At 45.1% G+C, this 57,671-nt stretch carries 46 protein-coding genes, 2 pseudogenes and 1 riboswitch (2 of these 49 running past the window's edge); of the genes and pseudogenes, 26 read left to right on the forward strand and 22 right to left on the reverse strand.

Annotated features, from left to right (window positions below; translation table 11 throughout):
• On the forward strand, nt 1-788 hold the 3' portion of the coding sequence (locus L5L98_RS04140; RefSeq protein WP_263138757.1) for an NAD(P)/FAD-dependent oxidoreductase. The gene continues 502 nt to the left of window position 1, outside the view; the window shows 788 of its 1,290 coding nt (coding positions 503-1,290); its start codon lies off the left edge, out of view; it ends in the stop codon at nt 786-788.
• 45 nt (nt 789-833) lie between these two features.
• On the opposite strand, the gene L5L98_RS04145 is transcribed toward L5L98_RS04140, so the two are convergent.
• Nucleotides 834-1,712: a LysR family transcriptional regulator gene (locus tag L5L98_RS04145; protein ID WP_198572287.1), complete on the reverse strand. Its 879-nt coding sequence runs from the start codon at nt 1,710-1,712 to the stop codon at nt 834-836.
• A gap of 176 nt (nt 1,713-1,888) precedes the next feature.
• On the opposite strand from L5L98_RS04145, the gene L5L98_RS04150 reads away from it, so the two are divergent.
• On the forward strand, nt 1,889-3,028 hold the full coding sequence (locus tag L5L98_RS04150; RefSeq protein WP_014610474.1) for an S-(hydroxymethyl)glutathione dehydrogenase/class III alcohol dehydrogenase: 1,140 nt from the start codon (nt 1,889-1,891) through the stop codon (nt 3,026-3,028).
• A gap of 152 nt (nt 3,029-3,180) precedes the next feature.
• Entirely contained in the window at nt 3,181-4,023 is an 843-nt protein-coding gene (fghA, locus tag L5L98_RS04155; RefSeq protein WP_028759793.1) for an S-formylglutathione hydrolase, read from the forward strand.
• 118 nt (nt 4,024-4,141) lie between these two features.
• Here the strand turns inward: fghA and L5L98_RS04160 are convergent, their stop codons facing one another.
• Nucleotides 4,142-5,518: an L-serine ammonia-lyase gene (locus L5L98_RS04160; RefSeq protein ID WP_028759794.1), complete on the reverse strand. Its 1,377-nt coding sequence runs from the start codon at nt 5,516-5,518 to the stop codon at nt 4,142-4,144.
• A gap of 385 nt (nt 5,519-5,903) precedes the next feature.
• On the opposite strand from L5L98_RS04160, the gene nagZ reads away from it, so the two are divergent.
• Together nagZ and ycfP are read left to right on the forward strand one after the other, a co-directional pair.
• Nucleotides 5,904-6,932: a beta-N-acetylhexosaminidase gene (nagZ, locus tag L5L98_RS04165; protein ID WP_263138760.1), complete on the forward strand. Its 1,029-nt coding sequence runs from the start codon at nt 5,904-5,906 to the stop codon at nt 6,930-6,932.
• 79 nt (nt 6,933-7,011) lie between these two features.
• On the forward strand, nt 7,012-7,551 hold the full coding sequence (gene ycfP / locus L5L98_RS04170; RefSeq protein ID WP_263138761.1) for an alpha/beta hydrolase YcfP: 540 nt from the start codon (nt 7,012-7,014) through the stop codon (nt 7,549-7,551).
• Nucleotides 7,552-8,043: 492 nt separating this feature from the next.
• On the opposite strand, the gene L5L98_RS04175 is transcribed toward ycfP, so the two are convergent.
• On the reverse strand, nt 8,044-8,202 hold the full coding sequence (locus tag L5L98_RS04175; protein WP_263138763.1) for an EAL domain-containing protein: 159 nt from the start codon (nt 8,200-8,202) through the stop codon (nt 8,044-8,046).
• Between the two features lie 639 nt (nt 8,203-8,841).
• Here L5L98_RS04175 and L5L98_RS04180 point away from each other — a divergent pair.
• Complete coding sequence (locus L5L98_RS04180; RefSeq protein ID WP_263138764.1) at nt 8,842-9,432, forward strand: hypothetical protein; 591 nt, start codon at nt 8,842-8,844, stop codon at nt 9,430-9,432.
• A 228-nt stretch (nt 9,433-9,660) separates the two neighbouring features.
• Here the strand turns inward: L5L98_RS04180 and L5L98_RS04185 are convergent, their stop codons facing one another.
• Nucleotides 9,661-10,176, reverse strand: a complete 516-nt coding sequence (locus tag L5L98_RS04185; protein WP_263138767.1) for a hypothetical protein — start codon at nt 10,174-10,176, stop codon at nt 9,661-9,663.
• Between the two features lie 777 nt (nt 10,177-10,953).
• Here L5L98_RS04185 and hxsD point away from each other — a divergent pair.
• The 4 genes from hxsD to hxsA are packed head-to-tail and all read left to right on the forward strand — an operon-like array spanning nt 10,954 to nt 14,509.
• Complete coding sequence (gene hxsD, locus L5L98_RS04190; RefSeq protein ID WP_212601510.1) at nt 10,954-11,259, forward strand: His-Xaa-Ser system protein HxsD; 306 nt, start codon at nt 10,954-10,956, stop codon at nt 11,257-11,259.
• The gene (gene hxsB / locus L5L98_RS04195) at nt 11,259-12,740 is read left to right on the forward strand and encodes a His-Xaa-Ser system radical SAM maturase HxsB (protein ID WP_212601511.1); all 1,482 of its coding nucleotides are present in this window, start codon (nt 11,259-11,261) and stop codon (nt 12,738-12,740) included. Before hxsD ends, hxsB begins: the two co-directional genes overlap by 1 nt.
• Nucleotides 12,733-13,935 (forward strand): His-Xaa-Ser system radical SAM maturase HxsC, encoded by a 1,203-nt coding sequence (hxsC, locus tag L5L98_RS04200; protein WP_212601512.1) that lies wholly within the window; start codon nt 12,733-12,735, stop codon nt 13,933-13,935. The genes hxsB and hxsC overlap by 8 nt, the downstream gene beginning before the upstream one ends.
• Entirely contained in the window at nt 13,919-14,509 is a 591-nt protein-coding gene (gene hxsA, locus L5L98_RS04205; RefSeq protein ID WP_212601513.1) for a His-Xaa-Ser repeat protein HxsA, read from the forward strand. The genes hxsC and hxsA overlap by 17 nt, the downstream gene beginning before the upstream one ends.
• Before the next feature lie 439 nt (nt 14,510-14,948).
• On the opposite strand, the pseudogene L5L98_RS22375 reads toward hxsA, so the two are convergent.
• A pseudogene (locus tag L5L98_RS22375) lies at nt 14,949-15,822 on the reverse strand (LysR family transcriptional regulator).
• Between the two features lie 99 nt (nt 15,823-15,921).
• Between L5L98_RS22375 and L5L98_RS04220 the strand changes: the two are divergent.
• Nucleotides 15,922-16,533, forward strand: coding sequence for a LysE family translocator (locus tag L5L98_RS04220; protein WP_263138774.1), 612 nt, complete (start codon nt 15,922-15,924; stop codon nt 16,531-16,533).
• A gap of 298 nt (nt 16,534-16,831) precedes the next feature.
• On the opposite strand, the gene L5L98_RS04225 is transcribed toward L5L98_RS04220, so the two are convergent.
• The 7 genes and pseudogenes from L5L98_RS04225 to L5L98_RS04255 all read right to left on the reverse strand — a co-directional run bounded on the left by L5L98_RS04225 (nt 16,832) and on the right by L5L98_RS04255 (nt 25,863).
• Nucleotides 16,832-17,338, reverse strand: coding sequence for a hypothetical protein (locus tag L5L98_RS04225; protein WP_263138776.1), 507 nt, complete (start codon nt 17,336-17,338; stop codon nt 16,832-16,834).
• 3 nt (nt 17,339-17,341) lie between these two features.
• Nucleotides 17,342-19,531: an integrase gene (locus tag L5L98_RS04230; protein ID WP_212601517.1), complete on the reverse strand. Its 2,190-nt coding sequence runs from the start codon at nt 19,529-19,531 to the stop codon at nt 17,342-17,344.
• 11 nt (nt 19,532-19,542) lie between these two features.
• Complete coding sequence (locus tag L5L98_RS04235) at nt 19,543-22,011, reverse strand: hypothetical protein (RefSeq protein WP_212601518.1); 2,469 nt, start codon at nt 22,009-22,011, stop codon at nt 19,543-19,545.
• 4 nt (nt 22,012-22,015) lie between these two features.
• The gene (locus L5L98_RS04240) at nt 22,016-23,425 is read right to left on the reverse strand and encodes a tyrosine-type recombinase/integrase (protein WP_263138777.1); all 1,410 of its coding nucleotides are present in this window, start codon (nt 23,423-23,425) and stop codon (nt 22,016-22,018) included.
• Between the two features lie 190 nt (nt 23,426-23,615).
• A pseudogene (locus L5L98_RS04245) lies at nt 23,616-23,849 on the reverse strand (DNA polymerase V subunit UmuC); the annotation flags it as partial.
• Nucleotides 23,846-24,265, reverse strand: coding sequence for a translesion error-prone DNA polymerase V autoproteolytic subunit (gene umuD / locus L5L98_RS04250; RefSeq protein ID WP_006081811.1), 420 nt, complete (start codon nt 24,263-24,265; stop codon nt 23,846-23,848). The pseudogene L5L98_RS04245 and the gene umuD, both read right to left, overlap by 4 nt.
• Nucleotides 24,266-24,471: 206 nt before the next feature.
• The gene (locus tag L5L98_RS04255; RefSeq protein ID WP_263138779.1) at nt 24,472-25,863 is read right to left on the reverse strand and encodes an SLC13 family permease; all 1,392 of its coding nucleotides are present in this window, start codon (nt 25,861-25,863) and stop codon (nt 24,472-24,474) included.
• Between the two features lie 80 nt (nt 25,864-25,943).
• Between L5L98_RS04255 and L5L98_RS04260 the strand changes: the two genes are divergently transcribed.
• Nucleotides 25,944-26,762, forward strand: coding sequence for an AraC family transcriptional regulator (locus L5L98_RS04260; RefSeq protein WP_263138781.1), 819 nt, complete (start codon nt 25,944-25,946; stop codon nt 26,760-26,762).
• A gap of 120 nt (nt 26,763-26,882) precedes the next feature.
• Here L5L98_RS04260 and L5L98_RS04265 read toward each other — a convergent pair whose 3' ends face one another.
• Together L5L98_RS04265 and L5L98_RS04270 are read right to left on the reverse strand one after the other, a co-directional pair.
• On the reverse strand, nt 26,883-29,444 hold the full coding sequence (locus tag L5L98_RS04265) for a glycoside hydrolase family 15 protein (protein WP_263138782.1): 2,562 nt from the start codon (nt 29,442-29,444) through the stop codon (nt 26,883-26,885).
• Between the two features lie 148 nt (nt 29,445-29,592).
• On the reverse strand, nt 29,593-31,254 hold the full coding sequence (locus tag L5L98_RS04270) for an MFS transporter (protein WP_263138784.1): 1,662 nt from the start codon (nt 31,252-31,254) through the stop codon (nt 29,593-29,595).
• Between the two features lie 891 nt (nt 31,255-32,145).
• Here L5L98_RS04270 and L5L98_RS04275 point away from each other — a divergent pair.
• Both L5L98_RS04275 and L5L98_RS04280 read left to right on the forward strand, forming a co-directional pair.
• Nucleotides 32,146-32,439, forward strand: coding sequence for a YciI family protein (locus L5L98_RS04275; protein ID WP_198572268.1), 294 nt, complete (start codon nt 32,146-32,148; stop codon nt 32,437-32,439).
• A gap of 212 nt (nt 32,440-32,651) precedes the next feature.
• On the forward strand, nt 32,652-33,659 hold the full coding sequence (locus L5L98_RS04280) for a class I SAM-dependent rRNA methyltransferase (protein ID WP_263138785.1): 1,008 nt from the start codon (nt 32,652-32,654) through the stop codon (nt 33,657-33,659).
• A gap of 82 nt (nt 33,660-33,741) precedes the next feature.
• On the opposite strand, the gene L5L98_RS04285 is transcribed toward L5L98_RS04280, so the two are convergent.
• From L5L98_RS04285 to L5L98_RS04295, 3 genes are all read right to left on the reverse strand, one after another.
• A complete protein-coding gene (locus tag L5L98_RS04285) occupies nt 33,742-34,191 on the reverse strand; it encodes a carboxymuconolactone decarboxylase family protein (protein ID WP_263138787.1) in 450 nt (149 codons plus the stop codon).
• A 43-nt stretch (nt 34,192-34,234) separates the two neighbouring features.
• Nucleotides 34,235-35,143, reverse strand: a complete 909-nt coding sequence (locus L5L98_RS04290; protein ID WP_263138789.1) for a helix-turn-helix domain-containing protein — start codon at nt 35,141-35,143, stop codon at nt 34,235-34,237.
• Between the two features lie 348 nt (nt 35,144-35,491).
• On the reverse strand, nt 35,492-37,654 hold the full coding sequence (locus tag L5L98_RS04295) for a glycoside hydrolase family 97 protein (RefSeq protein WP_263138791.1): 2,163 nt from the start codon (nt 37,652-37,654) through the stop codon (nt 35,492-35,494).
• A 267-nt stretch (nt 37,655-37,921) separates the two neighbouring features.
• Here L5L98_RS04295 and L5L98_RS04300 point away from each other — a divergent pair, with 267 nt between their 5' ends.
• The 3 genes from L5L98_RS04300 (at nt 37,922) to L5L98_RS04310 (ending at nt 40,270) form a co-directional block, all read left to right on the forward strand.
• Nucleotides 37,922-38,701: a tRNA (adenine(22)-N(1))-methyltransferase gene (locus L5L98_RS04300; RefSeq protein WP_263138792.1), complete on the forward strand. Its 780-nt coding sequence runs from the start codon at nt 37,922-37,924 to the stop codon at nt 38,699-38,701.
• A gap of 284 nt (nt 38,702-38,985) precedes the next feature.
• Nucleotides 38,986-39,516, forward strand: coding sequence for an NUDIX hydrolase (locus L5L98_RS04305; RefSeq protein ID WP_263138794.1), 531 nt, complete (start codon nt 38,986-38,988; stop codon nt 39,514-39,516).
• A 190-nt stretch (nt 39,517-39,706) separates the two neighbouring features.
• Nucleotides 39,707-40,270: a tRNA-uridine aminocarboxypropyltransferase gene (locus tag L5L98_RS04310; RefSeq protein WP_411569202.1), complete on the forward strand. Its 564-nt coding sequence runs from the start codon at nt 39,707-39,709 to the stop codon at nt 40,268-40,270.
• A 162-nt stretch (nt 40,271-40,432) separates the two neighbouring features.
• Here L5L98_RS04310 and trhA read toward each other — a convergent pair whose 3' ends face one another.
• The gene (gene trhA / locus L5L98_RS04315; RefSeq protein ID WP_263138799.1) at nt 40,433-41,116 is read right to left on the reverse strand and encodes a PAQR family membrane homeostasis protein TrhA; all 684 of its coding nucleotides are present in this window, start codon (nt 41,114-41,116) and stop codon (nt 40,433-40,435) included.
• 494 nt (nt 41,117-41,610) lie between these two features.
• Here trhA and L5L98_RS04320 point away from each other — a divergent pair, with 494 nt between their 5' ends.
• The 9 genes from L5L98_RS04320 (at nt 41,611) to L5L98_RS04360 (ending at nt 53,045) form a co-directional block, all read left to right on the forward strand.
• Nucleotides 41,611-42,990 (forward strand): hypothetical protein, encoded by a 1,380-nt coding sequence (locus L5L98_RS04320; RefSeq protein ID WP_263138800.1) that lies wholly within the window; start codon nt 41,611-41,613, stop codon nt 42,988-42,990.
• 167 nt (nt 42,991-43,157) lie between these two features.
• A riboswitch (TPP riboswitch) is annotated at nt 43,158-43,256 on the forward strand.
• Nucleotides 43,257-43,457: 201 nt separating this feature from the next.
• Nucleotides 43,458-45,563, forward strand: a complete 2,106-nt coding sequence (thiC, locus tag L5L98_RS04325) for a phosphomethylpyrimidine synthase ThiC (protein ID WP_263138802.1) — start codon at nt 43,458-43,460, stop codon at nt 45,561-45,563.
• A gap of 2 nt (nt 45,564-45,565) precedes the next feature.
• Nucleotides 45,566-47,494: a thiamine phosphate synthase gene (gene thiE / locus L5L98_RS04330; protein ID WP_263138803.1), complete on the forward strand. Its 1,929-nt coding sequence runs from the start codon at nt 45,566-45,568 to the stop codon at nt 47,492-47,494.
• Nucleotides 47,487-48,386 (forward strand): HesA/MoeB/ThiF family protein, encoded by a 900-nt coding sequence (locus L5L98_RS04335; RefSeq protein ID WP_263138804.1) that lies wholly within the window; start codon nt 47,487-47,489, stop codon nt 48,384-48,386. Before thiE ends, L5L98_RS04335 begins: the two co-directional genes overlap by 8 nt.
• 1 nt (nt 48,387) lies before the next feature.
• A complete protein-coding gene (gene thiS, locus L5L98_RS04340) occupies nt 48,388-48,591 on the forward strand; it encodes a sulfur carrier protein ThiS (protein ID WP_263138807.1) in 204 nt (67 codons plus the stop codon).
• Between the two features lies 1 nt (nt 48,592).
• Entirely contained in the window at nt 48,593-49,357 is a 765-nt protein-coding gene (locus L5L98_RS04345) for a thiazole synthase (protein ID WP_263138809.1), read from the forward strand.
• On the forward strand, nt 49,354-50,469 hold the full coding sequence (thiH, locus tag L5L98_RS04350) for a 2-iminoacetate synthase ThiH (RefSeq protein WP_263138811.1): 1,116 nt from the start codon (nt 49,354-49,356) through the stop codon (nt 50,467-50,469). Before L5L98_RS04345 ends, thiH begins: the two co-directional genes overlap by 4 nt.
• 102 nt (nt 50,470-50,571) lie before the next feature.
• Nucleotides 50,572-50,835, forward strand: a complete 264-nt coding sequence (locus tag L5L98_RS04355; RefSeq protein WP_173244710.1) for a chemotaxis protein — start codon at nt 50,572-50,574, stop codon at nt 50,833-50,835.
• Nucleotides 50,836-50,840: 5 nt separating this feature from the next.
• Complete coding sequence (locus tag L5L98_RS04360) at nt 50,841-53,045, forward strand: putative metalloprotease CJM1_0395 family protein (protein ID WP_263138815.1); 2,205 nt, start codon at nt 50,841-50,843, stop codon at nt 53,043-53,045.
• A 147-nt stretch (nt 53,046-53,192) separates the two neighbouring features.
• Here the strand turns inward: L5L98_RS04360 and L5L98_RS04365 are convergent, their stop codons facing one another.
• The 4 genes from L5L98_RS04365 to cmoA form a co-directional block, all read right to left on the reverse strand.
• Entirely contained in the window at nt 53,193-54,101 is a 909-nt protein-coding gene (locus L5L98_RS04365) for a LysR family transcriptional regulator (protein WP_113940376.1), read from the reverse strand.
• Between the two features lie 203 nt (nt 54,102-54,304).
• Nucleotides 54,305-56,167 carry a M3 family metallopeptidase gene (locus tag L5L98_RS04370; protein WP_263138819.1) on the reverse strand — a complete coding sequence of 621 codons (1,863 nt, stop codon included), beginning with the start codon at nt 56,165-56,167 and terminating at the stop codon, nt 54,305-54,307.
• A 295-nt stretch (nt 56,168-56,462) separates the two neighbouring features.
• Nucleotides 56,463-57,455 carry a tRNA 5-methoxyuridine(34)/uridine 5-oxyacetic acid(34) synthase CmoB gene (gene cmoB, locus L5L98_RS04375; RefSeq protein ID WP_263138820.1) on the reverse strand — a complete coding sequence of 331 codons (993 nt, stop codon included), beginning with the start codon at nt 57,453-57,455 and terminating at the stop codon, nt 56,463-56,465.
• On the reverse strand, nt 57,452-57,671 hold the end of the coding sequence (gene cmoA / locus L5L98_RS04380; protein ID WP_263138821.1) for a carboxy-S-adenosyl-L-methionine synthase CmoA. The gene runs 512 nt beyond the window's last position; only the last 220 of its 732 coding nucleotides appear in the window; its start codon lies beyond the right edge, outside the window; its stop codon occupies nt 57,452-57,454. The genes cmoB and cmoA overlap by 4 nt, the downstream gene beginning before the upstream one ends.

The following is a 57,671-nucleotide window of genomic DNA, read 5'->3' on the forward strand; positions in this document are numbered from 1 at the left end:
ATTTAGGCTCGCCCTTGTATCACGGCGGCTTAGTCAATCGGCGCAACATGCATTTACACTCTGTTAATCTATGCCTTGGTGAAACCCGCGCCGCAGCAGGTCTTGGGGCATTAATCTTTGAAAACTCGCCCGTACTCGATATTGAAGAAGGCGATGTGGCGACTGTTGTCACTGCCAAGGGAAAAGTGCGCGCCAATAGTGTGCTGATCGCGGGTAATGCTTACCATAAACTCGCCCGTCCAAAACTGCGCGGTATGTTATTTCCGGCGTCCTTAGGCAATTGCGCCACTGCGATTCTGCCCGATGATGTCGCTTTGCAAATCAATCCGCAGGATTTAGCCGTGTATGATTGCCGCTTTGTACTGGATTACTATCGCCTGACCGCGGATAAACGGCTGATGTTCGGCGGTGGCACTAATTACAGCGGCCGCGATCCTAAAAATGTGGCGGCGGAATTACGGCCTGCAATTGAGCGTACGTTTCCACAATTAAAGGGCATTAATATCGAATTTGCCTGGGCCGGAATGGCAGGAATTGTGATTAATCGTATTCCGCAGCTCGGCAAAGTGTCGCCTAATGTGTTCTATTGCCAAGGATATTCTGGGCACGGAGTGGCGACATCGCACATTATGGCCGAGATCATGGCCAATGCGATGGATGGGCAATTGCGTGAATTTGATTTGTTTGCCGCCATGCGCCATATCCGTATTCCGTTAAATGAATGGTTTGGCAATCAAGCGCTGGCATTAGGCATGTTGTATTACACTTTGCGAGAAAACTGGCGCTAGTTTGCGCCGTTTTGTCTGCTACCAATCAATCTGCTCAAACAGTATTTAATCCTGTTCGATGAGCTTTTCGGCAAGGTAATCGACCAATACACGGATCTTAGCCGACAGGTGGCGGTTTTGCGGATAGAGTGCCCAAATGCCTTCTTTGGCTTCGCGGTGACTGTCAAGGAAGGAGAGTAACCGTCCGGCTTGAATATCTTCTTCAATATAATAATCAGGTAGTTGAACTATCCCTATGCCTTTTAGTGCCGCATCCCTTAATGCGTAGCCGCTGTTACAATTGAGATTGCCGCGGACTTTAATATTGCGCTCGCGGCCATTTTCCACAAAGCGCCAGTAATTATGATTACCGATCAAACAATTGTGCTGGCTAAGTTCTGATAAGGTATGGGGCTGGCCGTACTTTTCCACATAACTCGGTGAAGCGGCGACATAGTGAGTGCGGCTGCTGAGCGGTTTGGCCATCAGGCTCGAATCAGCGAGTTTTCCGAGGCGAATCGCTAGATCATAACCGCCTTCAATCAAGTCCAAGGTGCGATTGGTCAAGTCGACGCTAAACTCAACGCTGGGATATTGCACCATAAAATCATTGAGTAACGGCATGATAAATTTCTCGCCATAGGCGACGGGCGCTGTGAGCTTGACTAAGCCTTGGGGTGAGTCCTTTAGGTTTGAGATGGCGCGCTCGGCTTCTTCTAACCCAGTTTGTAATTGGCGGCAATGACGATAATAAATCGTGCCTTCTTCGGTTAACGACACTTTGCGGGTGGTGCGGTAAAAGAGTTTTGTGCCGAGGCGGTTTTCTAAGGTGCTCACTTGGCGGCTAACGTGGGCGGTGGAGATATTCAGCCGCTGCGCTGCTAGGGTAAAACTTTCGGCCTCAGCCACCGCGACAAATTCAGAAATGCCATCCCAGAGATACATTGTTGTTACTCAGTAAAAATGAATTGCTTGAATACTAGATTGTCTCTCGCTGAGAAACAAATACAATCCTCCTATTCAGTAGCATTAGTGCAATGGGCGCAAGAGTTTGCTTGGCCTGAATTGAATTTATGATACACCAATGACTTACTCCTATTACCTATTCAAGGGACGTAACAATGTCGAACGAAAAACCGCAGTTTATTAAATCAAAGGCAGCTGTTGCTTGGGGACCAGGACAACCGCTTAAGATTGAAGAAGTGGATGTGATGTTACCTAAAGCTGGCGAAGTCTTAGTGCGCATTGTGGCTACGGGCGTGTGTCACACGGATGCCTTTACCCTGAGCGGTGATGATCCAGAAGGCGTATTCCCAGCGATTCTAGGCCACGAAGGCGGCGGTATCGTTGAGCAAGTGGGCGAGGGTGTGACCAGCGTACAAGTGGGCGATCATGTGATCCCACTTTATACCCCAGAGTGCGGCGAGTGTAAGTTCTGCCTATCGGGCAAAACTAACCTATGCCAAAAAATTCGTGCGACCCAAGGTAAAGGCTTAATGCCCGATGGCACCACGCGTTTTTATCTCGATGGCAAGCCCATTTTCCATTACATGGGCTGCTCGACCTTCTCTGAATATACCGTGTTACCTGAAATCTCATTGGCGAAAGTCAATAAGAGCGCGCCATTAGAAGAAATTTGTCTGCTGGGTTGCGGCGTGACCACTGGTATGGGCGCTGTGATGAACACGGCCAAAGTGGAAGAAGGCGCAACCGTGGCGATTTTCGGCCTCGGCGGTATCGGTTTATCGGCGATTATCGGTGCTACTATGGCCAAAGCCAGCCGCATTATCGCGATTGATATCAACGAGTCTAAATTCGAGTTAGCCAAAAAACTCGGCGCGACCGATTGCATCAATCCTAAATTACTCGATAAGCCCATCCAAGAGGTGATCGTTGAAATGACCGATGGCGGCGTGGATTACTCATTCGAGTGTATCGGCAACGTCAACGTGATGCGCAGCGCCTTAGAGTGTTGCCATAAAGGCTGGGGAGAGTCGGTGATCATAGGTGTTGCCGGTGCTGGTCAAGAGATTTCAACCCGTCCATTCCAATTAGTTACTGGGCGAGTATGGCGCGGTTCTGCCTTTGGCGGTGTGAAAGGGCGTTCTGAACTGCCCCACATTGTTGAGCGTTACATGGCGGGCGAATTTAAGCTCGATGATTTTATCACCCATACTATGGGACTTGAGCAAATCAATGAGGCGTTTGAGCTGATGCACCAAGGTAAGAGCATCCGTAGCGTGATCCATTTTGATAAATAAGCGATTTTGCACGCTAAGTTGATGCTTCAGCTTGATGTGACAAACGGGCAGACAGGTGCAAATCTGTCTGCTGTGTTGCCAACTGAGCAGACGATAAGCGCCATGACTAACGTTATATATAGCGCTAAAAGATTGAGCTTAAAAGGACTTGTATGACCATAGAAAATATCAGTTGTAACAAGAGTTTTGGCGGTTGGCATAAGCAGTATCGCCATCAATCTCAGTCGTTAAACTGCGAGATGCGCTTTGCCATTTATCTGCCACCTGAAGCGGTGAATAAACCTGTGCCTGTGTTGTATTGGCTTTCAGGTCTAACCTGTACCGATGAAAACTTTATGCAGAAGGCGGGTGCACAGCGCATGGCTGCGGTACTTGGGATGGCGATTGTCGCCCCTGATACCAGTCCTCGCGGTGACGATGTGCCCGATGCGGCGGATAAAGCTTACGATTTAGGCTTAGGCGCGGGTTTTTACCTCAATGCGACAAAAGCACCTTGGAATCGCCATTACAAAATGTACGATTACATAGTCCATGAGCTGCCTACCTTGATTGAAGCGCATTTTCCTGTCACTACCCAGCGCGCTATCTCCGGCCATTCAATGGGCGGTCATGGTGCTTTGGTGATTGGTCTGAGTAATCCACACAGATATAGCTCAATTTCGGCCTTTAGCCCGATTTCGAATCCAAGTAATGCACCTTGGGGCATTAAAGCCTTTAGTGAGTATTTAGGTGAAAATCGTGAACATTGGCGCCAGTATGATGCCTGCGAGTTGCTTAAGCTCGCGATTAGCGAAGTGCCAGTACTGATTGACCAAGGTGAAGCTGACAGCTTTTTAGACACCCAATTGATGCCACAATCGCTGGTGGATATCGCCCATACCAAGGGTTATCCCTTGGATGTGCGGATGCAAGCGGGGTACGATCACAGCTACTACTTCATCGCGAGCTTTATTGAAGAGCACCTTAAGTTCCATAGCTTGTACTTTAAGCCATAAATAGCCGATTCGGCAGTCACGTCGATGCGCTAAAACAAAAATGCCGCAACTCACTGAGTTGCGGCATTTTTTATGGTGCGATTTAAGCGATTAACGAGAGTGAATTAACACTCAGCACTTAGCACTCAACAATGTTGACTGCTAGGCCACCTTTGGCGGTTTCTTTGTATTTACTGCGCATATCTCTGCCGGTGTCCATCATGGTTTTGATCACTTTATCCAGTGAAACCTTATGGTTACCGTCGCCACGCAGGGCCATACGAGAGGCGTTAATCGCTTTAATCGCGCCCATGGCATTACGTTCGATACAAGGCACTTGCACTAGGCCGCCCACAGGATCGCAGGTTAGACCTAAGTTATGTTCCATGCCGATTTCAGCCGCGTTTTCAACGTGCTCAACCGTACCGCCCATGATTTCAGTCAGTGCGCCAGCGGCCATAGAACAGGCCACGCCCACTTCACCTTGGCAACCGACTTCGGCGCCCGAAATTGAGGCATTTTTCTTGTACAAAATACCAATTGCAGCGGCAGTTAATAAATAACGGGCGCAGACATCGATATCCACTTCTTGTACGAAGGTATCGTAATAGCATAAAACGGCAGGAATAATTCCCGCAGCACCGTTTGTTGGCGCAGTGACGACGCGATCACCGGCCGCATTTTGCTCGTTGACCGACAGGGCGAATAAATCGACCCAATCCATAGCGGTTAATGGATCGACATTGTTACGGCCTTCGGCTTTCAAACGACGGTACAGTGCAGGTGCACGACGACGCAGTTTTAGGCCGCCAGGTAAAATGCCTTCCTTCTGATAACCGCGTTCGATACAGGTTTTCATCGTTTGCCAAATATTCCACAGCTTGGCTTTGACTTCATCTTCAGTGGCTAAACTCAGTTCGTTCGCCATCATTAAAGAAGAAATGCTGAGACCTTGCTCGCCGCATAATTCCAGTAAGTGAGCCGCACTCACAAAATCAAAAGGAGCCGATTCAATTTGTGAGGCTGGTGAGGCATTACGTTGGCTAATTTCATCTTCATCTAAAATAAAGCCGCCACCCACTGAGTAGTAAGTGCGATCAAAAATGCATTCTCCTTTACAGTAAGCGTACAAGGTCATGGCGTTAGCATGCGCAGGTAGCGTTTTGCGTCTGTGATAGGTAATGCCTTGCTCACGGGTAAACTTAACTACTTTGCCACAGTGCAGCGTTAAGGTTTCGTCCTTGGAGACGTGTTCTAAAATACCGTCGATACTGTCAGTGTCCACGGTTTCTGGATCTTCACCCATTAAGCCTAAAATCACTGCTTTGCCCGTGCCGTGGCCTTTGCCTGTTTGGCCGAGGGAGCCAAAGAGTTCGGCTCTTAATTCATCAATCTGGGTCACGAGTCCTGAGTCAGTCAGGTTTTGCATAAAGATTTTGCCCGCTTTCATTGGGCCGACGGTATGTGAACTCGATGGACCTATGCCGATCTTGAACATGTCAAATACGCTAATCATGATAGAAGTCCTGTTGTGTCTTGTTTATTATTTTAGTCTGAGTGCATGGGATTGCTCGCTCTGCAGATTGAAGCACGCTAATCTTGCGCGTGTACTCTGGTCAGTGGCGGCGTTCTTTCATGCGAAATCTGCTTGTGTGATACTCTAACGCCAGTATCCCATAGATTAGTGTGACAATTCACATTAGTTTTTTTTATTCGTAATAGTTCGGATAAGCTGAACTTAATTGGGACTTTTTTACAGGCCATTTTATGGCCAAGAATACAGGCTTCGATAGCGCTACAAGGGTAGGTGGCTCGCTTTTTTTAGCTTTTTTGTGAGCGTGGACTACTTATGGCTTGAGTGGTTATTTTTTGAGTCTTAATGAATATTTTTAGGGAGAAGTATGAGCTATTTAATGTTGGATTTACTGTCGTTGGACGTCAGTGAGGCTGAATCTGAGATGCTACGCCATCCACAGGTGGGTGGTTTAATCCTATTTTCCCGCAATTTTTCGAGCCGTGATCAGTTGATCCGTCTGGTACAACAGATACGCCAAATACGCCCAGAAATATTAATCGCCGTCGATCACGAGGGTGGCCGAGTACAACGCTTCCGTGATGGCTTTACCATTATTCCCGCCATGGGCGACATTTTACCCGCAGCAAAGGGCGATATGGTATTGGCCAAGCGTTGGGCCTGTGAGCTCGGTTTCTTGATGGCGATTGAATTACTGGCTTGCGATATCGACTTAAGTTTCGCGCCCGTATTGGACTTAAACGGCGTGAGCCAAGTCATAGGTAAACGCAGCTTTAGCCCAGAGCCCGCCGAGGTGATTACACTGGCCGAAAACTTTATTGCTGGCATGGCCGTAGCTGGCATGGGCGCCGTGGGTAAACATTTCCCCGGGCACGGCAGTGTAGTGGCGGATTCGCACTACGAGAAACCCATTGATGATCGCGATGCTGAGGCGATTTTTGCAAAGGATATCCTACCGTTTAAAGAATTGATCGCAAAAGAAAAGTTATTAGGCGTGATGCCCGCGCACGTGGTTTACCCTAAAGTCGACCCTAACTCTGCGGGCTTCTCTGAATACTGGCTAAAACAAGTGCTGCGTAAAGAACTTGGCTTTAACGGGGTGATTTTCTCTGACGATCTTGGCATGCAAGGCGCAGGATTTGCGGGCGATTACCGTGCAAGGGCCAGCGCCGCCTTAGCCGCAGGTTGCGACATGATTTTAGTGTGTAATGACAATGCGGGCGTAATGTCGCTACTCGATGGCTTTACTTGGCCTGCGAGCGCGCCACAGTATCCTGCGAGTTTACTTAAACCCAATGCTGCGCAAACGGCAGCTGCGCTCGATAATACGGCCCGTTGGGAAAATGCCAAGCAGCTTGCCGAGCAAATTTGTTTGGCTCAACAGGCGAAAGTTTGATGTAGCGCAAGGTGTGAGATCACTCTTTTGCTAGGGTTAGTTAATTCACTGTAATCAAAAATGATTAAAAGGCCTTGATATGATTTTCTATCTTCATGGATTTGATGCTACTAGCCCAGGTAATCACGAAAAAATGCGTCAGTTGCAATTTATTGACCCTGATGTGCGTTTGATCAGTTACAGCACCTTGCACCCTAAGCACGACATGCAACACTTGCTCAAGGAAGTCGCTAAGCAAATGCAGCATTGCGACGATCCCGCGCCGTTAATGGTTGGCGTGGGACTCGGCGCTTATTGGGCCGAGCGGATTGGATTTTTAAATGGTCTTAAATCTGTGCTGATTAACCCTAATTTGCACCCAGAAAATAATATGCAGGGCAAGATTGACCGCCCAGAAGAATATGCCGACATTGCCAATAAGTGCGTGTCGCAATTTCGTGAAAAGAATACTCAAAAGGCCATGTGTATATTTTCGGTTAATGATGAGATGTTCGATAATCAGCAACTCGCCAGTGAATTAAGCCCCTATTATTCGATTGATTGGGATGACGTTCAACCCCACAAATTCCCCCAACTCGCCGCCCATCTCCCCAAAATAAAAGCCTTTAAGTTGGCTTGATTTATATCGATTGAATAAAAGTATCACTCCTCTTTTTATATTTAAGAGGGGAGTGGGTTTGTCTCATCGGCTATTCCGCCTTATGGTTTGGCTTTTAATACTTCATGCCGCGCACATTGCGACTCTGAATATGAGTGTGACTATGGGTATATATTTCAGTAGGGCATATTGAGGGCTCTAGATTATAAAATCGACTGTATTGGTTTTGGACTTAAATGTGTAGGAAAGTAGTCTAGGGTGGCTGCGACTTTGGGTTTTGGTTTTAGGGGATTAGCGTTGGCTGGTATCTACGCATGTAGGCTTGCCATGGCATTCACTCACCGACTCGCAGCCAGTCCGTCCGTGGATGCTCGACCGCCCCGGACGGTCGTCTCGCCAATCACCATGGCTCACCTTCGTGCATTCACGTAACCTGTAGATTTAAAAGACATACGCAACACACTTTTGGACAAAACCTTGTTAGATAATTGGCTCTTCTTAGCCAGATTCGGATTAGCTATTCTTTAGTAACGTCTTACCGATTTTCAAGTAATCCAATGGCATGGTTTGTAACAAAGATAAGGTTGTTTGCCCAGTACCAAAGTCATCGATAGCCATTAAAATCCCCAACTGGCGTAAGCTTTCAATGCGCTGGCGCCACGTTGAACGCAATCCTAAAGCCCGAGTCAACCTTCATATCAGTAAAATCTTTTAATGCCCGCTCAAAAATATAGTTAGTTAATGGAACAATTAATTTGTCCTCTTCGGCAATGGGAATAAACAAATCAGGTCGCACTAGCCCATTTGCGGGTGTTGCCAACGTATTAATGCCTCGACTCCCTTAGCTTTACCGTTCTCGGCACATCACTGGCTGATAAACTAAGAAAAACTCTTCTTTCTCTATTCCACTACAATGTCATCGGTGAGGGAATGGCGAGTAACTCTTGAATCGAGTACAAATAGGATAGAACCCGTAAGTAAGACGATGCTAACTGGCCATGAAATGGCCAGAAATATCCATAAGAAATGCCAGAAAAATGCGGGGGACATTTCTAATAACACTGAAAAATTGTTCTCTTCAGAATCTAGTGTTATCACCTTATTTTTTATAAACTCGAGTGATTCAGGGATCGTGTTGCCAGTTATGGATAAAGCGACATTGATAACAGCGCTGGGAAACACATTCGGCTGTACAAAGGAGTCTAATAAATATCTCCCTTCTTTAATGAAGGCGGCGCCGCGCTTAGAGATAGGATCCTAGTTTAATGATACTACTGCTGGCACTAACATATTGACGAAGGTTAACAAGTAATGAATTACTATAAATTAGGTATAAATTCGGAAAGTAAAAAATGGATGAATTATATGAATCCTAGTTCATTTTTTATAGATGGCGAAGGAAATGAATTAAGTGATGTGAAACTATCTGCGATTCAATCTGGATTCAAAGGTGTTTTATATTTCAATGCCTTAAAAGAAGGTAAATCACCTCCGGTGGTCTCGGTTGGAACCAGGTTATTGGCGTTTAATGAGGATGTCTTTTTTGAGGACGATATTAATGTTAGTGGTGTCCAGTTAATACCATTTATAAATAGGCATAACAATTTAAAGTATGTGTTGATGCATGTATTTAATTATACTGACTGCGTTGATTGGGAATGTTCTAAAATTGAACGCTGGCCTCTGGGCTACATTCCAGAAGTTTGGGAATCAAAGCGTGGGCGATTTTTTATTGAACCCGTTGTCTATAAGGACAAAATACCTGAAAACTTAGACGCCTTTCGTTTGTATGAGTGGGGTGGTGCATTTAATATAATAATATCAGAAGCTTTCAAAGATAAATTGTTGTCTGTGGAGTTTTATAGTTCCCTTCTTGATTTTAAACCACTATCTCTTAAATAATAAATGCCGAGGAGGTTATTAAACATCCTCGGCATAATTTTTTTGTATATCCATCCCTCAACTTTGTAGGCGCATATTGATGCGGGACACATATTGGGCAAGGTTCTTGGTGTGCAGGTCAATACCCACAGATTATTGATCACTACAATGCAGATGACTTGGTAATATCATAGCAACAGTCTAGAACCACGGTGAACAGCTCCTAGACAGCGAGCCCCCGCAGTGCTTTTAGATTCTTTCACGTACGTAATCTCCTAATTCTATAATGTTTCTAAATTCAAGATATATACCTTTCCCATCTAGAAGCCTATATGACTTAAAATCTCTACGAAAGAGCACAACAGCATCTAATGTCTTTAATTGATAAACGAGCCACCAATTCTGCCCTTCCTTTTTTGGGTAGCTCTGACGACATGATTTTAGGTACTCTTTTATAGACAAACCACGAATTTTTCTTCTATCTAAATCTGCCTCCTTCATTACATCCGGAGGATAAACATATGCACTAAGTTTTGCAGCAGAGATACCTAAGAATTCCGCCTGTCTTACTAATTCACTTGAAGGATTAATTATTTCTTCCAGTTCTGACTGTGTGAGATTGCTATAAATGTTATCTTTACCACATATTCCGCAATGAAATGAAAGATTAATTTCATTGCTGGTCATAAAGTCATCAAAAAAACACGCATCGACTTCATTATATTTTTCACAATACTTACACTTTAATGATGCTGTTGTTGACATTGTTATCCCTACAAAAAGCTAACGTCTTAGTATTTATGCGCTGCGCTGTTTGCAGGGCATAAATCGCTTGTCGGACTTGGCCGCTGCCATATCCGTGTCAATTGGTATAAATGATGCTATAGGAATTTGCTTTTTTGCGGTAGCGGTTTTATACCGTTTGAAGGGTAATTAGTTGATATCTATGACTGGATGTTACCCTATGAACCAGACTAGGAAAGTCTGATTCACTAGCTAATTTTTGGACAGAAATGTGTTGGAAAGTAGTGTTTGGGGAGCAGTAATTTCTGTTGTTAGAAGTTTAGCGTTTACGGGTATCCACTAGCACAGGCTTGCTATGGCATTCGCTCGTCGACTCGCAGCAAGTCCGTCCTTGGGGCGGACGGTCGTCTCGCCAATCACCATGGCACACCTTTCGAGCATTCGCGTAATCTGTAGATTTAAAAGCGTTACGCAGCACGCTTTGGGACATTTTCGCGTTAGGACCTAAATCTAATCCTTGAGTTTCGAATTACTAAAAATATGGCAAAATCCTGAGCGACCGATTTAATAAGCAACAAATTATTTTTCACCGACAGTAATCCTCCAAACTCAGATCAAAATGAATCTCTACAAGTTTGTGCCATCTGGCACAAACTTGTGATTTCAATTTTTCTTCAGCAAAAATAAGAAATGATTTAGTTGTAAAACTTTGATCTACGTAAAGAACGGCTCTCTAACGATAGTGTAATTTATATGGTAAGAACCGCTTTCCCCCTACTGCAAAGGATTGTGAAATCAATGCCCAAATATCCTGAAGTGTATATCACATTTGATTGTAATATTTACAGTAAAGAGGCAGTTCTTAAGGCCTGTTACCAGTTAGCAGATATAGCCGTTTTCGATGTCAGTTCCCAAAAGAATAAAATCACCGTATCCGCAGTGGTGCATTCTACCAGTAATACTTCGGCAGATGAATTGTCTAACGATCTGAAAACTTCGGTTATCGACTATCAATTGCGTGAAAAAATTGAAGCACAAACTAATAAAATCAAAAACATATTAATCAGTGCTGCATTAAGTAACTCTTTGAGGGCGTCGAACTGATGAGAGTAGCTTCTCCAGAAACTTTTGCATCACAGAGTTATCGTTTACTGCCATTTCGGTTTGAACGTATAAATGATGATAGATTTTTACTCATCAATGAGGTTGGCGAACATTGCTATTTAAATTGTGCGGATTTAAATGACTTAGTTGATGGATCCTTAACCACATCAGGAAAAACCTTTCAGAATCTTGAATCTAAATCATTTGTTTACAGTGAAAAGAACAACTTTGCGCTGAGAGCTTTCAGTGCAAAATATAGGGCAAGAAAATCATTTCTGTTTGATGGTCCAGCGCTACATATTTTTGTTTTAACACTCAGGTGCGAAAACTCGTGTGAATATTGCCAAGTAACACGAAGAAGCCCTGATGCAGTTAAGTATGACATGCCACTTAGTATCGCAAAGCAGGCCGTGTTGCGCATGTTTGAGTCACCAGCAGAAAATCTAACGGTCGAATTCCAAGGTGGAGAACCACTACTTGCCTATGACGTACTAAAGTACATTATTGAACTCTGCATAGAACTTAATATAACTGAACAAAAAAATTTGCAGTTTGTTGTAGCTACGAGCCTGCAAAATATAGACATGGAAATGCTCGAATTTTTCCACCTCCATAACGTTCATATTTCTACTTCGGTCGACGGTCCTCAATGGTTACACCAACTCAACCGGCCAAATAGTTGCTCAAATAGTTATGAGAAGACAATGCATGGTCTTGAAATGGCTAGGAGTGTTCTGGGACATGACAGAATAGCAGGAATGACAACTATCACTCGTAGTAGTTTAACTGCGATAAAAACCATTATCGATGAGTATGTACGTCTTGGTTTTCACTCGATTTTTCTACGCCCCTTGAACATGTACGGGTTCGCAGTGAAGAAAGAAAACAAGGTAGGTTACTCATCTGAAAATTTTAATAAATTCTATGAGCAAGCGCTTAAGTACATCATAGAAATCAATCAGCAAGGCTATCGTTTAGATGAAGTAAACGCAGCTTTAGCGTTAAACAATATCCTGACGCCACAGGCAACTGGATATGTCGATATGCGTTCGCCATGCGGAGACGGTACAGGAGTCTTGGTATACAACTACAATGGAAAAGTGTATCCATCGGATGAGTCTAGAATGCTGGTTGAAATGGGCGACGAATCACTCGCACTTGGTTCGGTTAATGAATCATACCAAGACCTGATGTCATCAAGTGTGTTGAACACTATCTTACACGCTGGGATTGCTGAAGCCCTGCCAGGATGCTCTGATTGCGCATATTTACCTTACTGCGGAGCGAATCCAATACAAAATTACTCTCGTTATGGCGACATGATTGGTCATCGAACATTTAGTGCTTTCTGTGCAAAGCAAAAGTTTCTTTATCGATATGTATTCAATTTATTGCAAGACAAATCTAATCGTACTGTCTTCAATAGCTGGTTGCCACATAGTCTCTGTCAGAGAGCCGAAGAGGGGCTGACAAATGAATAAAGTGATCCCATTAAAAACGAGAGCAGAGATCAATGCATTCAATGGTTCGAAGATGTTAAAAGTCATAGGACTGGATGAATTTGTGTCTAGCGGCATATGCGATAACAGACATTGCCTGCTTCTGCCAAATTATGGTCCAAACCAAAGAGAGTTACTCAGTCTAGATTGGGGAGCTGTTGCTATACAATGTGGTGGCATACCAAGTAATCTAACCATTCCGGTTATCAGTAAACTGGAGCATCCTGAAGTCATCTCTACTGGAGATGTGATTGTATTAAACGAGAATAGAGTTGATATTCTGTATCGTCGTAAAAGCACTGCGAATCTGCTTTTTGTCACAGAGAGATGCAACCACCAATGCATCATGTGCTCCCAGCCGCCAAAAGTGCTAGATGATGGCTGGCGTTTTGAGGAGTGCCATCAGCTACTGGAACTCATTGACCGAGATATCCCTGTTTTAGGTATTAGCGGTGGCGAGCCGACATTGCAACGCGACGGATTTCTAAAACTGCTTGAGCATGCCAAAAAAGCTCTGCCATCAACGCAATTGCATATCCTGACCAATGGGAGTGCTTTTGAAGAATATCACTATGTCGAGCAGATCATTCAGTTAGGCCATCAACAAATTGTATGGGGAATTCCAATTTATGGTTCTACTCCTCAACAACATGATTACCACACACAAGTTCTAGGCTCATTCAATAAAACCATGCATGGGCTCTACAATCTTGGGCATGTCGGAGCACAAATAGAGCTAAGGGTTGTACTAACTCGACCAATCATAGAAAACATAGTAGAGCTATCAGAGTTTATTGTTAGGAACCTTCCATTTGTATCCACTGTCGCCTTAATGGGATTAGAACCAACCGGATTCGCCAGAACAAATTATGAAGCCGTATGGTGTGATTTAAATGAATACCAAGAAGAATTACTCGAAGGAACACATGTTCTACTAAGCTCAGGGCTAGATACCGTCCTTTATAACATTCCACGATGCCATGTTCCCAAATCACTGCGTTCTATCGCAGTACAAAGCATCTCCGATTGGAAAAACAGCTCTAGGAAAGAATGCGAATACTGCGAAGAACAGGATCTTTGCTGTGGTTTTTTTAAATCTCATACTCAGCGATTTAGTGAGCAAAATGTTGTGCCCATTCAGTTAGAAAGGAGAGCAGAAAATGTGGTTAGAACTTAATAAAATCTGGCGATCAATTACAGGAATCCTTCCAACAATTTCAGTTGCTTCTATAGGCGGAAGTACATTATTGGTTCCTCAGGCGTACGCTATTCCGTCAGTGACAATGGCAGACATTGATAGCGCTCAATTGAACCGCTTGGTCAGTTTTGACATGCAAATAAACGCAAACAGTGAAAACTTATATGCAGGTCATCGTTCTCATTCCAGCCACCGTTCTCACTCAAGCCACAGATCTCATTACTCATCTAGGACTGGAACGAGTTCATATCCATCCACACCTAGCCCTATTAATACACAGCCAAATACTCCGACATATCCCAGCTCAGCAGCTCAAAACAGTTCTGTATCAGATACCCCGTCTTATCAAGGCAGTAGTGATACACTGAAAGCATTAGTAATGAGAGTTCAAATCGTACTTCTCAGAAATGGTTACAACATAGGAGCGATTGATGGACTAATGGGACCTAGTACTTCATTAGCACTGAAATCATACCAAAAGGATATGGGACTGAAGATGACGGGGACCATGACAACAGAGACACTAACTAGCTTAGGAGTTTCACTTCCATAAATACAATGTCATGAACAATGTATAAAACACCACCGTTACAGTAGCCACTTTGTATCATTACTAAAATTTGGTCAACTTGTGGTGTTCTAATTCAATTGGTCAGCTTGATAGAAGCTATACGAATTTTATTGCCAGTGCTGATTTGAAAAAGATGTGCACTTTAATAACTGTTAAAGTGCAGTTTTCGTGAGTTATAGCGCTTAAACGATGTGTTTTGCGCATTATCGTGACAAACTTGTCTCAAACTAAGCTTATGCAGCACAATGTGCATAAACAGTCACATATCTATTAGTTTTTAATGTTTCACTCTTAAAATCGACTCAGACTAAACTCAGAACAAAGTATCACTTAGCAGCTTTGTATTTGTAGAGTTCTTTAATTGCCATAACATAAAGTCTACACTTCTTGCTAAAGGACCAAATTCACTAACCCACTACAATTATGAACTAAGAGTTTCAGGCTGGCATAAGGACATTGTCTTTTCTAACCAGTTTAAAAACTCCAATTCATTGCTTCCTAGTCTTTCTGTGTGGCTGAGCAGTACATAACGATGTCCAGATTGAGTTAATCCAAATGGAGCCACCAGCCTCCCGTTTTTCAAGTCATCGATTATCAGAGGATATGACCCTATAGCAGCCCCTAAACCGTCAACTGCCGCCTGTAAGCAGAAATAAAAATGCTCAAAGGATTTAGACTTATTGATATTAAAGGCATGTGTTGAACGTGATGACCAATCTGACCATGCAGAAGGTCTCGTTTCACTATGAAGCAAAACGATATCATCTAAGTTGTGCTGAGCTTTGTTCCAATATTCAGGGGAAAAAACAGGGCCAACCCACTCATTGACTAAGTTGTGTGTCGTATATTCTGGGGCTAATATCGAAGTCATCACGCCGGATGGCTAAAGATAATCCTGTTTCACATAAATCCACAGGCCCTCCTGCTGTTGATAGTCGAACATCAATACCCGTAAGCTGGAAAAAACTGGCCAGCCTAGGCATCAGCCAGCGCATAGTTAATGTGGGCTTACAGGAAACTTCAAGATGCTTATTGCTTTCCCTCGTTAGCTTCTTAACTCCATTATCTAGAGCATTAAACGCAATATCAGTGTACAGCTTGAGTAGCTCACCTTCTTGCGTGAGACGCATTCCTCTACCTTGTTTGTAAAACAGTAACTTCGACAAATGGCTCTCTAGCAATTTAATTTGCTTACTCACTGCTCCGTGAGTGATATGAAGTCTTTCTGCTGCCTTACTGTAACTCGATGACTCTGCCGTAATATGAAATACATAGAATGCTTTTAAATGTCTCATCTGTGACTTTTTCTCACATTTAGGATGCCTTTTTTTCGATTATAACTTACCAATAAATCTATACAATTATTTTAAAATCATGAACAGTTAGGATAGAAAATGGAGTTATTAAGTTTTGCAGTATTTGGGCTTTTAATCGTAGTAAGCCCTGGTGCTGACTTTGTTTTAGTATTTAAAAACAGTGCAATTTTTGGCAGAAAAGCGGGCATATTAACGGCTCTTGGGATAGGGATTGGTGTTTGTGTGCATATTACCTATTCAGTGATAGGGATTAGTCACTTAGTTTCTCAGAATGCGGTTTTATTTAGCATAGTGAAGTACATTGGTGCGGCGTATTTAATTTATCTCGGTGTAACAGGGTTAGTCAGTTCTAAGTTGAAATTAGACTATGAAAACTCAACAGACCAACCCACACATGCTCGAAAGTACATATTTCAAGGTTTTTTGTGTAATGTATTGAATCCTAAAACAATGCTTTTCTTTCTAAGCGTCTTTAGCCAACTAATCTCAGCCAATAATGAAGGTATGTCTTTCGTTATTAGCTATGGCGTTTACATTGCACTTCTACATATGGCTTGGTTTTGTATAGTCGCTTACCTAGTCACATCTGTACACGCGAGTCACATAATTCAAAAGTTTGTTCATAGAATTAATCAGGCGTGTGGATTGGGTCTAATTGCTTTTGGTGCAACATTATCAATAAAAGCCTAAATTCCAACTCTCACATAATAAGTAAGTATTGTAGTGGTACGCTAAATTTGGTCACTTAGATAGAGGTGTAATCTGACTTTACTTCCATATTTTTGGAATGACTAAATGTAAGTCAAATTATCCTCTGTGCACTGAGTGATTAATCGGTCATAGCTCACAATGGGGCAGAAGAGAGCCAGAGCAACCTTTCGGATCGGTTGCATCGTGATTTGAATTTGGCGAGCTGAGTCTAGACTAGTACAATTCAACCAAGAAAATAGGCCTCATAGCTAATCAAATTCTTCTCTCTTTTTGAATTCTAGAACGTTGCTTGTTGCCCCCGTTTTTTCCAATCGATCATTAACTCTATATGCTTGCATTCTTCAGGTATATGTTTCCACATTGCAACGGTCACTTCGTGCATTCTCACAGCTTGAGACTTTAAGCGTTTTTTATAATCTCCAAGCTTTTGTTCTTTCTTTTCAATTTCTTCATTGAGCTTTTTGATTTCTTTTTTGGCATTGTCTAAGTCTCCCTTAGCCTTTATGTGGAGAGGGTGACCGCGAACTACATTATCGGACACATTGCTTGCACCATGAATACGCGTTGCTTCAGCACCTTCGATCAGCGCTTTTATTTCTGGATAGCGCCTGGCCGATCCATTTGATAACCCTGCTTCTTTTTCAACATTAGAAACAACAATTTTAAGCTTGTTAGCTTTAAGTTTTTGTTTCAACTCTTTGTTAATCGGCTTTTGATCAACAAGTCGCGCCAATGCGTCTCTTAGCTGCCTTTCTGTGGAGCTGAATCCAGACTTGTCTGCCATGCCTTACACCTCCATTGTCGTGTCGATAACCAAATTCAGCACATCTTCTGCAATTTCATACTTTTCATATTTAAACCCTAGATCATCCATGATCGCTTCCGCAGCTTTTACCTGCATCAAGTATTTGGTTGCAGAACTGGAATTTAATTCATTGTTTTCTTTTAAAAACTCAATGTTGCGCATTGCGTCCATGCGGGAGGATTCGGCATAAACAGCGTTTTCAATAAAATCATATTCGCAGTCTACACATTCACTTAAATCAATATTGATACGCATTGAGCATTGAGTATTAGTACAATACATCCCAGGAGCAATAGCATGTAAGTGTTCTTTTCCGTTGGTCAATCGATCTATCCAGTAGTCAATTGATAGCTTGCGTTTGCTTACTCCATCTTCAAAATAACTTTCACCTTGGCGACTAATTTCAGCAACTGCTGCTTGACCTTTACCACCTGCGATACGCTTACCATTCGCCATTTTTTGATATATGCGAGCAAATATCTCAGCTTGTTGTGTGACACGTTCTTTTTGTATTTCGCTGTATAGTTTTTCAAATGAATAGGCATTTCGGGCATACCATCGCGTCATCGCCATCGACAAATGCGAAAATTGCTGCTTCAAGGCAGGGAAAGAACACAGCTCATATCCAATTAGGTAGTATGCGAGGGAGCGCCGTGTCTGATGTGGAGAGAAGTGAAATTTATCGCCCTGATTAAAAGATGTTTGGGTTGGGTCTGAGGTCTGTAAATCCGCCATATCTTCGGCTGTAAGTGTAAAATCAAATTTATCGCGGTTAAACGTCGTATTAATTACAGTGTGCAATGCGCTCTTTCCTATAGGGTTGGGAAAAGCGATGTCCTTCAAGTTTGCAAACATTCGATGATTATATTTCTTTTCAAATCTTTTGCGATAGGGCGTATTAATTGCATTCAGCATATGGAATGCTTTCCAGCCAGCTTGCGTGGTTACAAACGTGTCATTTTTGGTTTGACTACTGAGCGTAATCTTTGATTGACGTGTAGTTAAAAAGTCAATGGTTTCCTTGCCAGTTTCCGACTCACAGCCATTTTTATCGAAAGTCATTCTTTGTGCACCGTAAACAGGGCTTATTTTGTACAGCTCGTCTACGCGCATTCCAGACAATGCCAGACAAAGCCATGAGGATTCTGTATTTAGGCTCTTCAAATATCGCCTAAAATCACCCCAGCCATAATAAGTGTTGCCAATGTGTGCTCTGAAACTTCTAAGACGTTCTCCGCTTATTTGAATGCGGGGTTGAATAGATGTAAATATTTGCATCCACCGAGAATCCTCACCTTTATCCACTAAGGTTATTCCATTTTTGTTGAGCGCCTGCGTAAATTGTTCCCATGGTTTTACGTAGCTGTCACTAGGTTTATGGCCATAGCCTTTTCTAATCCTCAGGATTTTTCTTTCTAATTCATTCTCATAAAGCGAAATCATCTGCTCAACAGCTTGTTCTATTTCATCTCTTAACCCGTAGGCTTTTACGATGTCTTCACTGTACTCTTTTAATGCCGCAAAATAGATTCGTGGGGGAATCACCACTTTTCCGTTTTGCGCATCAGAACTCACGTTATGTATCTTATGGGTTTGATGTGAAAAGTTGACCTTGAAAGGCAGCAGCCCTTTCAAGTGGACAAGGTTATTCAACCCTATAAAACAATAGCTTCTAGAAATATCATACCATCCCTCAGAAACCAAAATTTCTAAATATTCTTGATTCAATTCCTCAAACGAATTGATGCCACGTTTGATTAGCTGAGCAATATCCTTTCGAAGAGAGTTTTTTTTATTATTAATTGAAGCCAGTTCTGTATGTTTAACAGAAAACCACATCTCTGCTAATGCTACGCACTTCATTTGATTAAGCATGTGACGCCCTTTTTGATGAAGTACAATGACATTTTCTTCTTGCTTTGGCTCAATGTTAAAAATCAAGTTCGCGATCCCACTCCCTTTGTAGTCAGAATATCTAAACGCCCATATATCCTCGCCAAACAAGATGGTCTTTTTTTGATCTTGATAGACCACCATTTTATTTAACTCTTCCCAATCGCCTCGCAGTAGTGCAGGGAGAAGTTCCTGTTGTAAATAGTCGCCTCTATCACCAATCGAACGCATGGTATCTAAGGTTGAATCCATATCTTGTGAGTTTTCAAAAGACAGCATAGATATAGTCCTTATAGAAATTGGGAAATGGAAGATAACGAGTTGAAAAGTGGATAACGCCCTTTTTCTTCGAGCAAATACTCAGCTTGTTCAATGGTTTCTAATGGGAGGCCGTCAAGGTTAGCTTGAAAGCGATTTATCTTTAATTGAATTACCGAAGCGCGTTCTGGGTATTGGTCAATAGCTTCACTTAACGCATCGAGAAAGCTCAATAGTTTATAAATAGCGTAGGGATCATCAACGAGTTTGGCACTTCTGCAAAAGACACAAAGATCGTATTGATAGCAGGTAATATCTTGACCCTCTTCAATAATCCCTTTTTTTTCTGCGAACTTGCGTGCTGCATAGTGCCAATCTTTCTCGGACACCGAATCGATTTCCCCGTCGCAGCTAATGCCATTGGGGTTTGTAGGAGCATTACGTTGTTTCCAAACATCGTATTCTAAGATGGGAATTTCCAATTCTTTCTTAACTGATTCTATAGCTTCACTGCGGCTCTTACCTTGGGCTATGTAGACTAACCCCATCATCCCTTGTGACATTTGCCTGTTGTTTGAAACAGGGTGACCGTTGGGGTAATGTCTTTCCGTTGTTTCAATATTGTGCTGCAAAATTTTTCGGGCTGTCCACCCTTTTTCTTCTGCTTTATACTCTAAGTTAGAATGAGTAATACGAATCCTACTGGCGGTAATATTTAGAAAGTAATCACCGCGACCAATACCACATAAATTTAATAGAATTTTGCGAATCGGAACCTCACCCTCTGACCACTGATAAGTAACATGCTTACCACCCAGCGGTAGTAAGTACGGCAGTCTGGTTGTTGAACTCCCCCCACCAAAACCATAATTTTTTCTAGGTAAAGGGTTTCTGGTCGCAGCATAACGTTCGACCAATTGAAGAAAATGTCTGTATTTAGCTGCAATAATGAACTCACCTAACGAGCCATCAGCGTATTTGAAAGAAACGGTGATCGCTCCATCGAAATCTTTCTCTGAATAATTAAGTGGTATCAGCGCGTTCCGCAGTGAAACATCAGTCATACATGACAGCGCTGCGTAAGCAATCGGCATTGTTCTTATTGTTACAACTTGCTTATTAAGAACGGTGACATTTGATTCCATCGTGTGTACACCATCATCTCGTTTAATCTTGTTAAACGTGGTCATCTTTTGATCTTCAACAATGTCGGTATAGGTTTTTACTAGATGGTCGATCAAATCAGCTCTGCTCTCAGAAAGCAAATTTAGGTTCTTTGATAATTGGAATGAAGCTCCAGATACATCAACTTTTCCTTTATCACCTTCGCTATTGAGGAAATATATCAGAGTGTCATAAGGGTCTTCGCTGTAGGTTTTCGAGAGGAGTTCGAGTGCTCGAAGAAAGGTGATTCCGTCAGCTTCTCCGACAGAGTCGCGCTTATTGATGTCAGCGACAATAAACCCAGCTTCATCGTCTTTGGCTTCGGGATGAGAGTTTTCCTCAGTGCCTGAAAATAACGCTTTTACATCTTTTGAAGCGCGGCCTTTATAAGCGCGGACTTGAGCAACTTTTGATGTCCGACCATCTTTATTTGGCGTAACAAATTTAATTGGGTGGCGAACTTGTCTAATCACTGAGTCGTTAAATGCAGTGTAATAGGCAAACAGAGTGTAAGCTGCTGCCATACATTGATTAAAAGGACTCGCTAAGCCATCTAACGCTGAACAATTTTTTCTCCCAAGTGTAATCGTGATGTCACGGTTATCTTTTCTTTCAACCACAATATTATCGAGGTGTTGAGGTGGTGGAGAATCAGGATTTTCTTCTTTATATGCAATAAGTTGAGTTGCCAAAGAGAAAAAGAGAAGCTGAGTGCGTCTAACTAGTGCATACCATTCTCTTGATGTATAAGGTTGTGTAGCAAAATCTACAATCTCACCATTAAAGCTCTTGAGCGTGGCTTGCATGTCTGACACATCAAAACCAAGTATTGGAAGTAGCGAGTCGAGATTCATCTTTTTTTGAAGAGCTGAAAATTCCAACAAACCAAACTCTTCGCCATTATGATACTGAAACTGATATTTTTTAGGCTCATTAGCAATATCAACTAAGCGCCGTAACTCTCCAGAGTTACCAGCGTAAGAAAGGTATCCAGCCTGACTAAAAGGGGCGAACTTCTTAATGTCGCAAAATGCTATATAAGCCTTTAAGGCGCTTAATTTAACCACTAGAGACCATGCATTGGTTTCATTTTTCTTCTCTTGATCAACCCATCTTTTTAGCTTTTGCATTTTTTCTAATCGAGAGGGTTTAGCTAATGGTTTTTTTGGATCACACTGTTCATGACACCAATAAAGAAAATTGTGTTTTGTGCTGTTCAGCTTCCCTTCTGGCCGTATATCAACGTTCAAATCTAATGAAGTAACATTATTCTTAGTAATCGGCGGAGTGGGTAATTTATTTTGATTTCTTGATGCTGCTAATCGACTTTTGGCCATGTAATCACCTCAACGATTGTTGTGCGAATTCATTTTTACGCTGAGAGAATTCCAACCATGTTTTATTGTCATTCATATAGTTAACGTATTTTTGTGTGGTAGATGTGCTTTCATGCCCCATCAAATCAGCCAACTCCTGTAACAAGGCTTCGAAGGGCTTAGCTGTTTCCATGTGTTTGCCGTACAGCCAGTCGGTTGCGAAAGTGGCACGTAAATCATGAGAGGAAAAATAAATATCAAGCCCACAGTGTGCTAAATCGTTACGGATAGTTTCCACATACTTTTGAATGGTGTTTGGAGCATAGATATTGCCATTTGATTTTACGAATAAGTGGTTATGGCGAAGTAGTCCGTTTTGAATAGCCTTCTTTCTCGCCTTACTCAATTTGTACTCGTACAGCAGTTCCATAACCTTAGCTGGGATTTCAATTGATCTGTTTTTTTTAAATTTGGTTAAACAACCGTTAATGTTCTCACCAATTTGCACTTTAACTACTTTAGCTTTTGGCTTGTCCACGACAGAGGCTGGAAATGTTATCAATTCCTCCAATCTCAATCCCGTTTCAGTCTTTACGTACAGCATGAGGGCTTTAGTATCAGTCGAGTTTCCAACATCAAGGTATTTATAAAGCTCTTGCTTTTCATCTTCACGAAGTGGATTAATCTCTCTGAGATCAGCTTCTTGAGGTTTTTTGATGCTTTTAAATGGTCTAGTGAGACCTGTGGTATATACAGTAATCTCCTTACTGTGATAGCGGTTAAGATGTGAGAGCATTTCATGCTGAGATCTCTTTCCTTTGCTGCTTATGCGAACAGTCTTTGCCTTAAACTCAAATGGTCGAAAGGTTTTGCTGATTGAAATGATCCTCTGGCGATGAAGGAAGATGAAGTAATTAACAACTTTCAAAACATAGTTAGAAGCTGTACTTGGAGAACCACCAACTTTTCCATTTTCATCCCTGGTATAAAGGTTCTCCAGTAAATAGTCTCGATATCTCACGATTGGACTTTCCTCTACCTTGTCGGTGCAGTCATATATTGTTAACGGACATTTTTTATCAACCAGCAGTCCTGTCCTTGGGTGAGTATGTTCGGGGATTTCCGTATTCAGCCACCGATAGAAGCTCAATAGCGCAACTGCATGAGATTGAATTGTTTTATCTGAGGATATATCAGGGTCTGCCAACAAAGAGTGAAGATATAGATTAACCGGCACCACATTGATGCCATCGAGATCTATTAAAATTGGAAGTTCATGAGCAAACGGTTTTGAGTTATCCCTAACGTCATGGATGATTTCGTCAGTGTCAGGGTGTGGCTTACTGATAAATGAGGGATATTTATCACTATTAATCCATATAAGACAGTAGTCAAAACCGAAGTCATCTGGAAACGACTTATTCTGCTCAATCATATTAACACCTAAATCATCCGTTATTCACACTGATAAGCCTTGCCCCAAGGGGTACGCGTTCATCCATCTACTTTTTCAAGATATCCAGACAAACAGTAAAACTGTAACTACCTCTCTTCTCTTCGTCTAATTTATTTATCATGAAAAATTCCAACATGTGGCATCTAAAAAAATTCCCAACTGTAGGTTCATAGTTGGAGGAGAATACCGCAACCTGATGCTGGCGGAGTTGGTTTGCTATTTGATATACAGGCACCGCCATCTTGATGCCAAGTTGTTTTGCCTCTACGGAGCGGGCGACGACGCAGCCATCGTTATTGGATAACACCACAATCGGCTTACCAACCAAATCCGGCCTAAACATCCGCTCACAGGAGGCATAAAAATTATTGCAATCGACGAGGGCGAATAGTGAGGGCGTCATTTGAGCTTTTTCACCACGTTGGTCACTACCCCAAAGATGTTTAACTCAGACTCATCATTGATGGCGATCGGGGAGAATAAGGCATTACGTGGTAGCAATTGCACCACAGGGCGTAGCTGTAATTGCTTTACGGTAAACTCACCGTTCACCGCTGCGACAACGGTATCACCGTGGGCTGGCTGTAGTGAGCGATCCACCACCAAAATATCACCGGAGAAAATCCCCGCTTCGATCATCGAATCCCCTTGGACTTTGACAAAAAACGTGGCGGCAGGATGTTTGATGCATAACTCATTGAGATCTAATGTTTGTTCTACATAGTCTTGGGCCGGTGACGGAAATCCTGCGGCAATCAAGGAGCTAAATAGCGAGAGCCGATATTGGGTATGTTTGGCGAAGCGGCCTAGGATCATCATAATAATAAATCACAATATACTGTACATATAAACAGTATAGTCTAACTATGAAGCTTATCGAAAGAATTTATGTGGGGAGAGTTGTGTTATCGACCCAAGCGCTGTCGAGTGCTGAGCAATTGATGATGGCTGCTCTAAAGCACCCTTGACGGCTTGAATATCGGCAAGAGTGAGCGTTTCGTCCATTTAATTTAGTTAACGCAATTTTAGTTAATCCAACCGAGCCATAGCCACCACAGATAATCCAGTGGAATAAGTGCAACTAGAGTTATTGCCGCTAGAGGTAAGGTGATACGAAGTAGTTTAGTTAATGGCTCTTGGGATAATTGCATCGCCAAAATCAAAGGAGCCACCTGATAAGGAAAAATCACGGTTGAGAAACCGATCACCTGCGTCATTAATACCGCAGGAGTGGAGAAGCCAGTTGCATTGGCAAAGTCTGCTGCCATGGGGGATAACACAGTCGGCACGCCTGGAACCGTTGCCACTAATCCTGTTAGCGTCGCGATTAACGATAACGACATAAAATTCAGGAACGATGCCCCTTGCTGCAATGGTAACCATTCACTGAACAGTTGACCTAGCGCAGTGCCGAGCCCGGAATGATTGACCAATGCTCCCAGACCTAAGGCCGCCGCGACAAAAATGACGGTCGACAAATCCACTGAACTATTAAAACTCTTAGGCTCAAGCACTCCCCATTTGGGGAGCAATAACAAGATAGCCGTTGTTAATCCTACCCAAGCGGGATTGATGCCGTGCAGCGAGTCAGTCACCCAAAAGAGCAAAGTAATCGCCAGTAACAGTGCAACTTTCTTTTGCATACCAAGATGATAGGTTTCTTTTTCAATGACGTGTTTAGGCTGGTTGTTATCAATTTTTGCAGGAAATAGGAAAACGACTAGCGCCACAATCAATATTGATTTGAGTAAGCCAAGGATTGGAAAATGCAATAAGAGATACTCAGTATAACCAAAGTGGATATTGAATAGATTCTCACTGGAACCCGCTAATATCATGTTGGGAATATTCGCGGGCAATACGGCAAAACTGGGCATGTTACACGCCAGTGCCAAGGCGGTCGCAATGCCTATCCGTCCATGGCTACCACGAGCAAAACCGACTTGCTCAGCTAACGCCATACCAATTGGCACCATGACCACAGCACGGCCAACGGATGAGGGCATCACAAAGCCAAGCAGCACGGCACTAAAGACCAAACCCGCAATTAAGCGTGGATAACTTGTGGTCAGTATTGGGGCAATCAAACTGGCCATTCTGCGACTTAAACCTGACTGAGTGATTGCACTGCCGATCACAAACCCTGAAATGATTAACCACACCGCAGTTGAGCCGAATCCGGAGAAAAGTATACTCGGCTCAATGAGTTTAAAAATGGTGGCAAGGGCAAAAAAGATTAACCCCGCCATAAAGGGCGGGAAGAAACCTGTGCTCCAAAACATCAAGGTCACTAACACTACGCCTGCGCTGTAGGAAAACACCGCGGGATGCTGACTTAGCGGAAAAAGCGCAAGTAAAGTAGCGATCAACAGTGCACTGAAAAACGCTAGCTGTTTAACGCCAATAAAACGTTTCATGTTTACTGACCTATTGGGTTGAATACGTAAAAGATGCCTACTAAGATAGCTGACTTAGTTTGGCGTTTTAAGAGGGTAATATGTCAAAATATGTTCCTAAAGCGACATTGTTAACACCCAGTGATGCGGCGTTTATCATAGATGCCAATCGGCCCGTACTGACCCATACTCGCAATATGGCGGCGGAAGCGGGTATCGAGCCTCACTCGCACCCGCGGGGTCAGCTACTTTGGGCCGCCAAAGGTTTGTTACGTGTTCGCAGTGAAAATGCCGTCTGGGTGGTACCCTCAACCCATGCCGTTTGGATCCCTTGCAATTTGCCCCATCAAGTGAACAGTGAAACCCACGCACATACTCGCAATATTTATATTGACCCTAGCTATGGCGTTAGGCCACAGGATACGCAAGTGGTGATGGTGACTATGACAGCGTTGATGCGCGAATTAGTGCTTAAACTTTGTGAAAGTTCACATCTTATGGACAGTGGACAACTGCATCGGCTGGGTTTGGTTGCCATCGATGAGCTCCAAACTCTGGACAGTCTGGATGCCCATTTACCCGCAGGCTCAGATCCAAGACTCAGCCGCTTGATCCAAACGCTGATCCGACGTCCAAAAGTGAGTTACTCACTGACCGAGTTAGCCGAAATGGGCGGCGCGAGTGTGAGAACGATTGAGCGACTATTCAAAGCTGAAACTGGGCTTACTTATCGACAATGGCGACAAAGATTTCGTTTGTTAAATTCGCTTGAGAGCTTAAGCCAAGGGGAGAGCACGACTATGGTGGCCCATAGTTTAGGTTATTTGAGTGTCAGCAGTTTCAGTGCCGCTTTTAAAATGCAATTTGGTTGCACGCCGCAAGATTACCCGCAGCATAAGCCTATGAAAAGCGGGAGCTAAATCAGGCATCATAAAACCGTCTATAAAAAAGCTAGAACAATATCTAGGATGTTGTTCTAGCCTGCAATTTATCAAAGTGTCTTAAGCTAATGCGCTATTTTAATTGGCTATTTCAACTTGTCATTTCAATGCCGCTGGGACGATAGGGTAATAATCCCAGACTTGGCCATCGGTCATTGAGCGCACCAGTTTGATGTATTCTGCATGGGTCCAGGCGAGCGGTGTGGCAGAGTTGGTGCCTTGTCCGAGTTGGTAATGATAGCGGGTGGCATCGCCGACACCGTCCCACGCTTGCTCGGGTAACATCATGCCCGCATTCGCAAAGGTTTCCATGCCTTGCACATAGGTGTTGATTAACTGCTGCTTGGTTTGCTGCGCGTTATTGCCTGTTAGCTCGCCTTTTGCTTGGGCGAGTGCTAATTCAAAATGACCACGCTCGCCGGTGAAGAAGGGCCAGACTCGGCCGCGTTGATCGGCGCTGTTGCTGCCGGATTCCGCATAGTTTTTGCCAGTAACCGTATCCTCGCCGTAACCGTCGTTGCCATAACGTCTAAAGCCTGGGATAGTACTGCCATCTTTGGCGGTAAACTCGTATTTTATGCGTAGATTTGGTTCAAGCTCTGTATTATCAATCAGTTGAAGGCTTTGCTTGATGAGCTTGTCAGTTGCACCGCGCACGCCATAACGCACTAGTTCTAAAAATCCGCCATCGAGGATCTGACGCTGATCTAAACCTTGCTTACCGTTATTTGCCGCCAGTGTATCGCGAGTATTTGGCTTTCCATTCGGGCTTAAACGTAAATAGTAAGGCGCGCTGACGCCTGCGCTGTTTTTCAATAGCCCTTGGGTGGTGACTAAGTGTTTTTCTAAACTATTACTTAAGTCTTTGGCGGCGGTAAGATAACGGGCGCTTGAAGTAATATCTTTAGCTTCTTTGGCAATTTCACTCGCGGCAACAAGACCAGCGATCACGGCAGCCGTTGTTGAGGGGGAGTAACCCGCTTGTTCTTCCCAACGTTCTTGCTGAGTTTTAGGTGGGGTGATTTGGGTGTGATTCCAATCCAGATTGACCTCACCGCCACTGATCAAGAAGTCCGCTGCACCTTTGAGCATCTCTTGATACCAGTGACTGATCTCATCAGGGGTGAGTACACCCGCTTGCCAGAGTTTCCAGCCGAGCATGATAGGCATGGCGGTTTGATCGAGCTGCACGCCGACCCATTCAATTTGGCCATCCACATGGGTCTTTTGCAGGAACCAACCGGGCGTACCCGTAAAGCCAGGCGTCTTTTCGGTCACTTGCACTTTTTTCAGGTATTCGAAGGCCACTTTGGGCGTTTGCGTGTCACCCATGGCGAGGAATGCCATGGCGCATTGGTAAAAGTCGCGCGGCCATACCGCTTTATAGCCAGTGCTCGGCACGGCTGCCGAAACCGTATCGCCCCAAGGATTAGATAACGAGGCGATAAGTGCGCCCGCATAGGTTTTATCTTCCTGCGCTTTCAAGACCATAGCACTGGTATACAGCAGCTTACCGTTATCGGTCGTGTTGTTGGCCATGTTAGCGATGGCGGGCAGCGAGCTTAGGTAACCCTGCCAGCCTGTGTTGTAATTGCTGAGCACAGCATCATAACCTGCGGCCAAGCTGGCATCGGCATTGGCTAAACTCTGTGCTTCATCTTTACCAAAACCGATGGCGAGATTAAAAGTGACGGGTTTGGCTTTGATGAGCGTAGGGTAACTCGCGGTAAAGGCGATATTGCCAACGGTCGATTTATCTTGCGCACTGGTCGTTTGATAGGGCGTATCGAGTTTGCCGTTATCGGCCAAATCGGCTAGGCCATCGGAAACACCGACAAAGCCAGTCGTAGCCTGCACAAAATTCAGATCGGATTTTACCGTCATTACGCTACTGTCTTTGGCGGCGGTATAGGCCACCAGCGCCTGATTATTAGCATGAGTGTTGGCATGATTGTCAGTATGAGTATCGATGCGGCCGATATCATTGGCGCCCGCATTGTCGATATGCGGATTGACATACAAATGCGGTGTAATGCCATCTTCAAAGGCGGTAAAGGTGAAACGCATCATCAAAGTGTCGCGGTCGGGATCGGTAAAGATATGCTTTTCAATCTGATACTTACCTTCAACATCTTTATTGATAATTTTATAGGCAAGGGATTGCGGGCGACCATTAGCATCTGTATCTAAATATTCTATGCTGCTGATAGTGTTCTCTTTTTCGGTATCGACAAAGCCATTACCTGTGACCACAAATTGCAGTTCTTTGAGCTGCGCATTATGGATAAGACCATACATGGTTTCGGTTAAAATACCTTGGGCGAGGGAGAACCAAACGCGGCTAATGGGATTTTGCTTGGCATCTTGATATTGACCTTGGGTATAAGGCTCGTAAGACGTCCCAATACCAGTTTTACCCGAAAATGCCCAAGTCGGCGCTTTACCTGGTGCGCCGGGCGCAACCCGCTGCACATTTGGCGCGGCATTCACACTTGTGGCAGTTGTTGCTGAATTCGATGTGGGTGAACAGGCCGCTAACCCTATTATCCCTAAGAGGCTTGCGGCGACGGCAAGCGCTAGGCGGCTGCGTCTTGTTAACGCTTGTGTGTGACGGTTTTGGCTGGTATGCAGATCCTGCTGCGGCGTAGGACTCGATTCCATCTCATTCTCCCCAAATAATGGTTTTATTTTTATAGTGATTGAATTGATAAAGATATTTTATGCAGCTGTGATTAGCCAAATGACCGAATTCACCGCGCTTAACATGCATTGCTGCATGTCGCCTAATGTGTATCGCTGCTATAAAGAGCTAACTTTTATTTGTTAATTTGTCTGTGGTTTTCGTGATTAAGTGGGTCTTGCGGTTCATCGCTGCACTTTGATTATTTGGGTTATTTTGTTCGACAACGTCTTGGTCGACAAATAATACGGCAATGCCTGCACACATCATCAAGACGCCACCTGTGATCAGTGCATAAATAGGTTGACCATCGAACAGACCATTGAGCACTAAACCCAGCACACTGGCGGCAAGAAGCTGCGGGATGACGATGAAGAAGTTAAAAATCCCCATGTAAACGCCCATTTTTTGCGGGGGTAACATGCTCGACAACATGGCGTAGGGCACAGATAAAATTGACGCCCACGCGATACCGACACCTATCATAGGCAGCCATAACAGGCTTGGGTCTTTAATAAAAAAGAAACTAATCAAACCTATACCACCACAGAACATATTGACTGTGTGGGTCAGCTTGATGCCAATACGCTTAGCCAGCATAGGAATAAAAATGGCGGCAATGGCGGCAAAACCATTGTAGGAGGCGAACAGTACGCCGACCCAATCTGCGCCGTCGTTATAAGCTTGGGACAACACATCACTGCTGCCAAAATGGTAAGACGTCACGGCGGCAGTGGTGTAAATCCACATGGCAAACAGTGCGAACCAAGAGAAAAACTGCACGATCGCCAGTTGATGCATGGCTTTGGGCATATGGAACAAGTCATCGACCACGCTAAATACCATGCCGAGCTTATTGCGTTCAGTGGGTTGTGAATTACCCAAACGCAGCGCGCAATACAGTTGTAATGGGCCAAAGGCGAAAATCCCTAAGCTTAAGATATACAGTTGTTTATCTAAATCCTGCGCCCAAATAGCGAAGGTGAGCAGGGCGCCGAGACCCATCCACACGAAGGAGGCAAATTGATAGTCCTTGCGGGTACGAGTGCGGGCTAAAGTTTCATCTTCAGCATCGACTTGTTTTGCGTTAAAGCTGGCTAATTCTTCAGGGGAATATTCTCTTGACGATACGACAGTCCAACTGACGGCGAGCAATAATACTGTGCCGCCAAAATAGAAGGCATAACGCACTGAATCGGCAATTTCACCCGCTGGTGCAGTATTCGCAACATCAAAAAAGTGAGTCAAAATATAGGGTAAGGCCGAAGCGACCACAGCGCCAATGCCGATGAAAAAGCTTTGCATGGCATAGCCTTGGGTACGTTGGCTTTTTGGTAAATTGTCACCGACGAAGGCGCGAAACGGCTCCATGGCGATGTTAATCGAGGCATCCATGATCCATAACATGCCGGCGGCAATCCACAGGGTAGGCGAGTGCGGCATGATAAAAATGGCAAGGGTAGTAAAAATCGCGCCAATCAAAAAATAGGGGCGGCGACGGCCAAGTCGTCCCCAGGTGTTATCACTCAAATAACCAATAATAGGTTGAACCAATAAACCCGTCAGTGGTGCGGCAATCCACAGTATGGGAATTTCATCGATAGAAGCCCCTAAGGTTTGAAAAATGCGGCTGACGTTGGCATTTTGCAGGGCAAACCCAAATTGAATGCCCAAAAAACCGAAACACATATTAAAAATTTGCCAGAAACTCAGCTCAGGTTGTTGCTTGAATGCATGCGGCAACTGAGGCGCTGCGGTTTGATGGGGATCTTGCTGGTGATTCGAAGACATTGAACTTCCTTTCTGTTGCCGGCAGTCGTTCTGCCTTGAGTGCTTATTGTTTTAATTGTTTTGCCTAGCAATGGATTGGCACTGTACTTTGCTTTTATGTGGTGAGCTATTTCATCACAGCCAAGAGCATACAATAAAAGCTAAGAGTCAGATTCATAGCTTATTCATGGTAGTTTCGCGCATGCCATGAATGAGTGTACTCTGTGAAAAAATGGCGAATATACTCCTCCCTCAGAAGCATATTCGCCGATAAATTCATTTCAAATTTGGACCTAACACCTTAATTCAAAGGGGTTAGCCCAAGTGAGTGGCCTAAAGCCAGTCAGCAGAAAGAACTTAAGTCTGATAGCAATCCTTGTATGTAACCCTATCAGAAACGACCTCACAGATTTCAAACCCCACAAGCAGAGGGTGAAACGAGCGGATTTATAGTAGCCTCGGCGTAGATTTTTGCACAACTGCTTACATACGTATTCATCATGGCTTAGTAACTGGATGGAAACATAGGTGTAACGCATTTAGACGGTTTATCAATAGTCATAGGCTTGCTGGAATGCTCAAATAACTCTCTAATCTTGTTAGAATACTTGATGATCAGTCATTGCATTATTTTTTAGAAAAAAGGGTATTGTTATTGCGGATGTTAACTGAGTGATAAAATCAACCGCAGCATAACTGACGGCGAGTTCAATGCACTTAATCAGAGTCAGCATGCAATCAATATCCAGTACGGATGCCGATAGCTTGACTCGAAAGTCGCGCACTCTGCACTATGATAATAGCCAGCCTAGATATGGTGGGATCAGATAGGTACTTAGCTTATGATGATCACCAGATTAAGCATTTTTCGTTCGATTATTTTAATTTTTTTCAGTTGATTAAAGGATCCTTATGTTTGTTGTCTCGCTTACCTATAAAAAGCCAATTGCAGAAGTAGAGTTACATTTAGCCGCCCATATTGCTTATCTTGATGAGTATTATGCCGCAGGGACTTTTGTCGCCTCGGGTCGTAAGGTGCCACGTACCGGTGGCGTCATCCTCGCCAAGGCTGAAAGTCGCGCGGCGCTAGAGGCTATTTTGCAGCAAGATCCTTTCTGCATTGCCGATGTCGCTGAGTTTGAGGTGATAGAGTTTGTGCCGACTAAAACGGCGCCAGGGTTAGAGCCGTTGCTTGAAGTGATTTAACCTACATCTTTGTTTGAAAATTATTCCGTGTACTTGGTTATAACAGGCTTGGCGGGTTGGGGGGACATAGAGTTCCCCCCATTTGGATGTTAGTCGGTGTTTATGCTGTTTTCGGGGCGAACTTTTCCGATATTCTGCGACCTAGTTTGGTATTATGCCGTTTTCCCTCTTGAAACCTTACGCAGGTTTCCGCTGCGCGAGTCCCGCTTTTTATGTCTATTCAAACGCTGTTATCGACGGCTCTGGCGAAACGCCATGATTTTTTACAACAAGCAGAACAGGATCAAACCGATTGTTTTCGGGTGTTCCATGGCACAGTCGAAGGCGTCAGTGGCTTGAATATCGACCGTTATGGCGATACTTGGCTAGTGCAGAGTTTTCATCAGACCTTAACCGACGAAGAGTTAGCCGATGTGAGCGCTGTTTTGCTGCAACAGGCCGATTTGCCGATTGTGTATAACGACCGCTCATTAGGTAATTCCCGCGTATTGAACGCCTTATCACCCGCACTGACAGAGATTGCGAGTTCTGAGCGAGTAATGCAGGAAAATGGCATCAAGTTCAGCACTAAACTGCGCCACGAAGGACAAGATCCGCTGTTATTCCTCGATATGCGTATTGGCCGCGAATATGTGCGGGCACACAGCCAAGATAAAACCGTGCTGAATTTGTTTTCCTACACCTGCGGCATTGGTACTGCGGCAGCCATCGGCGGCGCGACTCAGGTGATGAATGTTGATTTTTCTTCCTTTGCTTTAGCGACGGGTAAAGCGAATGCGGCATTAAATCAGGTGTCGAATGTATGTGAGTTTGTGCAGAGTGACGCGTTTCCGGCATTGCGCCAATTGGCAGGCTTGAGTGTGGGAGGGCGTCGCAATCAAAAATTACCGAGTTATCCCAAATTGGCGCAAACCCAGTTTGATCTGGTGTTCCTCGATCCGCCGCGTTATGCCAAGAGTGCTTTTGGTATTGTCGATTTGGTCAATGATTATCAAGGTTTGTTCAAGCCCGCATTAATGGCGACCAAAGTCGGTGGCACTATCGTTTGCTGTAACAATGTGGCGAAAGTCGAGCGCCAAGCATGGTTTGACAGTTTAGTGCGCTGCGTTGAAAAACAATGCCGTACAGTCACTACGCACACTTGGCTCGATCCCCATGAGGATTTCCCTTCGTTCGATGACAATCATCCACTTAAAATAGTGGCGCTGACATTAAGTTAACTAGACAAACGGCATAGTGATAAGAACTACATAGTGATATTAACAAGCAGGGCACCCGATTCGGTGCCCTTTTTATTTGCCGCTAGATGGGCTGTAAATGGAAAGCTATCGCGACGCGGTTCCAGCCATTAATGGCAATGATTAAGCTGGTGAGGTCGACAATTTCTTTCTCGGAATAATGCTCTGCAAGCGCCGCATATTGATTGTCATGCACGGGGGCAGTAGCAACTTGGGTTAAGATTTCTGTCCAGAGCAGCGCTGCACGTTCCCGTTCATTAAAGATTCCATCGACCTCCTGCCAAGCGGCAAGTAAATCTAAACGCAGCTGTTCTTCACCGTCGCTTCTGGCTTCCTCTGCGTGCATTCGCTGACAAAACGCGCAGCCATTGAGTTGCGATGCTCTTAGCTTGACTAAATGCACCAGTAATGGCGAAAAGTGGGAGTCGCCGGCTGCTTTGTCTAAGCTGAGCAGTGCGTTAGCGAGTGTGGGTTGTAGCTGGTAAATTTGCTGGCGTGGTATACGTTCTGACATAAAAGCCTCCTATAAGCTGAGGCTTCAATCTAAGCTGTTAGCGCTATGTAGGATTGGAGATTTGCGACATTTTACGCTTTTTGTATTGTCCTGGAGTTTGCTGTGTCACCCGTACAAAGTGTTGATGTAGATGGGCTTGATCGTAAAATCCGCAATCGAATGCGACCTGCACTAGGCTGAGGTTAGGTGATTGGCTGAGTAAGTTTCGGGCGATTTTGACTCTGTTTAATTGCAGTAACTGCGCGGGTGACAATCCGGTTTCTTGTTTAAATCTTCGTTCAAACTGGCGGCGACTTAGGGGCAGTTGCCTATAGAAATCCTCTAAACTGGCTTGGGTTTGAGTAAGCTTTGGTAAACTCGCCTGCACTAAGCTAATCATAGCGCTTTTATGTCGAGATAAGGCCACATCACATTGCCGCTGGTTGAGCTGCAATAACCAGTGCTCAAGTAGAGCGACGCGTTGGGCTGGCAGATTGGTTTCCGCCAGTTGCGATAGCAGTTGATCCAATCCTGTTAGCTGCAATTGCGTCGCATCAATAGTCGTCACTGATGCGGCAGACAGAATATCTTGCAGTTCAATGCCGAGTAAATGAAACGCGCCGCCGGGGTGAAACCGAACTGTTATCAGCTCGATTCCTGGTAAAAAGGCGTGGGAATGTCGGCTCTGACCACAGTGAAATAACACTTGAGGTTCTTCGCCTCTTAGCGTTTGAGTAAGCGTTGGCGTTGGGAAATAGAAATGCAGGCTAGTGCCGCCGTCTGGATAAAATGTCTGTTCAATGCTCTGCGGTAAATTAGTCGCAACGCGCAAATGAAAGTAGCGCTGCACCCAAGGGCGAAGTGGCGCTAAGGGTTTAAAATGGCTAAAGCCTAAGTGCGCGAGTTCAGTTTCGAAACGTTTAAAGCTGCGCATTTCTAATAAATTTGCCCGATATCGCAAGCTGAGCACCATAAGGAAGAAAGGAAGGTCAGATTAATCTAACTGAGGCATTTTTGCACCTGTGTTGGTTGTACGCATTTGCCTTGGACTGGCATGGTCTGTCTATGCTGTTGCTGGTTAGCCAGAAGCATTTACAACCTGTTTATTCGGTTTATACCGATTTGACAGCTAATTGGCACTAGCTGAATAGACGCCTCGACCATGATCAACTTTTACGTTTGTACTGGGATCAACTGGTGTTAGTTGGCGATAAAAAGTCACCAAAGACAAGGTATATCCTTGGTGACTTTCTGTTTTTTACTCTGTATTTTCACACTCGCTTAAACACGTTGTTAACGCACTGACTTTAAAAAACTAAACCTAAAGCACTTTGAATCTGATTGCTGTGCCGCCACTGCTGGCGAGTGCGAGGTTTAGGCTATCTTTAGCACTCACCTCTTTTGTTTCTATCACATAATCATAGGGGTTGATTTTCCAATCGGCTTTTGCGCCATCGCGGTAAATTTGTGCTTGATAACGTTTATTCGGGGAGAGGAAATCCAGTTTGACCGTGACCTTGCGTGCGGTTTCATCCGTGAGTGCGCCTAAGTACCAATCACCTTGAGCCTTCGCTTGGCGGGCAAAGACCACATAGTCACCGACTTCACCGGCCAGCGCGACACTTTGATACCAATCTGTGGGCACATCGCGGATAAATTGGAAGGCATCTAAGTGCTTTTCATAATTGCGCGGCAGATCTGCTGCCATTTGGATTGGGCTATAGAGCACAACGTACAAGGCGAGCTGTTTGGTCAATGTGGTTTGCACACGATTTTCTGCATCCAACCCCTTGGGCGCTAAGTCAAAAATCCCCGGGGTAAAGTCCATTGGACCCGCGAGCATGCGGGTAAAGGGTAACATGGCCGTATGTTCAGGGCTGTTTGGTGGGCTCCCCCAAGCATTGTACTCTTGGCCGCGGGCACCTTCGCGGGAGATCCAGTTCGGATAGGTTCGGCGCAGGCCTGTGTCTTTAATCGGCTCGTGGGTATTGATACTGATATGGTGTTTCGCTGCTTCAGTGACATTGTGCAAATACTCACCGACCATAAACTGGCCGTCGTGCCACTCGTGACGGGTAATGCCTTTGTTATCGATGCGCTTGATTTGGCCACCATCGGCGACATAGCCTGTCTTGACTTGAGTAACACCGTGCTGCTCATACAGGGCGAAGGCATCTGCCATTTGATCGCGATAATGGGTAACAGAGCCTGCTGTTTCATGGTGGCCGATTAAACGTACCCCTTTTTTCGCCCCGTAGGACGTGATGGCGGGCAGATCGAAATCGGCATAGGCCTTGGTAAAGCTAAATTGGTCGCCGTTGTGGAACCAGTCGCCATCCCAACCTTCATTCCAACCTTCTACCAGTACGCCATCAAACTGATATTTAGCGGCGAAATCCATATAACGCTTTGTTTCACTGGTGGTTGCGCCATGGGTTGGGCCCGAGCCCCAGGTATTTTCGTTTAAGTGCATTCCCCACCAAATACCGACGTATTTCCCTGGTTTTACCCAAGTTACATCGCCGAGTTTATTGGGTTCATTGAGGTTTAGGATGAGGTGCGAATTGAGCAGCCCAGTTGCTTTGTCGGCAATTTGAATAGTGCGCCACGGCGTATAAAAACCCACTTGGGTTTTGACGCGAATACCGTCGGACCAAGGCGTGAGATCGGCCTTAAGTTTGCCATCGCGCTGTTGATCTAAGGTCATGGCGGCAAAGTCCACCAAGGCGGCTTCGTGGATACTTAAGTGCGTACCGTCTGCGAGTTTAAAGGTGAAGGGGGTATGGGCTCTATCGACGTCTTTAAGCGCTGTGGTGCGATATAAATATTCGTAGCGATTCCAGCCGCGGGCAGGGATCCACCATGCTGTAGCTTTATCGCTTTTGCCGACATTGAACTCGGTTAACTCGTCAGTGATTAATAGCGGCGAATTGGCGGGCAGGGCTGCTTGTTGGGCTAAGTGATAGCGAAAGCCAATCCCATCGTCAAAGGCTTTAAATTCGATTTCGAGTTGCACCTTGCCATTACTTAATACTGCTGTCAGTTGATTGTGCTGATCGCGGATCCATTCCTGTTCGCCCCAAGGTTGTTGCCACTTTTCATCGGCACTTTTTTTATCGCTGCTTTTTATCTGTAATCCTTGACCGAGTTCGCCAAGGGATTGAAAAACTAAGCCTAAGCGGCTCGGTTCTATGACTGTTTTACCGCGAAAATCGATTTTATATTCGGGGCGGCCAGTATCATCACTCAAGCTGATTTGAATTTGTTGGTTGGGTGAGCTGACGGTAACGGTTTTAGCAAATACGTTGGCACTAAAAAGACTCGTGACTGCAAGGGCGATGGCTGTAGGGCTTAATAGCGCTTGCGATAGCTTTTGGCACGATGAGCTCTGGCGAGTGTGGCTGTTTGTTAAGTGGCAGTCTGTTACGTGATGGGCAGTTAAGTCGCTGCGAGTGAACTGAATAGGGTTGGTCTTAATGAACATTCCTTGATCCTTGTTTTTATAACGAATGTGACTCACAGCATACTAGTGGCGATGGCTTTTTAACCGCAACGGCCTGCATACGTATTCACCATATTAAGGCGTGGCGTAACAGACGTGACGTGAAGCACTGCGAGGGCACGAACAAAAGATGTGGTTTGCTTTTGACTCGGGTAAACTGCGCGCTTTCTTTTTGCTTAAAAATGCAATTTAGTGTGGGATTTACAGTGGGATTTACAGTATTTGGAGCCGCAGTAGTAAGGTCAAACCGTGAAAATTAGCCAACGTTTACAACAGATAAACAGCATGATCACTGGTCATTACGATCATATTTGGGATTGCTGCTGCGATCATGGTTTGCTTGGTATGCTGTTGTTAAAAAGGAATGCTGCTCGCCAAGTGCATTTTGTCGATTGTGTGTCTTCGCTAATGCAGGCGCTTGAAGTGCGTTTACAGCGTTTCTTTCCCGCTGACATATCAGGCCTTAATCCACACTTAGATCCAAACTTAAACCCGGACATAGACCCTAATTTAAGTCGTCATAGTCAGTGGCAAGTGCATTGCCTTGATGTCGCGACTTTACCGCTCGAGCAAACCAGTGACAAAGATAAACAGTTGATTATCATCGCTGGCGTGGGTGGTGAATTGCTGGTGGAATTAGTGCGGGCAATTCTAGCTCAACACCCACTGCGGCACCTCGAGTTTATTTTGTGTCCTGTGCATCATAATTACTATGTCAGGCAATCACTTTCGGCCTTAGGGCTAGGGCTTAAGTCGGAACACTTATTGGAAGAGAATCAACGTTTCTACGAAATCCTCCACGTCAGCACAATCATAGATCCAAATGGTCTGCCTATCACTGCTACTGGGTCGTTAATATGGCAGACGTTAGATGAAGCAAACCTGCCGCGAGCACACCACTACCTGTCGCAGCTGATTGGCCATTACCAACGCATGCCGGCGCACAAGCAAACTCCTGAAATTATTCACGCCTATCAGCAGCAATTGGCCCAGCTCTTGAGTGAGCATAGTGAGTTTGAATGCGCTTGAGCATTTTTCCGCTTGGGCATTACGTTGAGAACTAAGATGAGAACCAAAGATGAGCAGCTAAGATGAGAATCAGGCGAAAGAGCTGATGCATCGCGATCTCGTTGTTAATATTATGGGTAAAACGATTGTAGCATAAACCGTTAACAATCAATCTTGTAATCGTTAAAATCTATTAATCACTCGGACTGGACTGAGTGTGATTATTGCCTCTGTGGCAGTTTTTGATCTGCATTTGGCGCATTTTCGTTTATGCTTCGACTCCTTTTCGGCAAATGGCTAAGACTATGCGTTTATTGAGAACCACCCAAGATCCTGCGGTTAACCTACAGACAGCACGCGTTTTTTATCGCAGAGCTGCCCGCGCGATAGTGTTATCGGGTGAAGACATTTTGCTACTTTATACCCAAAAATACCGCGACTACAGCTTACCCGGAGGCGGAATTGACGATGGCGAGAGTCTCGAAGATGGACTGATCCGCGAGCTTCAGGAAGAAACCGGTGCCTTAGACATTCAAGTGTTAGCGCCCTTTGGTCGCTATGAAGAGTTTCGACCTTGGTACCGTGAAGGAGCGAATGTAGTGCACATGGAGTCATTCTGTTATGTGTGCCGTATTGACATCACACTGGGTGAGCGTGGTTTAGGTGAGACTCGATTAGAAGCCCATGAGATAAAAAATGGCATGCGGCCTGAATGGCTTAATATTCATCAAGCTATCGCCCATAATGAAGATATTCAGCGCAATCATCCCCATAAAGGCCAATCAATAGAGCGTGAAACTTTTCTGCTAAAACAGATAGCGCTGGAATTTTTGTAAGTTTTATCATTTTTAAATCATAACTTTAATCTATGATTTTATTTCACGTCAAACTTAGTTGGCTTGGTTTGTTGGCGATTGAACGCCGTTATTTTAACCTGAGCTTTCAAGTGGATGTACTTCGAGCCTGTGCCTGACTTAGTGGATGTTTAAGACAATTTCTCACTCTTTTGCCGCAGCAAGGAAGACAATGCAGATTATTTTATTGACCCACGAACGCGAGTTAACCCGCAAAACGAATACTGGCCAACTTGCGTTAGCCGCATTCCCTGAAGAGGTGAAAAGCATCATCTGGTCGAGAACTGCACCTGATAACGATTTAGTGGCTATGTTGGCATCTCAGCAGGCTAAACTGTTGTTTCCTGCAAGTGATACTGAGCCCGCTGTGCCCATTGATCATAATGCCTTAGATACGGTTTTAGCTGAGCCAGCGCTCTCGAACGCACAAGCCTTGTTAGTGCCTGCGCAATCTACAGTCATAGCAGCACAACGAATGCCGAACCAAGTGGTGATTTTAGATGCGACTTGGCAGGAGGCGCGTAAGATGCTACGCCAGAGCCCCTATCTTAAAACAGCCGCACGAGTCAGTTTGCCGCCACTTATGCCTGAATCCGCTTTTATATTGCGGCGTAATCAGCAAGAAGGAGGCTTGTGCACTGCTGAATGCATTATTGCGCTTTGGCGCCAGTGTGGCAGAGCAGAACAAGCGACACTATTAGCGTCGCTGTTTACTGAATTGAATAGCCGTACTTGATTGCGATGTTCGAGAGAACGTTTGAGGAAGTGCATGAATAGATAATTAACGACTTTTAGCTTTGACTCACAGATAAATCACCGTCAGCTGAATCACCATCTGTTAAGTCATAGTCATTTAAATCAGAGCCAGTTAAATCACTATCAGTTAAATCATAGTCATTTAAATAACAGTCAGATAAATACACAGAAAGTGACTCATGGCACCGCCGAGCACAAACAAATGCCAAATGGCATGGTTGAATGGAATGCGTTTACCGACGTAGAACACAACTCCTAAGGTGTAAAATAACCCGCCTAAGATTAATAGATTAAAGCCTACCTCTGACATCGCCGCCGTTAAATCACCCATCACAGTGACACATAGCCAGCCCATAGCGAGATACAAGACTAAACTTAACTTTTTGAATTTGTGAATAAACAGTGTCTTAAATAGGATCCCACCAATTGCAAGCGACCAAATGGCCGTTAAAATCACTACCGACTGCGTGCCTTGTAAGCTTATCAGCATCAAAGGTGTGTAAGTCCCTGCAATTAAACAGTAAATAGCGCAGTGATCGGCGATCTTCAGTTTATGTTTCCAGCCTGAATGGCTAACACTGTGATATAACGTCGAGCATAGGAAAAGCACTATGATGCTCGCACCATAAATGGTTACGCCCGTAAGTTGAATTGGCGTTAGGTGATCTTGACCTTTAAGCAGCATGAGAACCAATGCCACAATCCCCGCAATGACACCTAGGCCATGGGATACACTGTTAGCGATCTCTTCTTTGATACTATATGGTCCAGATTTTACCGGGTTTTTAACTGTGTTTGGCTGTTCGGTAACACTTTGACTCGACATGGTAGATACACACTCGTAAACGATAATGACTGAGTCTATCAGTTAGAAAAATAAATCACCATATTTAAGCGTACACTTGTAAGCTTAAATTTGTGGTTGGCTTCTATTTTTCATCTTTTAGATTTTTAACGCCGTCTTGCACTCCCATCAGTGCATCGCATTGATGATGCTACTCGCTTCAAGACGTGAGATTTAACATTCAATTTAGCGCGATTATGATCCCAATTCCCAGCCTTATTTGTCTTAACTGGCAAGTGACTTATCAAGCACTGGCGTAAAGTACTGTGCTTGTAGCAGGTTGCATTCGCATTGAACTTTGCTCTGTTTGCCTCCTCTAATCTGCGTTGAGCACTCGTAAGTAAATGCAATTATTGGGTAATTCGCTTTCAATATTCACCAACCCGATATTGGATTGATATTGAATTAGAGTGCAATCGTTCCACGTTAAGCATCATTGAAATCAATGGATACTATACAAAACCTAAGGATGGATTTTGCCTTTTCAACATCAACCCAAGGCCGCGCCTTTATTTACAGCATCTCCTACAGCGATAGCGATTGGAGATGATGCTGATAGTGCTTTGCTGATTTCGGCCACATCGCCAGAAGGTGAGACTTTTATCGCATTTGATCATCACCTCGGTGAACTGGATGCTGCTCAAACACCTGTTTTTACCACTAATGCGGAGCCATTAGCGTTCAATAGCGGTGTAGGCCGTTTAGTCACTGAGCATGACACTCAAACTATATATCAAGAGCAAGCCCAAGATGTCGTACTGCAAGAAATCCATGCTGAACATCAAGATAAATTGGTTCCTAAGTCTGAATCTAAACCTGAACTGTCTGGGACGATACAAACTAGTGCTCAGGGATTGGGTACGGGATCAGTTTTGCGTGCTCGTCAGCCGTATTTCAAAGGATTCAGTTTGTTATTTTTTGTGCTCTTAGTGCATGTGTGTTTATTTTTACTTATCTGCATTTTGTGGCGCCCACAGTTAAATCCCTTTGGATTGAAGGAAATAGAAAGCCGTGGCCCTAAAGTGGCAGCGATCAAGGCTTACTTTATTTATGCTCCCGCGGTAGAGAAAGCCGAAACCTCGGAGTCCGAAACTGAGATAAAGGCCGAGGATAAGACTGAAGCGACAAGTTTAGTTGAGCCTATACCAGTTCCCACACCTCCAACTCAAGTTAAGCCTCTGCCAATACTTGAAAAGGTCATGCCTGAAACAATAGCACCTGAAAAGGCCGTCTCTGAAAAAGTGGAAGCGGAAAAAGTAGAGCAGGGAAAAGTGAAGCCAGATACGGTTAAACCGGACATCAATCAATCGAACCAATCTCAATCAAAGAGAACTCAATCAAGTGCCCCAAGTGAAGTACAGCCCGCTGAAGTGACGGCAAAAAAACCAACTAATACGCTTGATACCACAGAAATAAAGCCGCAGCTTGGCGCTAAGAGTTTACCCGCAGCAGAAGGTGAGAGCACAATAGCGACAAGCTCAAGCATGAGTTTATTCACGCAGCAATATTTTGAACGTCAGCGCGAGCAAGCGCTCGATGATCTCGTCATTGAACAGGCCGATAAATTCACCCTGAAATCGAATATGAGTGAAATGAGCCCAGAGATGGAGGTGCTATTTGTCCCTAACGCCGATGATTTCGGTGGCACAACGAGTCTAGATTTACCCTTAGATCCAAATCGTATTGTGCGTAAAGGGGATACTTGTTATCGCGTGGTACAAGTCGGCACTCAAGTTAATCCTAACGCCGAAAATTTAGGTTTTCCCATTAACTGCAGTGGCAAAAAAATCAATCAAGCTATTGATGATGCCATTCAATCTCGATTAAACAAAATGATGCTCAAACCCCATAAATAGTGACTTTTTTTTATGATTTATTTTCATGCCAATTATGGATTTTTTAGTTTCACTTTATTTAATCAATTAAAAACAATTAATTATGAACCTTTATTTTGGATTGGTGGTTAAGATTTTTAATTGCTTTTTTCCTTGTTTGTTGCTGCCGCTTCTGTCTATACTGCGCACTCATCTTGTCGGAGTGCCTCTTGGCTGAGACCGTTTATTCGGGATCCGTTGAACCTGATCAGGTTAAAACCTGCGAAGGAAACAAGCGTAATAACACACATTAAATCGCCAAAATAGACGGCTTGAACACCTGTTAACTCAGCAGTGTTTTAAGCTTTAATGTTTAGATTTAATTGTTATTGAGCAGGGTAACTCAATTTTTGAAGCCAGTGTTGGCCACAAAAATTGATTGCCATGCCCAGCTATCAACAACTCAATTCTCCAGACAAGCAACTCCATTTTTTAACGTGAGATTGCTTATGTCCAGTTCAAACCCAAACCCAGCTGTAGCTGCCAATGCTATAGAAATCACAGCGCCAGAATCGACAATCCCTAATAAATCGACTGAGTCTAGTCAATCAATCGTGCCTAAGGCGCCGAGTCGCCGCGAAACCCGTGCGCAGGCCCAAGCCTTTATCGATACGTTAGCGCCACTGCAACATCCTAATTCACAAAAGATTTATCTCAAGGGTTCCAGTGCCGATATTCGCGTTGGCATGCGGCAAATTCTGCAGACTGACACCCTGGTCGGCGGCACAGATGATGCGCCCATCATGGAAAAAAATCCGCCAATCCGCGTGTACGATTGCGCCGGACCTTATTCCGATCCTGAGGCCGACATCAATGTGCGTCTAGGCCTTGGTAAATTAAGACAAAACTGGATCCTAGCCCGCAACGACACAGAGCAATTATCCTGCGCGACCTCAGACTTTACCCAACAAAGACTCGCCGACGACGGTTTAGATCATCTGCGTTTTGAGGCAGGCTCGAGTGCCATTGTCCGCCCACGCAGAGCGCTGCAGGGTAAACGAATTAGTCAATTACACTATGCCCGTCAAGGGATTATCACGCCCGAAATGGAATATGTGGCGATCCGCGAGAATATGGCACTCGCCGAAGTACAGGATGAAATCCTCAATCGTAAAGCCAAGGGCGAAGCCTTTGGTGCCTTAGTTGGTGAACCGATTACCGCCGAATTTGTCCGCGCCGAAGTTGCCCGTGGCCGCGCGATTATTCCGCTGAATATTAACCATCCCGAAGCCGAACCTATGATTATCGGGCGTAATTTTCTGGTGAAAGTGAACGCCAATATCGGTAATTCTGCGGTGACGTCTTCCATCGAGGAAGAAGTAGAAAAGCTCGTCTGGTCTACCCGTTGGGGCGCGGATACTGTCATGGATTTATCCACGGGTCGTTATATTCACGAAACCCGCGAGTGGATCATCCGTAATTCGCCAGTGCCCATCGGCACTGTGCCTATTTATCAAGCGCTGGAGAAAGTGAACGGCGTGGCAGAAGATTTAACCTGGGAAGTGTTCCGCGATACCTTGATTGAACAAGCGGAGCAAGGTGTTGATTATTTTACTATTCATGCTGGTGTACTGCTGCGTTATGTGCCGATGACGGCTAAACGTGTTACTGGGATCGTTTCCCGAGGCGGTTCAATCATGGCCAAATGGTGCCTGAGCCACCATAAGGAAAACTTCCTCTACAGCCATTTTCGTGAGATCTGTGAGCTTTGCGTCGCCTACGATGTATCCCTGTCTTTAGGTGATGGTATGCGTCCAGGCTCAATTGCCGACGCCAATGATGCAGCCCAGTTTGCAGAGCTTGAAACCTTAGGTGAGCTAGTCAAAATCGCATGGGAATACGACGTACAAACCATTATCGAAGGGCCGGGACATATCCCGATGCAGCTCATTAAAGAGAACATGGACAAGCAGTTAGCTCACTGCGATGAAGCGCCGTTTTACACCCTTGGCCCGCAAATCACCGATATCGCCCCTGGGTATGATCATTTCACCTCCGGCATAGGCGCGGCCATGATCGCTTGGTACGGCTGCGCTATGTTGTGTTATGTCACGCCAAAAGAACACTTAGGATTACCGAATAAACAAGATGTTAAGCAAGGTTTGATTGCTTATAAGATTGCTGCCCACGCCGCCGATGTGGCCAAAGGTCATCCGAGTGCGCAAATTCGTGACAATGCGCTGGCAAAGGCGCGGTTCGAATTCCGCTGGGAAGATCAATATAACTTAGGACTCGATCCTGAAACCGCGCGCGCTTACCACGATGAATCTTTACCGCAGGAATCCGCTAAAGTCGCGCATTTTTGCTCTATGTGCGGCCCTAAATTTTGTTCGATGAAAATCACCCAAGATGTGCGCGCCTATGCCGCTGGCTTAGAGGCGGCACAAGCGAAGGCGGATCAAGTTGAAGCTGCTGACCAAGCCATGCAAGTCACAGTCAAGACGCCGCAGGAGTTGGAAGCGGCAATGGCGCTAAAATCGGCACAATTTGCTGCTTTGGGCGCCGAGATCTATCACGTGAAAGACAAGCTTGTCGCCGAAGCAGAGGAAGCCTAATTATGTCGGGTATTCATGGGGGTAATTCGCCCATGAATACCGCTCGCCCCGCATTTGTTTGGACCATAGCCGGTTCAGACAGCGGCGGCGGTGCCGGTATTCAGGCGGACTTGGCGACAATTCAAGATTTGGGCTGTCACGGTTGCTGCGTGATCACCACTGTGACGGCGCAAAGCTCAGTAGCAGTCACTTTAGTCGAGCCCGTATCAGCGGCGATGTTAATGGCTCAGCTGACGACTTTGCTTTCAGACTTGCCACCCAAAGCAATTAAAATCGGCTTACTGGCAGATCAAACTCAAGTGGCATTGCTGGCAGATTGGATCGCGAGTTTTAAAATCCACTATCCATCTGTGCCTGTGATTGTCGATCCTGTGATGGTCGCCAGTTGTGGCGATGCATTAGCAGCAGATAACTGTCAGGATATAAAAAGTTCTGCCAAATCAGCTTTAGATTTTAATCCTTTCAAAGGCTTAATCGAACTTATCACGCCCAATGTGCTTGAACTTGGGCGGTTAACTCACAGTGATGTTTCGACCAAATCGCAGTTCGTTGCTGCAGCACAGGCTTTATCCCAGAGTTTAGATTGCAGTGTGCTCGCTAAAGGGGGCGATGTGAGCTTTGGCAGCACTGATATTCTTGATGATACTCATGCTCAAACTCAGGCTAATGTTCATGTTAGCACTCTCGATAGCAACGGCTGGGATTTTGAGCTTGCCGAGGATTATCTGGTTTGCCATCAAGTACGCGCTAGCTCTGAGCTGCATCAAAATGGGCATTTCTGGTTGGCAAGCCCGCGGGTTAATACACGTCATAACCATGGCAGCGGCTGTACTTTGTCATCGGCCATTGCCGCCGTGTTAGCGCAGGGTTTTGTATTGCAAGATGCGGTGGTTGTTGCAAAAGCCTATGTGAGTCAAGGCTTAAGCGCGGCGATTGGTTTAGGGCAAGGTCCAGGGCCGTTGGCCCGTACGGGGTGGCCCAATGACTTGTCCCGCTATGCCAAGATAAATCTGTGTGATGGCAATTTTATTAGTTATCACCTCAACCAACATTTTGATGTTGGTAATGATTTAGTTGCAACAGTTTTTTCCGCAACAGATCAGGCAACCGCTCAGGTAAGAATAACTTCGACGCCAGCTCAATACATCTCATCCCACGGTTTTAAAGTGCTCGATGCCGATCTTGGTGTTTATCCCGTGGTGAGTGACTTAACCATGCTGGAGAGTTTGTTAGCTGCGGGCGTTAAAACCGTACAGTTACGGATAAAAACCGATTCAAGCGAGTCAACCGCTGCAGTGTTAGCCGAATCTGATTCAGGTAAGTCTGCGCTAGGTAGATGTGAGTCAGGCAAATCTAAGTCAGGCGAACCTGAGTTAATTGGCTCTGAATTAGAGGCAAAAATTCAAACGGCTATTGCCTTAGGCAAGCATTTTAATGCGCAGCTTTTTATCAATGATCACTGGCAGTTAGCGATAAAATACCATGCCTTTGGGGTACATTTAGGCCAAGAAGATCTCGCCGTTACCGACTTAGCGGCCATTCAAGCCGCGGGACTCGCGTTAGGTCTATCCAGCCACAGTTATTTCGAGTTGCTATTGGCGCATCAATACTCGCCATCCTACATAGCGCTTGGGCATATATTCCCAACCACGACGAAGCAAATGCCTTCTGCGCCCCAAGGGCTCGCAAAACTAAAGCACTATGTGGCGTTACTCCAAGACCATTATCCCTTGGTCGCCATTGGCGGCATCGACTTAGATAATCTGGCAAAGGTGAAAGCTACTGGGGTAGGCAATATTGCTGTGGTGCGCGCAATAACGAAAGCTAAGGATCCGTTAGCAGCGTTCGCAGAGCTGAGCCAAGCTTGGGAGCAATGTAGCTTGTCTGAAGAACTGGCTGTAAAGCATAAGTTGGTTGCAAAGCATGAGTAAAAAACCACCGCTTTCTCACGCAGACGTTCTCAGCGACGGAACACAAAGCGCTCATACACTCAGTGATGCTGATTTCATCCGCTATTCTCGGCAAGTCTTATTGCCAGAAGTCGGTGAGGCAGGGCAATTACAACTGGCCGACGCCAGCGTTGTTATTGTAGGGCTTGGCGGTTTAGGGCAATTGGTGGCGCAATATCTGGCCTGTGCAGGTATTAGTCGCTTGACCTTAATCGACATGGATAAGGTTGAAGTTTCGAATCTACCAAGACAATTGCTATTCACCGATGCCGACATTGGACTCAATAAGGCGCGAGTTGCCAAGCAAAAGCTTAAAGGCTTAGCGCCGCAGTGCACTGTTACTGCCCATGAAACAGCATTTAGTGATGAGACATCAGCTCATCACTTCGCTGAGGTTTTACAATTAAAACAACAGGGTAAAAGAGTGCTCGTGCTTGACTGCACAGATAACTTTGCGACTCGCCAATCCATTAATCGCTGCTGTATCGAAGCTGCTTTACCTTTAGTCAGCGCGTCAATCGCAGCATTTAGCGGCCAATTGTTTGCAGTCGATCAAGTGCAGTTCCCCTCTGGTGGTTGTTATCACTGTATTTTCCCCGCACAGACGAGAGTGTCACAGAGCTGCAGTACCCAAGGCGTACTTGGTCCGAGCGTGGGCGTGATGGCGTCAATGCAATCTTTGGTGGCTATGCAACTTTTGTTGAATATGGATAGTTGTAATGAATCGAAAAGTGCCTTGTTGGGGCGTTTTTGGCGCTTCGACGCTAAATCACTTTCATGGACTGCGGCGATATTAACGCGGGATCCCCATTGTGACATATGTGGCCCCAAAGGGGCTTATCTATCATCAAATAAAGATAATCTTGAGGTTTGATATGATTTTAATTCACATAAATAATATCCCACAGTCGTTGACTGAACCGACTTCGCTCGCGGCTGTGATCCTCGCGCAAGATATTGCCCTCGACTCAGTTGCTATCGTGTTGAATGCAGAGGTGGTTCCGCGCAACCGCTGGCAATCTATTCTCTGCCAACATGAAGATAAATTAGAACTTTTTTCAGCAGTGGCGGGAGGCTAATATGTTAACGATTGCCGATGTGGAGTTTGAATCACGGTTATTTACCGGAACGGGAAAATTCAGCAATAGCCAAGTGATGCTTGAGGCGATAACGGCTTCAAAATCGCAGTTAGTGACAGTCGCGATGAAAAGAATTGATTTTAAAATGGGGCTTGATGATTTACTCACGCCTTTACGTCAAGCGGGTGTCCGGCTATTGCCTAACACTTCGGGGGCGAGAAACGCCAAGGAAGCGGTGTTTGCGGCAGAGCTTGCCCGTGAAATGCTGGGAACTCATTGGATTAAGCTCGAAATCCATCCAGACCCTAAGTACCTAATGCCCGATGCGATTGAAACCTTAGATGCGGCCAGAATCCTCTGTGAGAAAGGCTTTATCGTGATGCCCTATGTGCATGCCGATCCTGTGCTCTGTCGCCGCTTGGAAGAGGTGGGCTGCGCTGCGGTTATGCCACTGGCGAGTCCGATTGGCAGTAATCAAGGTTTAGTCACTGAAAGCTTTTTAAAAATCATCATAGAGCAGGCGCGGGTGCCAGTGGTGATCGATGCCGGCATTGGCGCACCTTCGCAGGCTGCGCGGGCAATGGAGCTGGGCGCCGATGCGGTGCTCGTCAACACGGCCATCGCCAGCAGCGCGTCGCCGATAGTGATGGCCGAGTGCTTTAAGGAGGCAGTGCAATGCGGTCGGCGAGCCTTTGAAGCTGGGCTTGGCCGAGTACAAACGGGCGCGGTACAGACCAGTCCTCTGACGGGATTTTTAAACCAATGAGTTTTGTAGCGGAATTTGCCAACATCCCACGGGATAAACTGTTACTCGATTTGTATTCTTGCACAGTCCAAGATGTCGAGCGGGCGTTAGTGAGTCCGGCAGGGGATTTGCGCAACTTACTGGCTTTGTTATCACCTGCGGCAGAGCCTTATATCGAAATCATGGCACAACGTTCAGCGGCGCTTACGCGGCAGCGATTTGGCGCGAATCTTGGCATGTATTTACCGCTATACGTCTCTAATCTGTGCGCTAATGAATGTGATTACTGTGGCTTTAGTATGAGTAACAAACTCAAACGCAAGACCTTGAATGAGCAGGAGTTGATGGCCGAGATGGTCATTATCAAAGATAGGGGGTTCGATTCTATTTTACTGGTGTCGGGTGAGCATGAAACTAAGGTCGGTATCGATTATTTCAAGCAAATGTTGCCATTGGTAAAGCAGCAATTTAGCCATGTGGCGATGGAGGTCCAACCCATGAGTGAGGACCATTATCGCCAGTTAGTCGCGCTAGGTTTAGATGCTGTGATGATTTATCAGGAGACCTATCAGCCCGAGACTTATGCTCGTCACCATTCCCGAGGTAAAAAAATGGATTTTGCCTATCGCTTAGCAACACCGGACAGAGTTGCGGCGGCGGGGGGCGATAAAATTGGTCTTGGGGTATTACTGGGGCTGGATGATTGGCGTTTAGATGCGTTAATGATGGGATATCATATTGACTATTTAGAGCGTCGCTATTGGCGCACTCGCTTTAGTATTTCGCTGCCAAGGTTAAGGCCTTGTACTGGCGGGATCACCCCAAAAGTTATGCTATCGGATTTAGGTTTAGTACAAATGATTTGTGCATTTAGACTTTTTAATCATCAGCTTGATATCAGTATGTCGACAAGGGAAAGCCCTGAGCTGAGGGATAATCTTTTGCCACTTGGAATTACTCAAATCAGTGCGGGTAGTTCGACACAACCGGGCGGCTATCAAGCACCCGACAGTCAACTCGATCAATTTGAGATAAGCGATGATCGCAGCGTCGAGCAAGTCATCGAACAGATGCAACGGCAGGGTTTTAATCCCGTATTTAAGGATTGGGAAGCCAATTGGATCACAGGATAAATAAGACTGTAAATAAATGGTGAGAATGCGGATAAAACCTGTACTTTTGCAGGTGACTGGTCAATAATTGACCCATTAATCACAGCGTGCAGGAATACCGTTATGCAAATCCAATCTGCTTATTCATCCGGTCTGCAAGGCTTGCAAAGTGCTCAATCTGGGCTCACTCAAGCAACAATAGATGTGGCTAAACCTACACCGACTCAAAGTGCGACTCCGGCTGAATCTACAAGAGATGTTGCGCAGCCTGATAAAACCTCGGCATTACTTACCGCTAATGAGTCATTAAGACAAGGGGAAGCGTCAACAGAAGTGATTGAAACTGATTCTGAAACGATAGGTTCGATCATTAATATTAAGGTGTAAATATCATGTCGGTTGTGGCGCTATCACCTAAGGTTGGAGCGCCATCCTCTTCATTTTCGGCACATGATAAGATGCTCAGCTCGAATCTAAGCCAGAGTCACGCTAATAGCACTTATCAAGGAGCCAGCGCTCACACTGCAGGCTCCGCAAAAATTGAAGCGAGTGGTGTCCATGAACTACAGGTAACTGGAACTTCATTTGCTCCAGTTCAAGCCACGCCTATTACTTCATTAGCTGCTAACGTTTCCCAATCTCTCCACTCATCACCGAATGTGTCTTTTGCTGCTTCTAGTGCTGTTTCATCAACTGCTGCATCTGTACTTCCTGTACTGAATGGTGCAAGCCAAGCACCCAAGATCGATCCTTTTTCCGTACCAACGCCAAGGAGCAATCCTCAGGTAAATACGTTAAATGATCGAGCTAGCTTACATGCCGATGCGAGTTTTAGTTTGTTAACAGGACCAAGATCCATTTCTGGTGTACGCGGGGGACAGATTGCGGCACCTATTTCTACTCAGGTATTTTCGCCAGTCGCGGGTACGAGTAATAGCGGACTTGGGGTAAATTCCTTGGCTACAATAAGTCCAAATCTCAGTGTAACGAGCAATATTCCCGTTGATATTTTTACGCCTCTGAGTCCATCAATTGGCACTACTGGTACTGATATTCCTGCTTTCAATCCATCTAGCACGGGTGATGTTTCTCCAATAATGCCTGATTTAGCTGCAGTGTTTGGACCACAAACTGTCTTTACTGGAGCTGCGTTAGTTGATCCCTCTACGTCTGATTCTGTAATCAACAGTTCTGTAAATAAGAGTGCTGTAAATAAGAGTGTAGCAACGAGTGCAGGGCCTGTTGGTCAGTCAAACTCTACGCAAGCCACAGATCAATCCGCTAGCAATGATGTTGCTCGACCGACTGTGTTAGAACAATTTACTCAAGTTTTCGGTGAAGCTCAGGCTCAAGCTAGTCCTGTAGATGCTCCTGCGGCAGCGTCTAACCCAGATGATAGTCAACAAGTCTTAGCTGCTGTCTTTGCCCCAAATGATAATCAGCTTGAAAAGCAAGTACAGGAAGAAGAATCGCAGAAACAGCAAATTGCAGCAGCGGAAGAGGCAAAGCAGCAATCACTGGTTCAGCAGGCTCAGGAACAAGAGATACAAGCCCAAGAGAAAGCGCAGGCGCAACAGCAACAACAGGTTGATTCACTTAAGGCCAGAGATTCTGAGGTTAAAGCCCATGAGCATGCCCACGCAACCGTCGGAGGACAATACGCTCAGAGCCCGAGTTTTAAGTATGAAAAGGGTGCTGATGGCCAACGTTACGCCACCGATGGCGAAGTGCAGATTGATGTCTCTCCAGTGGGAGGCGACCCGCTTGCAACGATAAACAAAATGAAGCAAGTTTATGCCGCAGCAATGGCTCCTGTCGACCCGTCATCAGCGGATATCCGTGTTGCCGCGGAAGCCTTGCAAAAAATGAATGAAGCTAAAGTGATGCTGGCAGAGGAGCGACAAAAACAAATTGTTGACTTGCAAACGGCTCAAACATTAATAGACGCGGATGCTCAAATCAAAGAGTTGCCACCGTTAGAAAAACATACACCTTTAGTGACGGGAGACGTTGATGAGTCAGGTAATATTGTTCAGCCCCAAGAGGCGGTATCCACCCCCGCATCTACTGCGCTTGATAAGCTAAAACAAGCGTTCGAGGCGCAAACGACCAATACGAGAGTCATTGATACGGGTTCGAAAACCTCTTCTGATATCAGTGACTCAGTCACTACATCGACCACAGTGGAAACGATTGAGCCACCGACCGCAACTTTAGCATTTGGATATGCTTCAACTTCAGCGGATTTAGCGACGGGTTTTATCTCAAGATCAGATAGTGCTGCAAGCCGTTATTATACTGCAGTTGCACAAGCCAGTGCTGGGCCTTCAGCTCGTGTCGATATGACGTCGCAAGCGAATATTCCCCCTTCGTATCTGGCATCTTCAAATGAGCTGCCTAGCAATTTGCAATCTACGGATGTTTTGTCCGCAAACGATGTAAATGAGCAGTCTTCAAATATCAGTGCTAGCGCGACTACGAATGTGTCTTTGCAGAGCGAGTTATATGTGAAGGATGACCTTTTACAGGAGACGGGATTTATTCAGCCGCAATATTTGGGTGATCAACAAGCGCGCTATGTCGACTTTAGTGTGTAAGATTAGGCTTTAACTATTCCCATGATTCGCTGTTCATCATCTTTTTCGAAACAACTTCTCAGTACCACTAAGAACTAACCATTTAATCAGCAGTTAGCACTTATCGTTTTGCTCACTCGAATTGATAACTCGTTTGGTATCTTGCTGTTAATGACTATTCGTCGTTTCAATTCCGTGCTGTTTTAAAATCAAGGAAGCAAGCAGTTTTGATGCAGGCCCTTGTTGATCCCTATTAGGGATAACTAAGCTCAACATGATGCGACGTTTTTGGCTACCCTCAAGATGTAAACGTACTAGATTACCCGAAGCCAATTCTTCTTGGACTAAGAAAGAGGGGATCCAACAGAAACCAATACCTTGATTTAAAATGACTTTAGCTTCATGGAAGTTAGAGACTGTCCAGCGCTGCTCAGCTTTGAGCCAGCCGATATCAATGTTGGATTGCACTCCAGTATCTTTAATCACTAACTGTAAATATTGTGCCAGTAGTTTATCGTCTTCAATTGTGCCTAAGTCAGCGAGTGGGTGATTTGGATGACAGACGAGGTAGAGTTCTTGTTCACATAAGGGTTCGGATAAATACCCTTTAGGCGGCACCCCTGCACAGATAGCAATATCGACTTTACTCTGCAGAATGAGCTCTTGAGTACCGGTGATCACTGAGTCCAGCATGATGATTCGAGTGCCACGACTGTGGGGCAGAAACGCATTGAGGGCACACACTAAGCTTTCCATCGGATAGATAATTTCACGGGCAATAGTGAGTGTCGGCTCCCACCCTTGTTCAAGATTACTCGCAAGTTGTTCTAACTCGTTGACGGCTTGGGTGACATGCCGTGAGCGGCGCAGCAGCACTTCGCCCTGCGGGGTGAGATAGGCTTTACGGCCTTTGACTTCGAGTAGCTCGATACCTAATTGATGCTGTAATTTGGCAACGGCATGGTTAAGTGACGATTGACTCTTGTTGAGTTTTTCGGCCGCTTGGGCATAGCCGCCAAAATCGACCACCGCTTGCAAAATACGCCATTGTTCTAAGGTAGATTTAGCTCGAGTCATTATAATCTCAAAAAAACGATAGATTGAGGCTTATAGTGGCCACTTCTTACGACTTTTTCAATTAAATATCATAGCGTCAGTCATTTCCACGACATATAGATAGTTATGTCGCGCTAAGTTATTGAGGGGATAGAGAGGTTAATCATGACGATTTTCAGTGTTTGCGCCCGAGCGAGTCACAAACACATCCTAAGCATTCACACTTAAAACGCACAAGAACCTATTGCGTCGAAAGCTTGGGTGTTGGAGCTGTCAGCATGTTCTGAAGCGGCGCTATTTGAGATCCTTTGGATCAGCGCAGCACTATCAACGGGGGCGCCAATGACCGCTTTTAATTGGTCACTGAAGCTTAAAGCGTCTTCATTGATGACTAATACATTGAATAATTTTAGTTTGTCTTGGCAGTTGAATGTGGATTGAGCTATCAGCCTGGCTAGCGATGCTTGCCAGAGTGATTGGTAGTAGAGCGGTCCTTCGTTGGCGATAGCATTGAAGCTATAAGGATAATTCTGTGTTTGTGGCCAGTCTTGACCAAAGCTCGCATTAAACTCCGCACCGAGATCCGGATAGACTTGTGCACTTGAGTTTTGGTAAAAGTTGACTGCAACTTTAGCGCGAAAGACTTTAAGCTGCCTCGAATAAGCTTTAGCCAGTGTTTCACGCTCCTGTAAATAAGTGTGCTCAAATCGCGGAAAGAGTTGATGGCGCAGCACTTCAGCTAACCAAAGACTCGCCACAAAATAGCTATCTTGACTCTGTCCCATGGCATTGTTGAGGTAGAAATGACTCGCTTTAGCAAGGGAAATGACCGCCTTTGCGATAGACTCGGTTAATTGCTCAATGTCTTTGTAGTTACTCAGCTGTGGCTTGAGATCCAACGCCTGTTGTCCAAATTGCTGGCCGAGTACACTTTGGCGCAATGTCTGCTGTTGACTACCTTGTTGTGGATTTGGGTTGTACGCCACATAGATTTCACCTAACAATCTTTGCTGGTGGTAGACCCTAACGATATGCGGCCGATTGGGAACGGCAGGTATTTTCTCGACCTTAGCGGTTTCTATGGTCTCAAAGTGTAAACCAAACACTTGCAGATAAGTAAAGCTGCGACTCAAGACGTCAGAGGTTTGCCATGTCGGCCCCTTGGCTGATGCTTGTTGTGACAGTGTTCGCCCAATATCCCAGGGAGCCACTTGCAGATCTTGGGTTTGGCTATCGAGAAAGGCTTTGACTAATTCAGGGGACGATAACTGCTGCGAACTAAGCACTAATGCGCTGTAATCGGTAAAGCCTGCAGCAGTGGCGGCTTGTTGGCGCTGCTCAGCAATTCGCTCTAATGCCGTTTGATTGGTTTCACTGGCTCTGGCTTGGTAGGCCTGCCATACATTTTGGCGACATACGGCGTTTTCTTGCGCTAGTAAGTAACTGGCGATAGTGCCAGAAAAGACGCTCTGCTTTGAACTGTCGGGCTTCGGCTCATCACTTTTATCACCTTTTTTATGCAGATGATGTTGCTGCTGAGTCGCTTCGGGTTGGCATTGGCTGTCATTGAAGGCAAGACTAAATTGCTGGCTGCCTAACCCTTGGCCTATGCTGGCTTGTGCAGTATGTAATTTCGCTTTTTCCTCGGCGCTCCAATGCTGTTGTAGTAACTGTTTAAGCTGTTGGCTCAGCAGTATTTGTTCTGCATTGCCTTGGGCTAAGGCGTAGGCGAGTTGGCTCAATTCAGTTTGGCTGAGAAGTTGCGACAATGTGTCGGCGAGGTGTAACTGGCATTGCAGTAAACCTTCGCGTTCTTCACTCGGTAAGTTAAACCCACGGTAATAGTTGAGCCTGTCGTTGATATTATTAAGCCCTAACATCTGTTGCTCAAAAATAAGCGTGCGCTGGGCCAAGGTTAATTCCGACGCAGTTAAACGCGCATTGGCGAACACAGTCGCGAGATCAATACTTGGCAAACGCAGGCATTGTTCAACTAAGAGGGGAACAGGGCTTGGCGCCGCATAGGTGGCATTCGTAACATAAAGGCTCAAGCCAAACAGGCTAACCAGTAAAGTGGGTTTTAACATGGGTTATGTGTTCTGCATCTGTGATGGAATGAGTTAACTTTGACTTAGTATCCAATTGAGTTAGCTTCAAGTCATTGTTATGCATGAAACCCTGTTCTGTTCTGGATGTCAACGATAAGGGTGGGAGTTGCCAATGTATTGCTATTCAAGGAAGGAGTTACAATGAGCTGCTGAACACTTACATATTCCAGATGAACTAGATGAATGGTGATCTTTCGGCTTTTGATCTCAGCCATTACTAACTCAAACCTTGAGGACGCAATGACTGATATCCGCTTACTTCAGACTGAAAAGGTTAGTTTAAATCCTGATTAGGTTGATTTTTCACTGCGATAATCGTGGCGCGTTTGGGCGCAGGATAACCTTCAACCGTTTTGGTGATGTCGTTAGGATCTAGGTATTCAACCAGTGATTCGTTGGGCATCCAGTCGGTACGGCGTTGCTCGGCAAGGGCTGTGACATCGGTATCGACACAACGGATATCAGTGAAATCACACTTCTTTAACCAGAGCATGAGCGCGGCAACAGATGGAATAAACCATACATTATTCATTTTGCCATATCTATCTTGAGGCACGAGTACGGCGTTTTCATCACCATCTATCACTAAGGTTTCTAGCACGAGCTCACCACCGGTGCGCAATTGATCACGCAGCTGTAACAAGTGATCGATAGGCGAACGTCTGTGATATAAAACGCCCATGGAGAAAACCGTGTCAAATGCATCGAGCGGTGGCAGCTCTTCAATACCCAATGGTAACAGGTGTACAGGGTGATGTGTGCCCGCTAAACATTTGACGGCTTCAAACTGACATAAAAACAATGGCGAAGGGTCGATACCGACGACACGTTTGGCACCTGAGCCCAACATGCGCCACATGTGATAACCACTGCCACAACCGACATCGAGCACAGTGCGGTTTTTAAGCGGCGAAATATGTTGCTTAACGCGGTCCCATTTCCAGTCACTGCGCCATTCGGTATCGATATGGATGCCATGAATGTGGAAGGGGCCTTTACGCCATGGCATAAACAGACGTAGTAGGTTTTCAAGCTTCTCTTTTTCACCAGGGCTGAGTTGCTCACCGCTACCGACGGTCACGCTATCAACAAAATCCACTTTGTCGGGTGTTGGATAGTGCAGCTTACTGAGCACTTTTTCCCACTTTGGCAGGTTGCCGTGTTTATGATCCCGTTGCCATTGGCCTAAAATGCTCGGCAGGGTTTCGAGCCAGTGTTGTAGATTCGAATCGGCGATTTGTTGGTAAAACGAGCTAAAGCTGATCACTTGATGGCCACCATAGAAGCAAAGTTAAAGCATTGGAACCAGAGACTAAAGTGACTAAAGCCTTGGCTGGTGAGTCGTTGTTGATGCGTGGTTAACGTGTCGGGCTTCATGACATTTTCCAGCGCACTGCGTTTTTGGCTGATCTCAAGTTCGCTGTAACCATTAGCGCGTTTAAAGTCCAAATGTTGCTCTTCCAATAGAGTTTGGATAGAAGCA

Source organism: Shewanella sp. SM23 (assembly GCF_025654295.1).
In the GTDB taxonomy this organism is placed as follows: Bacteria; Pseudomonadota; Gammaproteobacteria; order Enterobacterales; family Shewanellaceae; genus Shewanella; species Shewanella oncorhynchi.

Excerpts from the sequence above, each read along its gene's own strand:
- L5L98_RS04275 (WP_198572268.1), top strand. The coding sequence starts at position 32,146 with ATGTTTGTTGTCTCGCTTACCTATAAAAAGCCAATTGCAGAAGTAGAG.
- L5L98_RS04240 (WP_263138777.1), bottom strand. The coding sequence starts at position 23,425 with ATGATTGAGCAGAATAAGTCGTTTCCAGATGACTTCGGTTTTGACTAC.
- fghA (WP_028759793.1), top strand. The coding sequence starts at position 3,181 with ATGACCATAGAAAATATCAGTTGTAACAAGAGTTTTGGCGGTTGGCAT.
- L5L98_RS04310 (WP_411569202.1), top strand. The coding sequence starts at position 39,707 with ATGCAGATTATTTTATTGACCCACGAACGCGAGTTAACCCGCAAAACG.
- L5L98_RS04280 (WP_263138785.1), top strand. The coding sequence starts at position 32,652 with ATGTCTATTCAAACGCTGTTATCGACGGCTCTGGCGAAACGCCATGAT.
- L5L98_RS04345 (WP_263138809.1), top strand. The coding sequence starts at position 48,593 with ATGTTAACGATTGCCGATGTGGAGTTTGAATCACGGTTATTTACCGGA.
- umuD (WP_006081811.1), bottom strand. The coding sequence starts at position 24,265 with ATGATGATCCTAGGCCGCTTCGCCAAACATACCCAATATCGGCTCTCG.
- hxsC (WP_212601512.1), top strand. The coding sequence starts at position 12,733 with ATGAATAAAGTGATCCCATTAAAAACGAGAGCAGAGATCAATGCATTC.
- L5L98_RS04230 (WP_212601517.1), bottom strand. The coding sequence starts at position 19,531 with ATGCTGTCTTTTGAAAACTCACAAGATATGGATTCAACCTTAGATACC.
- thiE (WP_263138803.1), top strand. The coding sequence starts at position 45,566 with ATGTCGGGTATTCATGGGGGTAATTCGCCCATGAATACCGCTCGCCCC.
- thiC (WP_263138802.1), top strand. The coding sequence starts at position 43,458 with ATGTCCAGTTCAAACCCAAACCCAGCTGTAGCTGCCAATGCTATAGAA.
- L5L98_RS04360 (WP_263138815.1), top strand. The coding sequence starts at position 50,841 with ATGTCGGTTGTGGCGCTATCACCTAAGGTTGGAGCGCCATCCTCTTCA.
- L5L98_RS04265 (WP_263138782.1), bottom strand. The coding sequence starts at position 29,444 with ATGGAATCGAGTCCTACGCCGCAGCAGGATCTGCATACCAGCCAAAAC.
- L5L98_RS04255 (WP_263138779.1), bottom strand. The coding sequence starts at position 25,863 with ATGAAACGTTTTATTGGCGTTAAACAGCTAGCGTTTTTCAGTGCACTG.
- hxsD (WP_212601510.1), top strand. The coding sequence starts at position 10,954 with ATGCCCAAATATCCTGAAGTGTATATCACATTTGATTGTAATATTTAC.
- hxsA (WP_212601513.1), top strand. The coding sequence starts at position 13,919 with ATGTGGTTAGAACTTAATAAAATCTGGCGATCAATTACAGGAATCCTT.
- trhA (WP_263138799.1), bottom strand. The coding sequence starts at position 41,116 with ATGTCGAGTCAAAGTGTTACCGAACAGCCAAACACAGTTAAAAACCCG.
- L5L98_RS04220 (WP_263138774.1), top strand. The coding sequence starts at position 15,922 with ATGGAGTTATTAAGTTTTGCAGTATTTGGGCTTTTAATCGTAGTAAGC.
- L5L98_RS04305 (WP_263138794.1), top strand. The coding sequence starts at position 38,986 with ATGCGTTTATTGAGAACCACCCAAGATCCTGCGGTTAACCTACAGACA.
- L5L98_RS04270 (WP_263138784.1), bottom strand. The coding sequence starts at position 31,254 with ATGTCTTCGAATCACCAGCAAGATCCCCATCAAACCGCAGCGCCTCAG.
- hxsB (WP_212601511.1), top strand. The coding sequence starts at position 11,259 with ATGAGAGTAGCTTCTCCAGAAACTTTTGCATCACAGAGTTATCGTTTA.
- L5L98_RS04160 (WP_028759794.1), bottom strand. The coding sequence starts at position 5,518 with ATGATTAGCGTATTTGACATGTTCAAGATCGGCATAGGTCCATCGAGT.
- L5L98_RS04370 (WP_263138819.1), bottom strand. The coding sequence starts at position 56,167 with ATGTTAAAACCCACTTTACTGGTTAGCCTGTTTGGCTTGAGCCTTTAT.
- L5L98_RS04180 (WP_263138764.1), top strand. The coding sequence starts at position 8,842 with ATGAATTACTATAAATTAGGTATAAATTCGGAAAGTAAAAAATGGATG.
- thiS (WP_263138807.1), top strand. The coding sequence starts at position 48,388 with ATGATTTTAATTCACATAAATAATATCCCACAGTCGTTGACTGAACCG.
- L5L98_RS04335 (WP_263138804.1), top strand. The coding sequence starts at position 47,487 with ATGAGTAAAAAACCACCGCTTTCTCACGCAGACGTTCTCAGCGACGGA.
- L5L98_RS04185 (WP_263138767.1), bottom strand. The coding sequence starts at position 10,176 with ATGTCAACAACAGCATCATTAAAGTGTAAGTATTGTGAAAAATATAAT.
- L5L98_RS04365 (WP_113940376.1), bottom strand. The coding sequence starts at position 54,101 with ATGACTCGAGCTAAATCTACCTTAGAACAATGGCGTATTTTGCAAGCG.
- ycfP (WP_263138761.1), top strand. The coding sequence starts at position 7,012 with ATGATTTTCTATCTTCATGGATTTGATGCTACTAGCCCAGGTAATCAC.
- L5L98_RS04355 (WP_173244710.1), top strand. The coding sequence starts at position 50,572 with ATGCAAATCCAATCTGCTTATTCATCCGGTCTGCAAGGCTTGCAAAGT.
- L5L98_RS04285 (WP_263138787.1), bottom strand. The coding sequence starts at position 34,191 with ATGTCAGAACGTATACCACGCCAGCAAATTTACCAGCTACAACCCACA.
- L5L98_RS04290 (WP_263138789.1), bottom strand. The coding sequence starts at position 35,143 with ATGGTGCTCAGCTTGCGATATCGGGCAAATTTATTAGAAATGCGCAGC.
- L5L98_RS04295 (WP_263138791.1), bottom strand. The coding sequence starts at position 37,654 with ATGTTCATTAAGACCAACCCTATTCAGTTCACTCGCAGCGACTTAACT.
- thiH (WP_263138811.1), top strand. The coding sequence starts at position 49,354 with ATGAGTTTTGTAGCGGAATTTGCCAACATCCCACGGGATAAACTGTTA.
- L5L98_RS04150 (WP_014610474.1), top strand. The coding sequence starts at position 1,889 with ATGTCGAACGAAAAACCGCAGTTTATTAAATCAAAGGCAGCTGTTGCT.
- L5L98_RS04235 (WP_212601518.1), bottom strand. The coding sequence starts at position 22,011 with ATGGCCAAAAGTCGATTAGCAGCATCAAGAAATCAAAATAAATTACCC.
- L5L98_RS04225 (WP_263138776.1), bottom strand. The coding sequence starts at position 17,338 with ATGGCAGACAAGTCTGGATTCAGCTCCACAGAAAGGCAGCTAAGAGAC.
- L5L98_RS04145 (WP_198572287.1), bottom strand. The coding sequence starts at position 1,712 with ATGTATCTCTGGGATGGCATTTCTGAATTTGTCGCGGTGGCTGAGGCC.
- nagZ (WP_263138760.1), top strand. The coding sequence starts at position 5,904 with ATGAGCTATTTAATGTTGGATTTACTGTCGTTGGACGTCAGTGAGGCT.
- L5L98_RS04260 (WP_263138781.1), top strand. The coding sequence starts at position 25,944 with ATGTCAAAATATGTTCCTAAAGCGACATTGTTAACACCCAGTGATGCG.